Origin of the sequence: Acinetobacter sp. SK-43, from assembly GCF_015351505.1 — a bacterium.
Lineage (GTDB): Bacteria > Pseudomonadota > Gammaproteobacteria > Pseudomonadales > Moraxellaceae > Acinetobacter > Acinetobacter junii.
Window position 1 is genome coordinate 1 of record NZ_JADKPY010000057.1, and the last position, 57119, is coordinate 57119.

The 57119-nt window shown below is 37.0% G+C and carries 67 protein-coding genes; 21 read left to right on the top strand and 46 right to left on the bottom strand.

Annotated elements, in window-relative coordinates; genetic code table 11:
• Nucleotides 1-45: 45 nt before the first annotated feature.
• The 3 genes from ftsY to IRT38_RS11345 form a co-directional block, all read right to left on the bottom strand.
• Nucleotides 46-1185 carry a signal recognition particle-docking protein FtsY gene (gene ftsY / locus IRT38_RS11335; protein WP_194597745.1) on the bottom strand — a complete coding sequence of 380 codons (1140 nt, stop codon included), beginning with the start codon at nucleotides 1183-1185 and terminating at the stop codon, nucleotides 46-48.
• A gap of 118 nt (nucleotides 1186-1303) precedes the next feature.
• Nucleotides 1304-1633 carry a hypothetical protein gene (locus IRT38_RS11340; RefSeq protein WP_194597746.1) on the bottom strand — a complete coding sequence of 110 codons (330 nt, stop codon included), beginning with the start codon at nucleotides 1631-1633 and terminating at the stop codon, nucleotides 1304-1306.
• 106 nt (nucleotides 1634-1739) lie between these two features.
• Nucleotides 1740-2099: a hypothetical protein gene (locus IRT38_RS11345; RefSeq protein ID WP_194597747.1), complete on the bottom strand. Its 360-nt coding sequence runs from the start codon at nucleotides 2097-2099 to the stop codon at nucleotides 1740-1742.
• 226 nt (nucleotides 2100-2325) lie between these two features.
• On the opposite strand from IRT38_RS11345, the gene IRT38_RS11350 reads away from it, so the two are divergent.
• The 3 genes from IRT38_RS11350 to IRT38_RS11360 all read left to right on the top strand — a co-directional run bounded on the left by IRT38_RS11350 (nucleotide 2326) and on the right by IRT38_RS11360 (nucleotide 3761).
• Nucleotides 2326-2559: a hypothetical protein gene (locus IRT38_RS11350; protein ID WP_004911406.1), complete on the top strand. Its 234-nt coding sequence runs from the start codon at nucleotides 2326-2328 to the stop codon at nucleotides 2557-2559.
• A 256-nt stretch (nucleotides 2560-2815) separates the two neighbouring features.
• Entirely contained in the window at nucleotides 2816-3196 is a 381-nt protein-coding gene (locus tag IRT38_RS11355; RefSeq protein WP_004911409.1) for a DUF2750 domain-containing protein, read from the top strand.
• Nucleotides 3197-3329: 133 nt separating this feature from the next.
• Entirely contained in the window at nucleotides 3330-3761 is a 432-nt protein-coding gene (locus IRT38_RS11360; protein ID WP_004911413.1) for a CBS domain-containing protein, read from the top strand.
• Between the two features lie 53 nt (nucleotides 3762-3814).
• Here IRT38_RS11360 and IRT38_RS11365 read toward each other — a convergent pair whose 3' ends face one another.
• Nucleotides 3815-5029 (bottom strand): aspartate aminotransferase family protein, encoded by a 1215-nt coding sequence (locus IRT38_RS11365; protein ID WP_194597748.1) that lies wholly within the window; start codon nucleotides 5027-5029, stop codon nucleotides 3815-3817.
• A gap of 163 nt (nucleotides 5030-5192) precedes the next feature.
• On the opposite strand from IRT38_RS11365, the gene grxD reads away from it, so the two are divergent.
• Nucleotides 5193-5534: a Grx4 family monothiol glutaredoxin gene (gene grxD, locus IRT38_RS11370; RefSeq protein ID WP_004772459.1), complete on the top strand. Its 342-nt coding sequence runs from the start codon at nucleotides 5193-5195 to the stop codon at nucleotides 5532-5534.
• A gap of 34 nt (nucleotides 5535-5568) precedes the next feature.
• Here the strand turns inward: grxD and IRT38_RS11375 are convergent, their stop codons facing one another.
• Nucleotides 5569-5892, bottom strand: coding sequence for a hypothetical protein (locus tag IRT38_RS11375; RefSeq protein WP_004911419.1), 324 nt, complete (start codon nucleotides 5890-5892; stop codon nucleotides 5569-5571).
• 79 nt (nucleotides 5893-5971) lie between these two features.
• Here IRT38_RS11375 and IRT38_RS11380 point away from each other — a divergent pair, with 79 nt between their 5' ends.
• Both IRT38_RS11380 and IRT38_RS11385 read left to right on the top strand, forming a co-directional pair.
• Complete coding sequence (locus IRT38_RS11380; protein WP_004911422.1) at nucleotides 5972-6397, top strand: HD domain-containing protein; 426 nt, start codon at nucleotides 5972-5974, stop codon at nucleotides 6395-6397.
• A 52-nt stretch (nucleotides 6398-6449) separates the two neighbouring features.
• Entirely contained in the window at nucleotides 6450-7373 is a 924-nt protein-coding gene (locus tag IRT38_RS11385; RefSeq protein ID WP_194597749.1) for a LysR family transcriptional regulator, read from the top strand.
• Between the two features lie 25 nt (nucleotides 7374-7398).
• On the opposite strand, the gene map is transcribed toward IRT38_RS11385, so the two are convergent.
• A complete protein-coding gene (gene map / locus IRT38_RS11390; protein ID WP_194597750.1) occupies nucleotides 7399-8193 on the bottom strand; it encodes a type I methionyl aminopeptidase in 795 nt (264 codons plus the stop codon).
• Between the two features lie 344 nt (nucleotides 8194-8537).
• On the opposite strand from map, the gene brnQ reads away from it, so the two are divergent.
• Both brnQ and IRT38_RS11400 read left to right on the top strand, forming a co-directional pair.
• Entirely contained in the window at nucleotides 8538-9839 is a 1302-nt protein-coding gene (gene brnQ, locus IRT38_RS11395) for a branched-chain amino acid transport system II carrier protein (RefSeq protein ID WP_112986412.1), read from the top strand.
• Nucleotides 9840-10197: 358 nt separating this feature from the next.
• The gene (locus IRT38_RS11400) at nucleotides 10198-10437 is read left to right on the top strand and encodes a hypothetical protein (protein ID WP_194597751.1); all 240 of its coding nucleotides are present in this window, start codon (nucleotides 10198-10200) and stop codon (nucleotides 10435-10437) included.
• Between the two features lie 32 nt (nucleotides 10438-10469).
• Here the strand turns inward: IRT38_RS11400 and IRT38_RS11405 are convergent, their stop codons facing one another.
• Nucleotides 10470-10931 (bottom strand): hypothetical protein, encoded by a 462-nt coding sequence (locus IRT38_RS11405; protein WP_075696543.1) that lies wholly within the window; start codon nucleotides 10929-10931, stop codon nucleotides 10470-10472.
• Between the two features lie 119 nt (nucleotides 10932-11050).
• Between IRT38_RS11405 and IRT38_RS11410 the strand changes: the two genes are divergently transcribed.
• Both IRT38_RS11410 and IRT38_RS11415 read left to right on the top strand, forming a co-directional pair.
• The gene (locus IRT38_RS11410; protein ID WP_194597752.1) at nucleotides 11051-11908 is read left to right on the top strand and encodes an alpha/beta fold hydrolase; all 858 of its coding nucleotides are present in this window, start codon (nucleotides 11051-11053) and stop codon (nucleotides 11906-11908) included.
• A 654-nt stretch (nucleotides 11909-12562) separates the two neighbouring features.
• A complete protein-coding gene (locus tag IRT38_RS11415) occupies nucleotides 12563-13027 on the top strand; it encodes a MarR family winged helix-turn-helix transcriptional regulator (RefSeq protein WP_194597753.1) in 465 nt (154 codons plus the stop codon).
• 53 nt (nucleotides 13028-13080) lie between these two features.
• On the opposite strand, the gene IRT38_RS11420 is transcribed toward IRT38_RS11415, so the two are convergent.
• The 4 genes from IRT38_RS11420 to IRT38_RS11435 form a co-directional block, all read right to left on the bottom strand.
• Nucleotides 13081-13749 (bottom strand): SOS response-associated peptidase, encoded by a 669-nt coding sequence (locus tag IRT38_RS11420; protein ID WP_194597754.1) that lies wholly within the window; start codon nucleotides 13747-13749, stop codon nucleotides 13081-13083.
• Between the two features lie 57 nt (nucleotides 13750-13806).
• Nucleotides 13807-15969: a malate synthase G gene (locus tag IRT38_RS11425; RefSeq protein ID WP_004954110.1), complete on the bottom strand. Its 2163-nt coding sequence runs from the start codon at nucleotides 15967-15969 to the stop codon at nucleotides 13807-13809.
• Nucleotides 15970-16262: 293 nt separating this feature from the next.
• Nucleotides 16263-17408 (bottom strand): cell division protein ZapE, encoded by a 1146-nt coding sequence (gene zapE, locus IRT38_RS11430; protein ID WP_194597755.1) that lies wholly within the window; start codon nucleotides 17406-17408, stop codon nucleotides 16263-16265.
• Between the two features lie 118 nt (nucleotides 17409-17526).
• The gene (locus IRT38_RS11435; protein ID WP_194597756.1) at nucleotides 17527-18546 is read right to left on the bottom strand and encodes an AraC family transcriptional regulator; all 1020 of its coding nucleotides are present in this window, start codon (nucleotides 18544-18546) and stop codon (nucleotides 17527-17529) included.
• 155 nt (nucleotides 18547-18701) lie between these two features.
• Here IRT38_RS11435 and IRT38_RS11440 point away from each other — a divergent pair, with 155 nt between their 5' ends.
• Nucleotides 18702-20216, top strand: coding sequence for a flavin-containing monooxygenase (locus IRT38_RS11440; protein ID WP_194597757.1), 1515 nt, complete (start codon nucleotides 18702-18704; stop codon nucleotides 20214-20216).
• A gap of 47 nt (nucleotides 20217-20263) precedes the next feature.
• Nucleotides 20264-21181, top strand: a complete 918-nt coding sequence (locus IRT38_RS11445; protein ID WP_194597758.1) for a lysine exporter LysO family protein — start codon at nucleotides 20264-20266, stop codon at nucleotides 21179-21181.
• Nucleotides 21182-21190: 9 nt separating this feature from the next.
• On the opposite strand, the gene pyrF is transcribed toward IRT38_RS11445, so the two are convergent.
• On the bottom strand, nucleotides 21191-21886 hold the full coding sequence (gene pyrF, locus IRT38_RS11450) for an orotidine-5'-phosphate decarboxylase (protein WP_005402549.1): 696 nt from the start codon (nucleotides 21884-21886) through the stop codon (nucleotides 21191-21193).
• A gap of 162 nt (nucleotides 21887-22048) precedes the next feature.
• On the opposite strand from pyrF, the gene IRT38_RS11455 reads away from it, so the two are divergent.
• Nucleotides 22049-22714, top strand: coding sequence for a hypothetical protein (locus IRT38_RS11455; RefSeq protein WP_194597759.1), 666 nt, complete (start codon nucleotides 22049-22051; stop codon nucleotides 22712-22714).
• Nucleotides 22715-22803: 89 nt separating this feature from the next.
• On the opposite strand, the gene IRT38_RS11460 is transcribed toward IRT38_RS11455, so the two are convergent.
• The 27 genes from IRT38_RS11460 to IRT38_RS11590 all read right to left on the bottom strand — a co-directional run bounded on the left by IRT38_RS11460 (nucleotide 22804) and on the right by IRT38_RS11590 (nucleotide 44289).
• On the bottom strand, nucleotides 22804-23166 hold the full coding sequence (locus IRT38_RS11460; protein WP_004954101.1) for a lipopolysaccharide assembly protein LapA domain-containing protein: 363 nt from the start codon (nucleotides 23164-23166) through the stop codon (nucleotides 22804-22806).
• Nucleotides 23167-23196: 30 nt separating this feature from the next.
• On the bottom strand, nucleotides 23197-23499 hold the full coding sequence (locus IRT38_RS11465; protein WP_004911476.1) for an integration host factor subunit beta: 303 nt from the start codon (nucleotides 23497-23499) through the stop codon (nucleotides 23197-23199).
• Between the two features lie 157 nt (nucleotides 23500-23656).
• A complete protein-coding gene (rpsA, locus tag IRT38_RS11470; RefSeq protein ID WP_004954100.1) occupies nucleotides 23657-25339 on the bottom strand; it encodes a 30S ribosomal protein S1 in 1683 nt (560 codons plus the stop codon).
• Between the two features lie 114 nt (nucleotides 25340-25453).
• On the bottom strand, nucleotides 25454-26134 hold the full coding sequence (gene cmk, locus IRT38_RS11475) for a (d)CMP kinase (RefSeq protein ID WP_194597760.1): 681 nt from the start codon (nucleotides 26132-26134) through the stop codon (nucleotides 25454-25456).
• Between the two features lie 10 nt (nucleotides 26135-26144).
• Nucleotides 26145-26585, bottom strand: coding sequence for an SRPBCC family protein (locus IRT38_RS11480; RefSeq protein ID WP_075696895.1), 441 nt, complete (start codon nucleotides 26583-26585; stop codon nucleotides 26145-26147).
• Between the two features lie 66 nt (nucleotides 26586-26651).
• Complete coding sequence (gene tadA / locus IRT38_RS11485) at nucleotides 26652-27155, bottom strand: tRNA adenosine(34) deaminase TadA (RefSeq protein ID WP_125299265.1); 504 nt, start codon at nucleotides 27153-27155, stop codon at nucleotides 26652-26654.
• A gap of 6 nt (nucleotides 27156-27161) precedes the next feature.
• The gene (locus tag IRT38_RS11490) at nucleotides 27162-28286 is read right to left on the bottom strand and encodes an enoyl-CoA hydratase/isomerase family protein (RefSeq protein ID WP_194597783.1); all 1125 of its coding nucleotides are present in this window, start codon (nucleotides 28284-28286) and stop codon (nucleotides 27162-27164) included.
• Nucleotides 28283-28996, bottom strand: coding sequence for a uracil-DNA glycosylase (gene ung, locus IRT38_RS11495; RefSeq protein WP_194597761.1), 714 nt, complete (start codon nucleotides 28994-28996; stop codon nucleotides 28283-28285). Before ung ends, IRT38_RS11490 begins: the two co-directional genes overlap by 4 nt.
• 38 nt (nucleotides 28997-29034) lie before the next feature.
• On the bottom strand, nucleotides 29035-29631 hold the full coding sequence (locus IRT38_RS11500; protein WP_004954093.1) for a 6-pyruvoyl trahydropterin synthase family protein: 597 nt from the start codon (nucleotides 29629-29631) through the stop codon (nucleotides 29035-29037).
• Between the two features lie 106 nt (nucleotides 29632-29737).
• On the bottom strand, nucleotides 29738-30697 hold the full coding sequence (gspK, locus tag IRT38_RS11505; protein ID WP_194597762.1) for a type II secretion system minor pseudopilin GspK: 960 nt from the start codon (nucleotides 30695-30697) through the stop codon (nucleotides 29738-29740).
• Nucleotides 30694-31422, bottom strand: a complete 729-nt coding sequence (gspJ, locus tag IRT38_RS11510; protein ID WP_227540303.1) for a type II secretion system minor pseudopilin GspJ — start codon at nucleotides 31420-31422, stop codon at nucleotides 30694-30696. Before gspJ ends, gspK begins: the two co-directional genes overlap by 4 nt.
• Complete coding sequence (gene gspI / locus IRT38_RS11515; RefSeq protein ID WP_227592164.1) at nucleotides 31419-31892, bottom strand: type II secretion system minor pseudopilin GspI; 474 nt, start codon at nucleotides 31890-31892, stop codon at nucleotides 31419-31421. The genes gspJ and gspI overlap by 4 nt, the downstream gene beginning before the upstream one ends.
• Before the next feature lie 13 nt (nucleotides 31893-31905).
• Nucleotides 31906-32454, bottom strand: coding sequence for a prepilin-type N-terminal cleavage/methylation domain-containing protein (locus IRT38_RS11520; protein WP_194597764.1), 549 nt, complete (start codon nucleotides 32452-32454; stop codon nucleotides 31906-31908).
• A gap of 12 nt (nucleotides 32455-32466) precedes the next feature.
• Nucleotides 32467-33075, bottom strand: coding sequence for a TetR/AcrR family transcriptional regulator (locus IRT38_RS11525; RefSeq protein ID WP_020899852.1), 609 nt, complete (start codon nucleotides 33073-33075; stop codon nucleotides 32467-32469).
• A 38-nt stretch (nucleotides 33076-33113) separates the two neighbouring features.
• A complete protein-coding gene (locus IRT38_RS11530) occupies nucleotides 33114-33887 on the bottom strand; it encodes a TatD family hydrolase (protein WP_194597765.1) in 774 nt (257 codons plus the stop codon).
• A 22-nt stretch (nucleotides 33888-33909) separates the two neighbouring features.
• A complete protein-coding gene (locus IRT38_RS11535; protein ID WP_194597766.1) occupies nucleotides 33910-34254 on the bottom strand; it encodes a PilZ domain-containing protein in 345 nt (114 codons plus the stop codon).
• Between the two features lie 225 nt (nucleotides 34255-34479).
• The gene (locus IRT38_RS11540; protein WP_194597767.1) at nucleotides 34480-35469 is read right to left on the bottom strand and encodes a DNA polymerase III subunit delta'; all 990 of its coding nucleotides are present in this window, start codon (nucleotides 35467-35469) and stop codon (nucleotides 34480-34482) included.
• Nucleotide 35470: 1 nt separating this feature from the next.
• Nucleotides 35471-36232, bottom strand: a complete 762-nt coding sequence (gene kdsB, locus IRT38_RS11545) for a 3-deoxy-manno-octulosonate cytidylyltransferase (protein WP_004911526.1) — start codon at nucleotides 36230-36232, stop codon at nucleotides 35471-35473.
• A gap of 9 nt (nucleotides 36233-36241) precedes the next feature.
• Nucleotides 36242-37249, bottom strand: coding sequence for a tetraacyldisaccharide 4'-kinase (gene lpxK / locus IRT38_RS11550; RefSeq protein WP_087539680.1), 1008 nt, complete (start codon nucleotides 37247-37249; stop codon nucleotides 36242-36244).
• A gap of 2 nt (nucleotides 37250-37251) precedes the next feature.
• Complete coding sequence (msbA, locus tag IRT38_RS11555) at nucleotides 37252-38979, bottom strand: lipid A export permease/ATP-binding protein MsbA (RefSeq protein WP_194597768.1); 1728 nt, start codon at nucleotides 38977-38979, stop codon at nucleotides 37252-37254.
• Complete coding sequence (locus IRT38_RS11560) at nucleotides 38976-39404, bottom strand: ExbD/TolR family protein (protein WP_004954071.1); 429 nt, start codon at nucleotides 39402-39404, stop codon at nucleotides 38976-38978. The genes msbA and IRT38_RS11560 overlap by 4 nt, the downstream gene beginning before the upstream one ends.
• A 14-nt stretch (nucleotides 39405-39418) precedes the next feature.
• Entirely contained in the window at nucleotides 39419-40048 is a 630-nt protein-coding gene (locus IRT38_RS11565) for a MotA/TolQ/ExbB proton channel family protein (protein WP_194597769.1), read from the bottom strand.
• Nucleotides 40049-40094: 46 nt separating this feature from the next.
• Nucleotides 40095-40982, bottom strand: coding sequence for a ParB/RepB/Spo0J family partition protein (locus IRT38_RS11570; protein WP_004911551.1), 888 nt, complete (start codon nucleotides 40980-40982; stop codon nucleotides 40095-40097).
• A complete protein-coding gene (locus tag IRT38_RS11575; RefSeq protein WP_194597770.1) occupies nucleotides 40979-41761 on the bottom strand; it encodes a ParA family protein in 783 nt (260 codons plus the stop codon). Before IRT38_RS11575 ends, IRT38_RS11570 begins: the two co-directional genes overlap by 4 nt.
• A 20-nt stretch (nucleotides 41762-41781) precedes the next feature.
• Nucleotides 41782-42414 carry a 16S rRNA (guanine(527)-N(7))-methyltransferase RsmG gene (rsmG, locus tag IRT38_RS11580; RefSeq protein ID WP_004911557.1) on the bottom strand — a complete coding sequence of 211 codons (633 nt, stop codon included), beginning with the start codon at nucleotides 42412-42414 and terminating at the stop codon, nucleotides 41782-41784.
• Nucleotides 42415-42586: 172 nt separating this feature from the next.
• A complete protein-coding gene (gene murU, locus IRT38_RS11585) occupies nucleotides 42587-43276 on the bottom strand; it encodes an N-acetylmuramate alpha-1-phosphate uridylyltransferase MurU (protein ID WP_194597771.1) in 690 nt (229 codons plus the stop codon).
• Complete coding sequence (locus tag IRT38_RS11590; protein ID WP_194597772.1) at nucleotides 43276-44289, bottom strand: aminoglycoside phosphotransferase family protein; 1014 nt, start codon at nucleotides 44287-44289, stop codon at nucleotides 43276-43278. The genes murU and IRT38_RS11590 overlap by 1 nt, the downstream gene beginning before the upstream one ends.
• Nucleotides 44290-44407: 118 nt before the next feature.
• On the opposite strand from IRT38_RS11590, the gene IRT38_RS11595 reads away from it, so the two are divergent.
• Both IRT38_RS11595 and IRT38_RS11600 read left to right on the top strand, forming a co-directional pair.
• Nucleotides 44408-46870, top strand: a complete 2463-nt coding sequence (locus IRT38_RS11595) for an LPS-assembly protein LptD (RefSeq protein ID WP_194597773.1) — start codon at nucleotides 44408-44410, stop codon at nucleotides 46868-46870.
• Complete coding sequence (locus IRT38_RS11600; protein WP_004954065.1) at nucleotides 46870-48183, top strand: peptidylprolyl isomerase; 1314 nt, start codon at nucleotides 46870-46872, stop codon at nucleotides 48181-48183. The genes IRT38_RS11595 and IRT38_RS11600 overlap by 1 nt, the downstream gene beginning before the upstream one ends.
• 97 nt (nucleotides 48184-48280) lie before the next feature.
• Here the strand turns inward: IRT38_RS11600 and fba are convergent, their stop codons facing one another.
• From fba to IRT38_RS11615, 3 genes are all read right to left on the bottom strand, one after another.
• On the bottom strand, nucleotides 48281-49318 hold the full coding sequence (gene fba, locus IRT38_RS11605) for a class II fructose-bisphosphate aldolase (RefSeq protein ID WP_194597774.1): 1038 nt from the start codon (nucleotides 49316-49318) through the stop codon (nucleotides 48281-48283).
• 207 nt (nucleotides 49319-49525) lie between these two features.
• Entirely contained in the window at nucleotides 49526-50677 is a 1152-nt protein-coding gene (gene rhlB / locus IRT38_RS11610) for an ATP-dependent RNA helicase RhlB (protein ID WP_004911568.1), read from the bottom strand.
• 99 nt (nucleotides 50678-50776) lie between these two features.
• Nucleotides 50777-50989: a cold-shock protein gene (locus IRT38_RS11615; RefSeq protein ID WP_004911569.1), complete on the bottom strand. Its 213-nt coding sequence runs from the start codon at nucleotides 50987-50989 to the stop codon at nucleotides 50777-50779.
• Between the two features lie 354 nt (nucleotides 50990-51343).
• Here IRT38_RS11615 and IRT38_RS11620 point away from each other — a divergent pair, with 354 nt between their 5' ends.
• The 5 genes from IRT38_RS11620 to IRT38_RS11640 all read left to right on the top strand — a co-directional run bounded on the left by IRT38_RS11620 (nucleotide 51344) and on the right by IRT38_RS11640 (nucleotide 54073).
• On the top strand, nucleotides 51344-51583 hold the full coding sequence (locus IRT38_RS11620; RefSeq protein ID WP_004954060.1) for a sulfurtransferase TusA family protein: 240 nt from the start codon (nucleotides 51344-51346) through the stop codon (nucleotides 51581-51583).
• Between the two features lie 131 nt (nucleotides 51584-51714).
• Entirely contained in the window at nucleotides 51715-52584 is an 870-nt protein-coding gene (gene rpoH / locus IRT38_RS11625) for an RNA polymerase sigma factor RpoH (protein ID WP_004911572.1), read from the top strand.
• 107 nt (nucleotides 52585-52691) lie between these two features.
• On the top strand, nucleotides 52692-53057 hold the full coding sequence (locus IRT38_RS11630; protein WP_194597775.1) for a DUF423 domain-containing protein: 366 nt from the start codon (nucleotides 52692-52694) through the stop codon (nucleotides 53055-53057).
• Nucleotides 53058-53066: 9 nt separating this feature from the next.
• Entirely contained in the window at nucleotides 53067-53264 is a 198-nt protein-coding gene (gene thiS / locus IRT38_RS11635; RefSeq protein WP_005204241.1) for a sulfur carrier protein ThiS, read from the top strand.
• A 23-nt stretch (nucleotides 53265-53287) separates the two neighbouring features.
• Nucleotides 53288-54073, top strand: a complete 786-nt coding sequence (locus IRT38_RS11640; RefSeq protein WP_004639328.1) for a thiazole synthase — start codon at nucleotides 53288-53290, stop codon at nucleotides 54071-54073.
• 55 nt (nucleotides 54074-54128) lie between these two features.
• Here IRT38_RS11640 and IRT38_RS11645 read toward each other — a convergent pair whose 3' ends face one another.
• Genes IRT38_RS11645 through yaaA form a run of 4 tightly spaced genes read right to left on the bottom strand, consistent with a single transcriptional unit; the run spans nucleotide 54129 to nucleotide 56308 of the window.
• Nucleotides 54129-54584 carry an NUDIX hydrolase gene (locus tag IRT38_RS11645; RefSeq protein ID WP_125299279.1) on the bottom strand — a complete coding sequence of 152 codons (456 nt, stop codon included), beginning with the start codon at nucleotides 54582-54584 and terminating at the stop codon, nucleotides 54129-54131.
• A 29-nt stretch (nucleotides 54585-54613) separates the two neighbouring features.
• Nucleotides 54614-55231, bottom strand: a complete 618-nt coding sequence (locus tag IRT38_RS11650) for a metal-dependent hydrolase (protein WP_194597776.1) — start codon at nucleotides 55229-55231, stop codon at nucleotides 54614-54616.
• A 9-nt stretch (nucleotides 55232-55240) separates the two neighbouring features.
• Nucleotides 55241-55504: a hypothetical protein gene (locus tag IRT38_RS11655; protein ID WP_004962254.1), complete on the bottom strand. Its 264-nt coding sequence runs from the start codon at nucleotides 55502-55504 to the stop codon at nucleotides 55241-55243.
• 21 nt (nucleotides 55505-55525) lie between these two features.
• Nucleotides 55526-56308 (bottom strand): peroxide stress protein YaaA, encoded by a 783-nt coding sequence (gene yaaA / locus IRT38_RS11660; protein WP_039048127.1) that lies wholly within the window; start codon nucleotides 56306-56308, stop codon nucleotides 55526-55528.
• 124 nt (nucleotides 56309-56432) lie between these two features.
• Between yaaA and IRT38_RS11665 the strand changes: the two genes are divergently transcribed.
• Complete coding sequence (locus IRT38_RS11665) at nucleotides 56433-57062, top strand: alpha/beta hydrolase (RefSeq protein ID WP_194597777.1); 630 nt, start codon at nucleotides 56433-56435, stop codon at nucleotides 57060-57062.
• The last annotated feature ends 57 nt before the right edge of the window (nucleotides 57063-57119 follow it).

Consider the following 57119-nt stretch of genomic DNA (forward strand, 5'->3'; position numbering starts at 1 on the left):
GCTCTAAGAACCTCTTTTTAAAAGAATGAGCTAAATAATTAAAAATTATTTCTCAGTCTCGAACAAAGCAGCAACGAAAGATTTAGCCGAGAAAGGACGTAAGTCATCAATCTTCTCGCCTACACCAATATAACGAATTGGCACATGAGTACGGCTTGCGATATTGAATAAGACACCACCTTTAGCAGTACCATCTAACTTAGTAATTGTAATACCAGTCAAGTCAACAGCCTCATCAAAAAGCTGTACTTGATTGATCGCATTCTGCCCTGTACCAGCATCCACAATAAGCATAATTTCATGTGGTGCGGTTGCATCTATCTTTTGCATTACGCGCTTAACTTTTTTTAACTCTTCCATTAAGTTAGATTTGTTTTGCAAACGCCCTGCCGTGTCAGCAATGAGAACATCGATACCTTTTGCACGGGCACTTTCGAATGCATCAAAAATCACAGAAGCACTGTCTGCACCATGACCCTGTGCAACAACTGGGATATCGTTACGCTCGCCCCAGATCTGCAGTTGTTCAGTCGCTGCGGCACGGAATGTATCACCAGCGGCAAGCATGACCTTCTTTCCTTCACCCTGTAAACGTTTTGCAAGCTTACCAATGGTTGTTGTCTTACCAACACCATTTACACCTACCATTAAAATCACATAAGGAGATTTATTAGGATCAATATGTAATGGCTTCACACGAGGAGCCAATAATGCTACCAACTCTTCTTGCAATGCTTTATACAAAGCATGTGAATAGATCAAATCTCCACGTGCTGTACGCTCTGTCAGATTTGCGATAATTGTTTTTGTTGCCTCAACACCGATATCTGCAACCAAAAGTTGTTCTTCAACTTCTTCTAATAGCTCATCATCGATTTCTTTACCACCGATCAAAATATTGACCATACCATCAGTAAAACTACGACGAGTTTTAGTTAATCCATCCTTCATACGTCCAAAGAAACCTGTTGATTTGGTTTCTTCTTCCTCTTCTGAAGATACTGATTGATGTTGCTCAGTTATTTCGACGTTAGTAGCTGGCGCAGGTGTTGTCTCAACTGTTGTTTTTACAGCTGGCTCAATAATGGGAACATCGACAGCAGGTAAACTCGGTAATGTGACATCATCATCGCCGATATCAGCATCTATCAAGAATTTATTTTGCATATTCGATTGCTGTTGCATGTCAATTCCTTGAGAATAAAGCAGCTTTTTAAAAAGATGGTCAGTCTAGCATAAATAGATTTTATTTTCCCGACTGCTACAAATCCCTCATTTATTAATAAATTACTTTGATTAAAACTCACTCATCATCGAGCGAAAGTGCAGGATATTCTTGGATACGTGTAGATTCAAATTGAAACGCATTTAATAGTTTTAAATATTCAACCCGACGAATTTTTTGAGCTTGTAAAACATTCAAAGCCATAGCCTGCGTTTTGGGATGGCTAGCTTGTTCAGCCAATTGCATAACCTTCAGATATTGATCCTGATTCACTGGTCGTAGCAGAGCATTAAATGCAAGAATAAAAATGGCTATTAGAATAAACATCACTAAATAGACATTAAACTGATCTAATTTACGCCCTAATTTTAGCTCTAAGATTTTAAGTTTTAAATGTTTAGACAGCATGACTAACCTCAATATTAGAAGTAGTGTATGTGCCTACGTAACTCAGTACAAGACTCACGTTCAATAAGCCGCCAAAATATCGTTTATTGAACGTGATGGTTATAGGTCAACTCACTAATGTACGTACAAAGGCGAAGTAAAGGATAAATGCAATAATCACTAAACTAACAAATATAGCGAACATTCCCACTCCACTTTCTGCATCTGCTGGATGTAAATCATCATCATCTGCTATACGGCGCAGCTCTCCGTTATAAATTTCATAAAAACGATCTTTTTGCTCTGGGCTAAGCGTACTCGCAAAATCATAAACCCTTTTACGCTGAGCTAAACAATAATCACCCAAATGAATTTCTTGATGGAAAATAGCCTCATCAAGTAATTTTCGATGATGATGTGCCAATTCAATAATTTGATTTTCAGATGGTGGAACATCAAAGGTTAAACCATCGATTACGTTTGACATGTTATTCTCCTTTTCTATTATTTTCACTTTGATTTTACTTAAAATTATTTGTTAGAAATGTTTAATCGTGTAAGCTTTTATTTACAGAAAGACACTCGATATATTTGACAATTCCATTATTTTTGTCATAATAATTTAACAATTCAAAGTTAAATTAGCTTATATTCAAAGTAAAGTGTCTTTGGATAGAATTTGCGGTAATCATAATTAAAATAAGGAGTTATATATGATTCAACATTTCACACAACACGAACTAGAGCATGTGTATGCAAATGCGGTTAATACTATTCAATCGCAAAAAAACTTTCAAGATGCAGTGAAAGAACTTGAAGAAGTAGCAAAAGCAGGTCATGGTAAAGCAGCATTGTTTCTAGCAGAATTGTATTATCAAGGTTTCCGAGTAGAGCGTGATTCACTTAAAGCTCAATACTGGCAAAAGATGGCAACCTTACAAGCATAAAAAGACGTCACCTAGGTGGCGTTTTTTATGCCTGCAACAAAGATAAAAAGTTATCTTTATCTGAGTTAAAAAATGTAATTTCTTTAGCATCTAAAATTTAATTAGAGCTTATTTTTTTCAATAAATGTGATGCAGATTACGATTTATTGAAATAATTAGAATATTTGCTTACGATTTTGATGAATTGATTAAACATAAATGCAAAGTATATTTCTTATAATAAAACATGAGTTTATAACTATATAAGTTTAAGAATATGTATCGGTTTAACCATTTTCAACCTGTTTCTCGTGAGTTGATGATTAAAATTTCAATCCTAAAAACAATGATGTATTGCGGTGTACTTTGGGGTCTTTATCATCAAGGTTGGGCAATCAAATCTGATCAAGATGGTCACGTATTCCCTTTTTGGCTAAATGGCGTCCAAGCACACCGTTATGCAAAATCACATTGGAAACATTACCAACCACGTAAAATAACACCTAAAGACTTTCACGAATCGTTGCTACCTACTTTGACCCGATTACAAGTTGAACCTGCTTTATTTAATTCTTCGCACAGAAAATTCAAACTTTCTACTCAACAAATGCAGCACTTTTTCTTTATGCCAAAAGACACTGTAATGCCAGCAGTATAAAGCGTCTAATCAATGACGACTTTTTAAGCACTTACATTAAAAAGTCGTCATCGAAGATAAATTAGGGCTTTGCATTTAAAAAAAATACCGTTAAGTTAAATGAAAATGACAATACAACACAGGTGGATAAATAATGACAATCGTTGCTCAAGTCATCAAGAATAAAGCTGTACAATCTATTTTTACGATTTCACCAAATGCGACTGTACTTGAAGCAATTAAAATCATGGCAGATAAAGGTGTTGGTGCTTTAGTCGTTGCAGAAGATGAAAAAGTGGTTGGAATTTTCTCAGAGCGTGACTATACACGTAAAATCGCCTTGATGGAGCGCTCTTCAAATAATACGCTTGTTTCGGACATTATGACTTCAAAAGTGATTTCTGTAAGCTTAAACAATACAGTTGAAGAATGCTTAAACTTAATGACAGATCGTCATTTACGCCATTTACCTGTCCTAGAGAATGAAAAATTAGTTGGTTTTATTTCAATTGGTGATTTAGTCAAAGCTGCTATGGAAGATCAGCGCGTTTTAATTGAACAGTTACAACAGTATATTTCTGGCTAATTGATTAATATAAAAAAAGGGCAATTTAATTGCCCTTTTTTTATTTACAAAAATCAATCTTTCAAGAAATTCTGAATGGCTGGTACAAGACGCTTAAGAAGATCGTCTGCTTGTTCTTGTGTCATGTTTAATGGAGGAAGTAAACGAACTACTGAACCTGCGGTTACGTTAACAATTAATTTGTATTCATCGCGAGCGATTGCAACAATTTCAGCACAATCTTTAGGTAATTGAATACCAATCATCATACCAAAACCACGAACTTGAACATTCAAATCATTTAAACGCACTTTGAGCTGTTCAACTATGTATGCACCTACTTTAGCAGCATTTTCTACTGCATTTTCATTTTGAAGTGTGTCAATCACTGTGTAAATAACACGTGAACCTAAAACAGTTCCACCATAAGTAGAACCATGACTCCCAGCACCCAATAGTCCAACTGCTTTACCTTGAGTCATAACCGCACCAACAGGAAAACCATTTCCTAAACCTTTTGCAGTTGTCATCACATCAGGAACTATGCTGGTGTGTTGGTATGCAAAATATTTACCTGTACGACCATTACCAGTTTGGATTTCATCAAGCATCATCAACCAATTGTGCTGATTACATAATGCGCGAACTTCTTCTAAATAGCTGAAGCCTTGTGGAGCAGTATTGACACCACCTTCACCTTGAATTGGCTCAATCAAGATAGCAACAATGTCTGGATGATTGATCGCAGCTTCTTGGATTGCCTCAACATCACCAAATGGAACTCGAATAAACCCTTCAACTAATGGCGCAAAACCTTCCTGAACTTTTTTATTCCCTGTTGCAGACAAGGTTGCCAAAGTACGACCATGAAAAGATTGTTCAGCAACGATAATTTTAGGATTACTCACACCTTGCTGCGCACCAAATTTACGCGCAATTTTAATTGCACCTTCATTTGACTCAGCACCGCTATTTGAAAAAAAGATTTCTTCCATTCCTGAAACTTCAGCAAGTTTCTGCGCAGCAGCTGTCTGCCAAGGAATTTCAAATAAGTTACTGGTGTGTACTAATGTTGCAGCTTGCTCTGCAATTGCTTCTGCAATCACAGGATGAGCATGACCTAAACCACATACAGCAATACCTGTCAAAGCATCTAAATATTCAGTACCATCTGCTGTGTACAGATACGCCCCTCGTCCTCGAACAAAACTGATCGCTTGGCGACCATAAGTAGCCATAAGATGTGAAGGTTGATCAGGTTGCACAGGAGCAAGAGTGATATTAGTCATAACAAACTCAATCTATCGTTAGTTGTGTTGAAAAAGGTTATATAAGCAAAAACCTGTGTAGATTGAAAGCTTAAACTCACATTTATACAAGAAAAATCTTTAGCAATAGCCCGCAGCTAATTTTTCGGTATATAATTTGGGAAGATTAGTTGAGGATCTATCTATGACGGAACAAGCGCGTGATACAGTAGCGTTAATTCGTGATCAAATTGCGAAACACCCTGTTTTACTTTACATGAAAGGCACTCCACAATTCCCGCAATGTGGTTTTTCAGCTCGTGCAGTTGAAGCACTTAGTCAAATTGGTCGTCCATTTGCCTATGTAAATATCTTAGAAAACCAAGATATTCGTGCAACATTACCTCAAATTGCAAACTGGCCTACTTTCCCACAGTTATGGGTAAATGGTGAGCTTATTGGTGGTAGCGATATCATGCTTGAGATGTTCCAAAATGGTGAATTAAAACCATTAGTTGAGCAATATAGCCCAGCACCTGAAGCATAAGTTTAAAAAGCCAATCTCTTGATTGGCTTTTTTATTACTTACAACTTAAACCGATATAACGAAACATCCCTTCGACGCCCAAATCTGATTTTAAAATAATTACATCTTCATATGTTGACTTTGAAATACTAGAAAAGATATTCATATTGGCATCTTCATGAATTTCATCAACAGATTGTGACAAAGTTTCTTCAAAACGATCTGCTATATATTCAAATCCCAAGTCCATAGCGATAAATAACGTATGATCACATGGTTGGATATATTGCTCTTGTTCCCAATCTAGTACAGCTTGTTGACAATATGGGCAGACAATATTTTGAGTTGAATCGGCAATATTAATAAGTTGATAAGACATGATGATAAAGCTTAAGAAATTAAAAGCAGTTTAAAAGAATATCCTAATCAAAGCTATCCAGCTCAGGAGTATTTAGCACATGGTCTCTATAGAACAAGCTATCGCTTTTGCCGCTACAAAGCATATGGGACAAGTCGATAAGGCGAATGCCCCTTATATATTACATCCTTTACGCGTCATGATGAACGTCTCAACGATTCAGCAAAAAATTGTAGCCGTGTTACATGATGTTCTCGAAGATACTAATACTACTGTAGATGAACTATATGAATTAGGATGTGATAACGATATTGTTGAAGCAATTCTAGCATTGACTAAACTAAAGGGTGAATCTCGAACTGAGGCTGCAAAACGCACCCTTCAAAACCCTATAGCACGTGTTGTGAAAATTGCAGATATCAATGACAATATGGACTTATCGAGGATTCATTCACCTACAGATAAAGATTTTGAACGAATTAAAGAATATCAACTGGTTCGCGATATTTTGACACAAAGTATTTAATCAATCGGTTTATACTAACCTAGAACTTATAAAAGCTGGAGTTTATGGCAGAATGCTAACGGATTTAGATGATTTTTACTGCTTTGCACTGGTTGTAGAACATGGTGGTTTTAGCGCAGCCGAACGTGCAACTGACATCCCAAAATCTAAGCTTAGCCGTAGGGTCTATAATTTAGAAGAACAATTAGGCGTTCGCCTCATTCAACGTAGTTCACGACATTTTGCTGTCACTGATATCGGTATGGATGTCTATAGATACACACAAGTCATGATGAATGCCGCGCAAGCAGCACATGATGTGGTTAATCACTTAAGTAGCGAACCTCGTGGCGTGATCAAAGTGAGCGTTCCTGTCGACATCGCCCAAAACCAAATGGCCAAAATACTACCCGCTTTTTTGAAGAAATATCCCGAAGTACGCGTACAAATGATGGTCAGTAACCGTCGTGTTGATGTTATTAATGAAGGTATTGATCTAGCTTTAAGGGTTCGTTCTAAATTAGATGATGACCCCAATCTCGTATTAAGAGAGTTTGAAGCAATAGAACAACGTCTTTTTGCCAGTCAAGCATATCTTAATGAATTTGGACACCTAAATACACCTGAAGAACTGAGCAAACACCGTATTATTAGTATGTCAGAAGATCATCTCGATCAACAATTCTTATTAAGTGGCCCAAATAATCAACAACAAAAAATTAAAGTTAACCCAGTGATTATGGCTTCCAATCTTTTAATGTTGGCACAACTTGCAAGCCAAAATTGCGGTATCGCTTTATTACCAGATAGTATTGCTCAAGATTTTGTAAAATCAGGACAATTAGTAAAAGTATTACCAGAGTGGACTGCACCTCATGGTATTTTTCACGCTGTATATCCATCGAGAAGAGGTTTGCTACCTGCCGTACGTGTATTTATTGATTATCTGGTTGAACAACTAACGATGTGCTCTACAAGAAAAAGGCCTGATTTTTAATCAAGCCTTGATGATTCGAAACCCTTTAAATTGAAGGATAATGTCCAGTTCCATTTGGCCATGGCGTCAATAACTCAAAACCATCATCAGTCACAGCAACCATGTGTTCCCATTGCGCTGACCAAGATTTATCCTGAGTAACAACCGTCCAACCATCACTCAACTCTTTAACAAATGGTTTCCCAGCATTAACCATGGGTTCAATCGTAAATACCATGCCTTTCTTCAGCACCATACCCTGACCTTTTTGCCCGTAGTGCAAAATGTTTGGCTGTTCATGATATACGCGCCCAATTCCATGACCGCAATACTCTCGGACAATACTATAGCCTTCACGCTGTGCTACAGATTGAATTGCATGACCAATATCACCTAAAGTCGCACCGGGTCTTACAGTATAAATACCAGCAAGCATCGCTTCGTAGGTTGTTTCTACTAATTTTTTTGCTTCAGGAGTAGGTTCACCCACAAAGTACATTCTACTGGTATCACCAAAGTAACCATCTTTGATGACAGCTACATCAATATTTAAAATATCACCTTCTTTTAAAATCTTCTTTGCAGAAGGAATTGCATGACAAACCTCTTCATTGACGGAGATACACGTAGTCTTCGTAAAACCATGGTAGCCAACATTGGCAGGTATCACTTGCAGCGTATTTACAATGTAATCATTACAGATATCATCTAGGTATTCTGTACTTACGCCAGGCTTAATAAACTCGCCTATCATTTCTAAAACTTGTGCCGCTAAACGTCCTGAGATTCTTAACTTCTCAATATCTTGTTCCGTTTTGATGGTCACAGTAGAAGCTCTCATTCGAGATATTCCTTATTAAAAAATAATAAAATTAAAAAATAATGCATAGGCGTTGCATTGATCATTTCTATAGTTTTACGCCTTAGCTTTCAAATGTTCAATCCTTTTATGGACAAACAACAATTAATTGTACATTTAATTTAGATTTTTATCATAATATCCTCATGTTTAACCCATTTTTTCACTTTTAAAATCATTTCAAACAATTATGTTTGCCAATCCTAATTATATGATTTACAAGCTTTCTTTTTAGTCAAAAATCAATCAATTTTCACATAAAATTAGTTTCAAAAGAGAACATTTTTGGTCTAGAATTCGCACTTTTATTTTAAACCTCCCATTTTATGAATCATCTTCGTACAGGAGATATTATTGCCTTAGGTTTTATGACCTTCGCACTGTTTATTGGTGCAGGTAATATTATTTTCCCACCTATTGTCGCACAACAAGCAGGTGAACATGTTTGGCTTGCTGCTTTTGGTTTTTTAATCACTGCAGTTGGTTTACCAGTGCTTACCATTATGGCTTTATCGCGAATGCAAGGCTCAATCGAGATTATTAGTTCTCCTTTAGGTCGATTTGCTAGCCTTTTATTAACAATTGTTTGTTATCTCTCTGTTGGTCCATTATTCGCTACTCCACGGACTGCGACAGTTTCATATGAAATTGGTTTTGCTCCTTATTTTGGAACTTCGAGTAGTAGTTTATTTATATATAGTGTGATTTATTTTGCTTTAGTGACTGCAGTATCACTCTACCCAAATAAGCTGCTAGACACTGTAGGGCATGTTCTTGCGCCTTTAAAAATTATTGCACTGGCAATTTTAGGTATTGCAGCAATTGTTATTCCGACTGGTTATATCTCACCGCCGATCAACAACTATGTGAGTAGTCCAGTATCTGAAGGCTTTGTTAATGGTTATCTCACCATGGACACGCTTGGTGCATTGGTCTTTGGTATCGTAATTATTCAAGCAATACAATCACGTGGTGTGACAGACTCAAAACTGATAACTAAATATGCAATTATTGCAAGTTTAATTGCAGGTGTTGGACTTACACTCGTATATATCAGCCTATTCAAACTTGGTTTGGGTAGTCATGAAGTTGCTGCAAATGCTGACAATGGTGCTATTATTTTGCATGCATATGTTCAACACGCATTTGGCGACTTAGGTTCTATCTTCCTGACTGGATTAATTTTTTTAGCATGTATGGTGACTGCTATTGGGCTAACCTGTGCTTGTGCTGAATACTTTACTGAATTGACTGGTCTACCATATAAATTTCTTGTTTTTATCTTGATCGGTTTTTCATTGGTCATTTCGAATCTAGGCTTGACTAAACTTATTGCATTTTCAGTACCAGTGCTTAGTGCTATCTACCCACCAGCTATCGTGGTCATTATGTTGAGTTTTTTCTGGAAATTCTGGAATAAACCATCATTGGTTGTTGGATCAGTTACTACGGTTGCTTTCATTTTCGGAATTATCGAAGCGGTAAAAGCTGCGGGATTCAACGAATATTTACCAGTTTTCATTCAACATCTACCTTTGAATGAACAAAATTTAGCATGGCTACTTCCATCTCTTATCGTACTGGTGGTAACTACTGCTATTGATCGAATGCGTAAAGAAAAAATTTAAAATGATTTGTCGTTAAAATGATGTTTTACCCAGACATGATTTTAGCTATACAGAAAATGTTCTTTTATCCAACGTTCATTTTTTGTTTACGACAAATCTTTTTAACTGTTAAATTAATGATTTATGGTTTTATTATTTTCTATTTCTAAATGTAAAAAACCAACAATATCATAATTAAAAATACTAAAAATCACCAAATAAAATAATATTTTCATATATAAATCAATACATTCTAAAATTTATTTTTAAAATAGTCTTTTTACCTATTGAAATCCCTAAAAATAAGCAGTACAACTTTAAGTTTAATTCTGACAAAAACGATTAGGTTTCTGTCATCACGACTCAAGGAGGGATGGAGATGTTATCATTACATTTCAACAAGCAAGTCTTCATTAACACTCTGAAGGCAAACGATTCGATCGTATATGCAATCACAACACTCGCACTTATGGCTACGTTGTTATTACAAGGCACAATTAAAGGTAATTTGAAACCTGAATATTTCGCCTATGCACTGATCGTTTCACTAGCCTTTTGTACGTGGTGTATTGTGGACCGAAAGTTTCGACAGATGAGCGCTGAGCGTCAAAAAAACTAATTTACAAAAATGGATGAGTAATCATCCATTTTTTATTGGAAATAAATAATTGTTCCGTAAAGCAATATAGCTGTTGCACCCAGCTCAACCACTATCAAACTAAACATTATAAAACTCATACACCAAGTTGGTAGTGTCCAACGTCCCAATTGATGAGGTTGTTTAAATTGGTTGGTTGTGTCTTTTAAAAAGCCATGGATTATGTAAGTTAGGATCGACATCGAGAAAAAGAACAGATTCGCAACAACGCAAAATAATTTTGTAGTTTCACTTAACATACTGAAATAACTTAAACATGCCAAAATTAAACTGGCACTCGCATATAACAAACTACTACGATGCGCAATATCTACATAATAATGAGCTCTTGATTGTTGAGATCTTCGAATTTGGTAATATTTCCAAACGCCTGTTAACATTCCTACCCAAAGAAAAATTCCACTAAAAATTATTGCTAATTCCATTGCTTGGTTAAATTCCACAACTATATCCATTTGATTTGTTTAATTAATAATCTTGATTTTACCTATATTTGACTTTTTAGTCATTTTTTATGTAAGTTTCTTTTTAGAACTTGTGTAAAGTAATTAGAAATAGTATTGATTTCTCCGTTATGAATACCTATGAATCTTTTTGGATCAGCTGTAAAGATGGTTATCAACTTTCAGCTCGATACTACGCTTCTGAAAATAATACGAAACAGTTTCCAATTCTGGTTTGTCCAGCAACTGGCATTACTCAGAACTTTTACAATTCATTTGCACAATGGCTGAATCAACAAGGTTATCAAGTTCTCACCTTTGATTTCAGAGGAATTGGTGAGTCATTACATGGCAAATTAAAAGATTCTACAGCAAGTATTGATGATTGGGGTTTATTGGATATACCAGCTGCAATTGACTCACTAATCAACAAAACCCACGCACAACAGGTGATTATTATTGGTCATAGTGCTGGCGGGCAGTTGCTTGGTATCAACCCTTCTTATGAAAAAGTTGCCAAGGTATTAGCTATTGCGGGTTCTACAGGTCACATCAAAGGTCTAAAGGGAAAAACTAAGTTATTAGCTCCTGTTATGTTCAACATTATTTTCCCTATTTCAAGTTTATTTAAAGGATACGGTGCGACACAATTCATCGGCATGGGTGAAAACCTACCGAAAAATGTTGCAAGACAATGGGCTGAGTTTTGTAGTAAACCTGGTTATGTAATGAATACGATTGGTAAAACTATTTTTAATGACTATCATCAGCAGATTAAGTGCCCTATCGTTTCGTTTTGGGCTACAGACGATGAAATCGCCACAGAAGCTAATGTCAAAGATTTATTACGACTGTATCCAAACGCTGAAACCAAACTAGTTCAACTTGATCCACAGAAACATGGTTTTAATGAGATCGGGCATATGTCGATGTTTAAAAAGAGCCATAAGCAACTATGGTCAATCATTGAAAAAGAAATCAACGTCTAATAAATAAGTACCCTCTTCACTTTACGCATCTAAATATGTAATCCTGTTTAGATGCGTCTTTTTAATAACATCAAATTCCACCTTTCATCATTCCAAAATTAATTAATCAAACTAAATTGACCGCCAAATTTATTAAATTTTCTACATCTGTATATTTTATTGATCAAAAAACAGCATAAAAATGTGATAAAGAATGTATTAATTCATCTTTTTAGATTATTTATTCTAGTTATTTTTTAACCATATGTTTAACCCAATTATTTGTATTTGATAGTATTTATTATATAAATATATTGATTTCTATATTTTATGACATTTGAGACAGAAGTTTTTGCCTTTAAAGTCACGTCAAATATTGTATTTATTTTCTACAATAGCAATGTTCTTGAGATAGACTGATTTATAGAAAAACTGTCTATCTGAAAGAGTGTGTAGAATAGATAAAACCATCATAAATAACATTTTTATATGTTTTTTCGATGATTTTTTATTCAAAATAAAGATAGCTGTAGAGCTTCTTTAAGGAAGATTTGTTATAAATGAAATGGTGGAAAATTCAATCAATCTTGGATTTTTCAGCAAGTCGTGAAGACACTTCATGGAATTCAAGAGTTGGTTAACCAATTCACAGTAACAAGCATAGGAAATAAGTAAATGCCTAAAAAATATGCGCGTTTTTTACCTACAGCCGAATCATTTAACTTAGAAGACTTTCCATATTACTGGATTTCTCAAGTAAATGCTCAGTACGTTCAAAACATCGACAACGTACTTAAAAAGTATGGTTTAGACAATTCTCGCCGTCGTATTTTACTTGCATTGAATGTAAAACCTCATGCCAGCGTATCAGAACTATCAGATATGATCATTTCAAAGATGTCTACGACCACTAAAATCGTTTATCGCCTGAAAGATGAAGGCTATATCGAAACTTACTCTTGCAAAGAAGATGGTCGTATTACGCGAGTTTTTCTGACAGACAAAGGTAAAGAAATGATTGTTAAAATTAATGACCTGACTTCAGTCATTTTAGAACAATCTTTCGATGGTTTAACTCCATTGCAAATAGAAAAAACAATGGAAATCTTAAAACATATGTTTAAGAATTTATCACGTTGATTTAATCAAATTTAAAAAAGCTTCCTATAAAGGAAGCTTTTTTATTTTCGAATCTAAAATAAATCAAACATATTGAGCTGGGGTGTGATTTTCTCAATTTTGGGTTTTGGTACATGTAAACATTCAAACTCCTCTACAGGAAAACCATTCATAAAATTAATTAATTGATACGGCTGTTTTAATGTTAACCACTCTTCTAATTGTTCATGAGGAATAATAACAACTGATCTTTTGACATCACCAGGTTCATGGAAATCCTTCATCATCGGATGATGTATAGCATCCATGGTTAACATTGTCGCTGAACGAATTATTTTTTCATTTAATTTTCTAATCTCATAAAGTGCAGCAATATAAAATGCCCGCCCATCTTTACGCTTTACAGCCCAGCGTTGTGGCTTGTTATCTATATATTTGCTTTCATAAAACTCAGTTACAGGGATTACGCCGAACTTACATTTGTTGGCAGATTCTTGAAAACTTGGTTTCTGAAAAATAGTTTCGTGACGTGCATTATAAGTATGTTTTGAAATATTAAGATCTTCTGCCCATTTAGGTACTAAACCAAACAGAACTTCCCTCCACTCCAAACCTTGTTCAGATTTAAACAATAATGGAGTTTTATAACTTGGATAAACCTCTTCTTCATAGGCAAAAGATACAAGCGGCAATTCAAGTTGCTTTACTTGCTCCAGTGTGATGGGTTTAAAGTTAGCACACATAAAAAATGATCTTCAAAATAATAAAAGCCTCCGAAGAGGCTTTTATTTTAGATGAAATTAATCACCTGTATAGCCTTTAAGTTTTAAACGTGCAGCATGCAACAATGGCTCTGTATAACCAGATGGTTGCTCAGCACCTTTGAAAATCAAATCAGAAGCAGCTTGGAAAGCGATGCCATCAAAGTTTGGTGCCATTGGCGTATAAAGTGGATCATTCGCATTCTGTTGATCTACAATTACAGCCATCCGTTTTAATACTTCTTCAACTTGTTCACGCGTTACGATACCGTGACGTAACCAGTTTGCAACATGCTGAGAAGAAATACGTAATGTTGCACGATCTTCCATCAAACCAACGTTGTTGATATCTGGAACTTTAGAACATCCAACACCTAAATCAACCCAACGAACAACATAACCTAAGATACCTTGACAGTTATTTTCAAGTTCGTTGTTTAGTTCTTCTGCTGTCCAGTTAGTTTCCGGAGCAAAAGGAGGTGTTAACAAATCATCCAAAGTCAACATGTCTTGAGATGCTAATTCATCTTGACGAGCTTTTACATTGATTTGGTGATAATGCATTGCGTGAAGTACCGCACCTGTTGGTGATGGAACCCATGCACATGATGCACCCGCATTTGGATGTGCTGTCTTAGTCGCCAACATGTCTTTCATGCTGTCAGGTTTTGGCCACATACCTTTACCGATCTGTGCCTTACCTTGTAAACCACACTCTAAACCAATTGCAACGTTACGATTTTCGTAAGCAGCAATCCATTTTTGAGTTTTAACAGCTTCTTTACGAACAACTGGTGCAGCTTCCATAGAAGTATGGATTTCATCACCCGTACGATCCATGAAACCCGTGTTAATGAAAATTGTACGGTCTTTTGCAGCTGCGATACAGTTTTTCAAGTTTACAGATGTACGACGCTCTTCATCCATAATACCAATTTTAAGTGTTTTAGCTGGCAAACCAAGAGCTTGTTCAGCGCGTTCAAACAACTCAACCGCAAATGCAACTTCTTCTGGACCATGCATTTTTGGTTTAACGATATACATCGAACCTTTACGAGAGTTATGGTTTTCGTTTTCACCACGGATATCTACAATGCTTAGTAACGGAGTTACTAAAGCATCCATAATACCTTCAAAAACTTCTTCACCTTCAACAAGGATGGCTGGGTTTGTCATCAAGTGACCAACGTTACGAAGAAGCATCAATGAACGACCATGTAAAGTTGTCGTTCCACCGATCAAGTTTTTAACAGTACGATCTTTATTAAGAGCACGAGTAACTGTTTTACCGTTCTTCTCGATTGATTCTTGTAAATCACCCTTCATTAAGCCTAACCAGTTACGGTAGCCTTCTACTTTTTCTTCAGCATCAACAGCTGCTACAGAATCTTCCAAATCTTGAATAGTTGTAATTGCTGCTTCAAGTGTTAAATCTTTAACGCCTGCTGCATCAGTTTTACCAATCGGGCTATTCGCATCGATATCGATAATTACGTGCAAGCCATTGTTTAATAAAACAACCTCTGTAGGGTTTTCTGCTTCACCATTAAAGCCAACGAATTGTGACTCATGAGCTAAAGAAGTAGTAGAACCATCTTTCAAAGTAACAACTAAACGGTTATGTTCAATTGCGTATTTAGTCGCATCAGCATGTGAACCTTGTGCCAATGGGAAAGCTTGATTTAAGAAATCTTTAGCAAAAGCAATAACTTTGTCGCCACGAACAGGGTTATAACCCTTGCCTTTTTCAGCGCCATTTTCTTCAGAAATTACATCAGTACCATAAAGTGCATCGTATAATGAACCCCAACGTGCATTTGCAGCATTTAAGCAATAACGTGCATTACGTACAGGTACAACAAGCTGTGGACCAGCTAATAATGCGATTTCTTCATCAACATTTTCAGTTGTCACTTTGAAGTCTTCAACTTCAGGAACAAGATAACCAATTTCAGTTAAGAATGCCTTATAAGCATTTAACTCAAATTTATTATTGCGGTGCCATTCATCAATTTTAGCTTGTAGCTCTTCACGCTTCGCTAATAATGCTTTGTTCTTAGGGCTAAGATCGACAACGACTTGCTCGAAATTTTTCCAGTAAGTTTCACTATCTAAACCAGAACCTGGTAAAGCTTCATTTTCGATGAAATCGTAAAGTTCTTTAGCAATCGCTAGCTTGCCTTTTTGAATACGTACAGTCATTGTCTTTCCTGATGGTGCTAACTTTTTATAACAAGAACCCTAGTATACTGATTTATACTAGCCTGAATAGTAATATCACATTCCTAAATAGTAAGCATTTTCTCAATTAGAAGTATTGACAACTACGAGATTTAGTAAATCAAAACTTTAAATTAAAATTTTACTTATTCTATGAGGATGTAATGATCTCACAGTCTTAAAAACACATTTAGTTATAACAAAAATCAACCAAGAATAAAGCTTTCTCAGTATCAAAATATAAAAAAAAGCATTCCGAAGAATGCCTTTATAAATTATGAAGTTTTAGCCATATCAATTTGGCGATGTTCAGAGTGCAGATATGCATCTGATTGCATTTCTAACAATCTTGAACGTGTACGTTCAATTTCAAATGCTAATTTAGATCCTTCATATAACTCAATAATCGAATCTTCTGAAGTAATCAATAATTTAACGCCTCTGTCATAGAATTCATCGACCAAATAAATAAAGCGACGAGTTCCTTCCGAAAGGAAATCTGTTAAATGTGGAACATTACTAACTAACACAGTGTTGTAGATATTTGCGATTTCAATAAAATCAGCAGGGCTTCTCGGTTTAAAGCATAATTCTGAGAATTCACACCATAAAACATCTTCTGTATGCCCGAGTGTTTCAACTACACGATTATTAATCATAATCGGTGAGTTTGACTTCACTTGAGTCTGAGTTAATGCATTGAAACGTTCTAACATCCAGACTTGGGCATCAGCACTCAATGGATATTTAAACAATTGAGCTTGCTTTAATACACGTAGTCTGTAATCAACTCCTGCATCAACATTTAATACTGTGCAATTTTTTTGTACACATTCAATTGTTGGCATGAAACGGTCACGATGGATACCATTTTTATATAAGCCTTCAGGTGCAATGTTTGAAGTTGCAACCAGTGTGATACCACGTTCAAATAGCTTTTGAAACAAATCACTCAGGATCATGGCATCCGTAACATTCGATACAAAAAACTCATCAAAACAAATTACAACAGCATCTTTATAAATCTGATCTGCAACCATATCCAAAGGATTGCGCTGACCAGAGAGTTTATTTAACTCTTTATGCACGTGCTGCATAAAGTGATGAAAATGCAGACGTATCTTACGGCGGAAAGGCACAGATTCATAGAATTGATCCATCAACCATGTCTTACCACGACCAACACCTCCCCACATATAAACACCTTTTGGGTATGTTTGTCTGCGGAAACGTCGAAATGCTTTTTTTGAAGCTTTATAGCGAGTGAGTAACTCTTTCCATACTCGATCTAACTCTTGCACTGCCTGCGCTTGAGCTTCATCAGGCATAAATTGCCCTGACTCAAGAGCTTGAGCATAGCGCTCAGCAGGCGATGTTGGTGTATATGCAGTGCTATGTGAGTCTGGTTTAGAATTTAACATAAGGCGTTATTGCAATTTTAATTGGTGAAAATTATATCGAACATTGAGTTCAAAGACATTAGATTTTAGGCTTAATTATCATAGAGTTTAAACATCATAATGTACCATTTTTAAGCATTTAGTTTTTTCGATGATATTGTCGAGGACTTCGTCCAAACCAACGTTTAAATGCATGGTTAAAGGCTGCTGGCTCTGAGTATCCCAACATTTCTGCAACCTGCTCGATCGAGTAGGCACTATTTTCGATAAATTTAATGGCTTTTTGTTTAATTAATCGCTCTCTAATTTCTTTATAACTGGTTTGTAGCTGTTGCAGTTGATGCCTTAATGTTCGTTCAGGAATATTGAGTGCGCATGCTGTTTCTGACATCGTGGGAATTACCCCATTTTGCATTTCAAGATACCCTTCTACGTACTCTACAATTGTTAAAATACCATCGGAGCTTTTTTCGAATTTTTCGATATCTTGTAGGCACTTTTCTTCATAAATTCGATAAGTTAATACATCTGCTGAAGGTACTTTTATGTCTAGAATTTCTACGCCATGCATAATAAATGCCGCTTGATGACATCCAAACTTAACATCATGTCCATAATAAGCTTGGTAAGCCTCAGTCCATCGCATATCTTTAGGATGTTCAAAAGGTAATTCGATCTGGATTTTAGGGATGTCTAATCCCATCATTTTAAAAATATCTTGCAGGAATTTATATGTACCAGAAATCTCACATTGCGCACGTAACTGCCCCAAATGTGTATTCAAATCTATTGGTGTATAAAACAAATAAATTTTATTATCGGTAATATTTAGCTGTAGCGAACCAAACAAATGTGTAAGTTTCTGAAAGCGTATACCGTTCAAAAGTGCTTTATGTAAGCTTTCACTGGTGACTAGTAACATCAAAAAAGGACCGTAACCAGCTAATGCATAATGCTGACCTATTTCGAGACCTTGTTCTGGAGATATATCCTCGCTAATATGTTTTAAGATATCCCATTCGATTTCGTCTGGAATTACTGTACTTGGATCTAAAGCGTCAGCATGTATTCCCATATTTGCCAAACGTGCGTCTACATCTATCCCAACATGTCGCATGCCTTGAATTAAATACATCAATCCGAGGATAGATCGCTTCATAATCCCAATTACTATTCACAAAACTTTAATGTTTTACTCGAAATATACAAATAAGTGTATTGCCGAAATGATCAAGTTTTGCGTCTGTACAATCATATTTAATCTCACCAAAACATTTAAACTTGCACAAAATTTAGATGTGTAGGGCGTGGACTATGCGTGATCAAACCAAAGATGCCATTCAAAAAACAAAAGTTGCAATTATCGGTGCAGGTTTTGGTGGTTTAGCAATGAGTATTCGACTATTACAAAGCCAAATCAATGATTTTGTAATATTAGAAAAAACCAACGATGTTGGTGGTACATGGAGAGAGAACCAATATCCAGGGGCAGCTTGTGATGTTCAATCACACATGTATTCTCTATCGTTTGCGCCTAAAACAGATTGGTCAAAGCGTTATGCTGAGGCTGATGAGATTTTTGATTATATTCAAGAAATCACAACTCAATACAAGCTAAGAGACTATTGTAAGTTCAATCATGAAGTTACCAATGCTACATTTGATGAAAATCGTAATGTTTGGACTTTAAAATTTAAAGACCAACCTACACTTGAAGCTCAATTTGTAATTTTCGCATCTGGCCCATTACATGTTCCACAAATTCCACATTTAAAAGGAATTGAAAACTTCAAAGGTAAAGTTTTCCACTCTTCTCAGTGGGATCACAATTATGATTTGAATGGTAAATCTGTAGCTTCAATTGGTACTGGTGGAAGTGCGATTCAGTATATTCCTGAAATTGCAAAAGATGTTAAACAACTTTATGTGTTCCAACGTACAGCAGCTTGGGTGATTCCACGTGATGAACGTAAATACTCTCAACTAAGCAAATCTTTATTCAAAGCATCAAATATCTATCGTCAAATTCATCGTAGTCGTTTGTATTGGACAAATGAGTCACGAGTTGTGCCAATTGTACAACCACAAATCATGAAATATGGTCAAAAGCTTGCTGAAGCCTTTATCCGCTTCCAAGTAAAAGACAAAGAACTCGCTAAAAAACTTACTCCAGATTTCGTAATGGGCTGTAAGCGAATTCTAATCTCAAATAAATATTTCCCTACATTCAATCGTAAAAATGTTGAACTAGTCACTGATGGCGTTCAAGAAATTACAGCGAATGGAATCGTGACTAAAGATGGCAAAAAACGTCAAATCGACTGTCTGATTTATGGTACTGGATTTATTACTGATCCACGTATCTATCTCAAACACTTTGATTGCTTTGGTCGTAACGGTATTGAGCTGAAACAAGCTTGGAAAGATGGCGCAGAAAGCTATTATGGTATTGCAACCAAGAATTTCCCTAATTTATTCCAATTATTAGGTCCGAATACAATCCTTGGTCACAACTCTGTAATTTTCATGATTGAGTCACAAGTAAATTATATTCTACAGTTAATTCAAACTGTTGATAGCACTAAAACTCAAGCTGTTGAAGTTAAGCATGCTGTTCAAGATCAATTTAACGATCGCGTACAAGAGCAGTTAAAAGGCACTGTTTGGCAAGCCGGCGGATGCAGTAGTTGGTATCAAGCTGCTGATGGAAAGAATTTCTCATTATGGCCGACGTATACTTGGAAATATTGGTTAGAGACTCGCAAAGTAAATGTTGCTGACTATAATTTCCTTAATAACTCAGCGATTACGAAAACAAATGCAGCGTAGTCAATAATTCTTCATAATAAGCAGGTTATTCGTAACCTGCTTTTTTTATGCAATCTGTCATTTTAATTTTTCAAATTTTTATTGCAATTAGCTTAGGCTATTTTATTGCACCAAGACTTTCTAAAAATTTGAACAATCTCATTTTTAAAATTCTTCCATATTTTTCATATGTGTTATTGGTCAGTGTTGCTTTTGAATTGACACAAGCACTCAACCATATTGACAACCCGACAACAATCCTCCCTCCTGCACTTTTAATGGCTTTTACCACCTCTATTTTCGCATTTGGTATTTGTTTAATTACATATAAGCTTATTGATCGGCAAAGCGTACAAGGCAAAATTTTATTTAATCTTTTTTTTAACGCCTTAAAAAATATAGCGAAAGCTTTTTTAGCATTAGGAATTGGTATTCTATTAGGACTAATAATTAACCATAGCAATATTCAGTTTACATTTAATAGCTGGTATCTACTTTTAGTTTTTATCTTTTTAATCGGTATCGAACTCGCACATACACAGTTTGTTCGTAGTTGGTTAAGTTGGAAAATTCTCTTAGTACCATTTGCTGCATTTGTCGGTTCATGCTTGGCGTCTATATTAAATTATTATCTTTTACCTAAAGCCTTTAAGTTAAATGAAGTTTTAGCTTTATCACAGGGTTATGGCTGGTATTCAATGTCTGGCATTCTATTTACTGAATTGCATTCTGCAAAGTACGGAGGGATTGCCTTACTCACTGATTTATTCCGTGAAATTTTTGCAATTTTATTAATGTATTGCTTAGGTTGGCGTTTTCCTCGTTCCGCGATATCGAGTGCAGGTGCAACATCTATGGATGTCACTTTGGCTATGGTCAAGCAATCATGCGGAACTCATTACGTACCGCATGCAATGATGAGCGGGCTAATATTATCTTTATTAGCTCCACTCTTGATCAGCTTATTTCTGAATCTAAAAATCTAATTTATTGAATTAGATGGAAGCTAAAATAGATTTTAACATTTCAGTTGGTTGAGCCGCCTTGGTAATTGGGCGGCCAATTACTAAATGAGTAGATCCATCAAGCATCGCTTGCTTAGGTGTTACGATTCGTTTTTGATCATCTGCATTTGTACCTTCAGGTCGAATACCAGGTGTAACTAAAGCAAACTCTTGACCCAGCATTTCACGAAGAATTTTAGCTTCTTGAGCTGAACAAACCACGCCATCTAAACCACTATCTTTAGTAAGCTTTGCTAGACGTTTCACATGATCAACAGGTTCGACATCTAAACCGATATCAAACAAATCTTCTCTACCCATAGATGTAAGAACAGTCACAGCGATTAGTTGAGTTTTGTACTTACCTGCTTTAAGACGTTCTACACAAGTTTCCATCATCTTACGACCACCTGAAGCATGAACATTTACCATCCATACTCCTAGATCAGCAGCAGCACAAACAGCTTGCGCTGTCGTATTTGGAATATCGTGAAACTTAAGATCGAGAAAAACTTCAAAACCTGTATCTTGTAATTTTTTTACAATCGATGGACCCTCATGCGTGAAAAGCTCTTTGCCCACTTTTACTCGACAAAGTGTTGGATCAAGTTGTTCAACAATAGTCATAGCTTCGTATTGGCTTTTTGCATCTAATGCAACAATGATACTCAAGAGCTTTTCTTCCAAGTTAGTTAAAGGCGCTATTATAAATATGTTTTTGCAGAAGTGTAAAATATGATTAACAGGTCTTTGGTTGATGTATATGCATAACCGCTACTACTTAAAAATAAAACAAACGGTAAAATAAGTTATATTTTAATCCTAAAATAACGACAATAAGGAATAATAATGCAAGCTATCAAATCGACAATACAGCAAAAAAAAATACAGTTTAGCAATCATCAATTCTTTTATATTCTTAAAAATGAAAATCTGACAATTGATCAAAGGTTAAAATTTTTACCAGATTTAGCTCACTTTGTTATGAGTTTTTCAGATCTTAATAATTATGTCTTACCTTATGCAAACCCACAGAATAAATACGAAGAGGCAATAAACTTGCATTGCAAAGAAGATGCAAACCATTGGCCTTGGTATCTATATGATCTTAAAAAACTAAATTTAGATCAGTCTCAATTATTGAGCGATACATTGAAATATTTATGGGGAGATAAAATGTCCCCTAGTAGAAAATTATCGTATGAGTTAGTTTCACTAACCTCAAATCAATGTCCTTTTATTCGATATGTTGCTATCGAAGTGATGGAGGCTACAGGAAATGTTGTATTCAATGTTCTTAATGAGATAACTAAAGAGACTCGTCTAAATCTAAAATTTTGTAGTGAAATACATTTATCACATGAGACTGGGCATACTATTGGTGTTGGAGCAGATGTTTTCGATGATTATCCAACGTCTACAGATACAAAATTAAAATCGATTATCGTGATTGAAAAAAGCTTTAATGCTTTTGCCAAATTTATGGATCAGCTAGAAAATAAATTAAAAGAATAGGTCTTTGGTTGAAGATTTAAAATTAAAAGCGTCTAAAAATACAAAAAGGCTAGTTCACTTATGAAATAGCCTTTCGAATATTAAAAATATTAAAACGTTGTCGTTTTATCATTGGCGTGAACATCTAAAACAGTTTTCTCATGCCGAACACTCGCAGCGGCTTCAGCTGCAGCTTGCTGAGCAAGTTGAATCTGTTCTTTTCTCAAATGATCAATATCTTTACGCAAGCGCTTAATTTCCCAACTATTTTGAAAAACTCGGAAAACTTGTACACCCAGTAATAATCCAACCACGACACCTAAAGCAAGTGTTAACAAAAGCAATAAACCTAATCGCATCGCTGGAACTTGAGTAAATAATAAATCTACTTGCAATTCAGCTGGATTCTGTAAAACTAATGCTAATGCGTAACCAAATATAGCAACAAGTAATGCAATTAATACATAGCGCATAATTCGCACCCCACTTATTTAATTTATTTTTTATTTAATTGACTCGTTTACTGCATCACGAAGAGCTTTACCTGGTTTGAAGTGTGGTACTGCTTTTGCTGCAACATCAACTGCCTTACCAGTTTTAGGATTACGGCCTAGACGTGGTTCACGATGATGTAATGCAAAGCTACCAAAACCACGAATCTCAATACGATCACCACTCGAGAGCGCTTCAATCATTTGATCAATCATGATCTTAACTGCATCCTCAACCAAAGGCTCAGCTAAATGTGGGTTTTTAAGTGCAATCCGTTCAATTAAATCAGATTTATTAAGTGCTTCAGTCGTCATTGATGACCTCTTTAATTATCGCTACTTTTCAATGTTTTTAATAATAACCTGTTTAAATACAAAACGGTAGCGCAGTACATGAATACTACGCTACCGTTTACAGTATTTTTGTATAAAAAAGTACATCTCTGTTACAAGAAATGTACTTTTTAACAAATTACTTCATTTGAGCTTTAATTAAGTCACCAATAGTCTTAGGACCATTGCTTTCTGCAGCTTGAGTTGCAGCAGCTTGGCGAGCGTTGTTTACAGCTTCTTTCTCTTCAGCTTCGTCTTTCGCTTTGATAGACAAGTTGATAGAACGAGACTTACGATCAACGTTGATGATCTTCGCTTCAACTTCTTGACCAACTTCTAAGAACTTAGTTGCATCTTCAACGCGGTCACGATTGATTTCAGAAGCTTTAAGAGTTGCTTCGATGTCATCAGCTAATTTAACTGTAGCACCTTTAGCATCAACAGCTGTAACAGTACCTTTAACTAAAGCACCACGTTCATTCGCAGCTAAGAAGTCATTGAATGGATCGCTGTTTAATTGCTTGATACCAAGGCTGATACGGTTACCTTCAGCATCTACAGATAAGATAACTGCTTCAACTGTGTCACCTTTCTTGTAACGACGGATAGCTTCTTCGCCTTGTTCGTTCCAAGAAATATCAGACAAGTGTACTAAACCATCGATACCACCAGATAAACCGATGAAGATACCGAAGTCAGTAATAGACTTGATCGTACCAGAAACTTTTTCGCCTTTCTCATGAGATTTAGCAAACTCTTCCCATGGGTTAGCACGAGTTTGTTTGATACCTAAAGAAATACGACGACGTTCTTCGTCAACTTCAAGAACCATAACATCAACTTCATCACCAATCTGAACTACTTTAGATGGGTGGATGTTTTTGTTTGTGTGGTCCATTTCTGAAACGTGTACTAAACCTTCAACGCCTTCAGCGATTTCAGCAAAGCAACCGTAGTCAGTTAAGTTAGTAACGCGCGCTTTAACGATAGAACCTTTAGGGTAACGGCTCATGATCGCTAACCATGGATCTTCGCCTAATTGCTTAAGACCTAAAGATACACGATTACGCTCGCGGTCAAATTTAAGTACTTTAACTGTAACTTCTTGACCAACTTCAACAACTTCTGAAGGGTGTTTGATGCGTTTCCAAGCCATATCTGTGATATGAAGAAGACCATCAATACCACCAAGATCAACGAATGCACCGTAGTCAGTAAGGTTCTTAATAGTACCAGTAACTGTTTGACCTTCTTCAAGTTGAGCGAGTAATGCTTCACGGTCAGCAGAAGATTCAGCTTCCATAACAGCACGACGAGATACAACAACGTTGTTACGTTTAGCATCAAGCTTGATTACTTTGAACTCTAACTCTTTACCTTCAAGGTGAGTTGTATCACGAATAGGACGAGTGTCAACTAAAGAACCTGGTAAGAATGCACGTACAGGACCGATGTCAACAGTGAAACCGCCTTTAACCTTACCAGAGATAACACCAGTAACGATTTCGCCGTCTTCAAAGATTTTCTCAAGTTTAGTCCAAGTTTCAGCACGTTTCGCTTTTTCACGTGACAAAACAGTTTGACCCATACCGTTGTCAAGCGCTTCAACAACTACGTCAACAGTATCGCCAACTTGAACTTCAAGTTCACGTTGTTCATTTAAAAATTCAGCACGATCAACAACGCCTTCAGATTTAAGGCCAGTGTCGACAGTAACCCAGTCAGAATCGATACTAACAACAGTACCTTGGATGACTGCACCCTTTTCAACGTTGAGGTTTAATTCACTTTCTTCAAAGAGGGCTGCAAAAGATTCGGTCATGATATACCTGATAAAGTCAGCGGTCTTGGATCAGACAAGGCCGGTTAAGTTAAGTTGTTACATTGTCCAAAAGATCTGATCAAGCAATGCTTCAACTGAAAGTTAATTCAATATCTATTTTATACGACTGTCGATATAGTCAACCATGAGCTTAAATACTTCATCGATACCTATCTCAGAGCTATCAACGATATAAGCATCTTTGGCCGGCTTGAGTGGAGCAACTGTACGCTCCATATCTCGCTTATCTCTAGCCTGTATGTTAGATAAAATGTCGCTTATTTTAGCATCAAGACCCATACCCTGCAACTGTTTTACACGTCGCTTCGCTCGTGATTGTGCAGATGCGGTGAGATAAATCTTTGCCTGAGCTTCAGGAAAAATAGAAGTTGCCATATCACGACCATCAGCAACCAATCCTGGAGACTGGATAAAAGCTCTTTGACGATCAAATAACGCTTTACGTAATGCTGGAATTGCTGCAACTTTAGAAGCATATTCCCCCACTTCCTCCGTGCGTATCACATTCGTCACATCAGCACCATCGAGTAGAATAATCGTGGTAGATTCTGTTGATTTAAATTCGATATTTAAATGAGTTGCAATTTCGACACATTCATCCAACTTAGTTTCAAGTTGCTCTAATAAGTTTTTTTGAGCCAAAGACAGTCCAAGTAAACGATATAACGCACCAGAATCTAATAAATTATATTGGTAATGTGCAGCAATCTTAGCAGCTAACGTACCCTTTCCAGATCCGCTTGGACCATCAATCGTAATAATATGAACTGTCATTCTCTTCTCTTTATGGAGCAACTGATTTCGCTAGTTTTGAGAAACCTAGTGTAATTGCTGCTTTAAGTTGCGCAAGAATTAATTTACTCACAAAAGGTGCTTTTGCTGTAAATTCAATCTTGTAAGTTACCAATGTTACGTAGGGTGTAATTTCTTTGAAATCAATTTGACCCAAATGATGCTTTACAAGTGGATTGTTAATCAACTTATACTCAATACGTTTATTTTCTTCCAATAATGTAATTTCTTCTTGCAATGGTTTTACAGGACCAAATCCCATTCGACGAACCGACCCAATGCCATCTGGACGTTTTGGATCAGCCGAATCTTTAACTCGTACCACTTGTAATGGAGCAAAAGCTTTATTATAAGTTGCATGTTTTGACAATAAATCAAACACTTCTGAAAGAGGTGCATGAAACTCTTTTTTTACAGTGATTGCATTACGCATAGCTTTGCCTTTTTTAATTTGACCAAAATCATCGCGGCTTAGTTTGCCACAACTCAAAAGACATGTTTAATCATTTAAGGACGTTTTAGATAAATGGGCTTGCTTCTTTTCTTTTCTTCTTTGCTTAAAAAAATCACTTAGTTGAGCTGAACATTGTTGTTGTAAACAACCTTGTTCAAATACAAATTTATGGTTGTAGTAGCCATTATCTAACAATTGACGAGCGCTAACAACAGAACCAGCTTTTGGCTCAGTCGTTGCAAAAATCACTTTTTGAACTCTTGCATGAATCAATGCACCAACACACATGGTACAAGGTTCAAGCGTCACATATAAAACAGCATCATCTGGTAATCGATAATTTTCAATCGCTCGGCAAGCTGAGCGCAGCGCTTGAATCTCTGCATGTGCCGTAGGATCAGACAATTGGATAGGTGCATTGTAACCCGAGCCAATGATTTTATCTTGACTCACGATTACAGCGCCAACAGGTATTTCACCTTGTGATGCTGCGATTGCAGCCTGCTCGTAGGCAAACTGCATCCAATATTCATCTTTATTAACAGTCATATCTACTTAAGAAATTACACCATATTGTCTTAATAACGCATTCCAACTATCAATTGTTGTAATTGGTGGACAATCAGACAATATATCTTTCAAAGTGATTTTTTCAGCAGACGTCCATTCAGGTGAAAGATCCTTATCAACCAAACGTGCTCGCACACCCTCAACGAAATCAGGATGACGAATCTTCCAATCAGAAATTTGTGACTCTAAAGCAAAAACCTCATCCCATGCATGACCTTGTTTACCCCATTGCCAAAGCAACCAAGTAATCGCAGCAGTGCTCGGAGAACCCTTCTGTAAATTCTCACTAGCTTGACGTAACCAGTCACTACTTGCATCACTCAAACCTATAATAGCTTGGTAATCATACTCAAAGCTTTGTCCACGACAAACACTATGGATAACATCAATTGAATTTTGCAATGGTCCAGAAGCAACTGGACGATGCAGGCTATTCAGGGTGTCATCGATTGCTCTAAATGCGCCAGCTGGATAATGATTCCAATCAACATTCAGTACTTTTTGAAGCACATTATCACGCTGAGCTTCACAAATATGTGTCGCCCAACCAATACTGAATGCTCCAGCAGCTGTCATGATTGAACCCGTTAAACCAGTAAATAAACCAATTTGACCACGATCAGCAAGGAAGCGACTACCACCAACATCAGGATACAGCCCAATATTAATCTCAGGCATAGCCAAACGAGAATATGGTGTGACCAAACGAAATGGTGCAGCCATAAATAAGCCTAGTCCGCCACCCATGACATAACCTTCACCCCAAACCACAATAGGCTTAGCATAGTTATGCAGCAGTAAATCTAGTGCATATTCTTGCTCAAAGAATTTATTAGCCGTATCAACTTCATTGTTAATAACCAATTGGCGCAATTTACGAACATCACCACCCGCACAAAATGCTTTTGGTGTAGTCGAATCAAACCAAATCGCTTTTACACTTTCATCATCATGGAAATGTTCGAACACTTTGAGTAAAGCACTTACGATCGATTCATCCAATGCGTGTAATGATTTAGGTCGGTTCAAACGAACAATACGCCAACCATTTTTAGCGTGCTCGACAATCAAATCAGGATGATAGCTATTTAAATCGGGAGAATTCATTATGCGTCCAATTGCCAGTCTATAGGCTCAATGCCATGTTGTTTCAAATATTGATTTGTTTTAGAAAACACTTTACAGCCAAAAAAACCACCTCGGTTTGCTGATAAAGGTGACGGGTGGGCTGCACTTAAAACTAAATGTTTGTTACGGTCTATGCGCTGTCCTTTACGTTGAGCATAAGCTCCCCATAATATAAATACGATACATTCACGATGTTCATTCAACACATCAATCACATTATCAGTAAAATCTTCCCAACCTTGTTTCTGATGTGAGGTGGGTTGACCAGCTTCAACCGTCAGCACACTGTTCAGCAATAAAACACCTTGCTCAGCCCATTTACTCAAATCACCATGTCGAGAAACAGGTATGCCTAAATCAGTGTTCAATTCATGAAAAATATTACGTAAAGATGGAGGTAATGCAACCCCTCTTTGTACCGAAAAACTTAAACCATTCGCCTGATTCGGTCCATGATAAGGATCCTGACCAAGTATGACGACTTTCACATGGTTAAGTGGAGTGGTGTTAAATGCATTAAAAATTTGTTTGCTTGGCGGATAAATCGTTTTTTGGGCAAGTTTCTCTTGTTGCAAAAACTCGCGTAAATTATCCATTTTTTGCCCAAGTAAAAATTCAGAAAGTGAATATTTCCAAGATTCATCAATCTGAATTTTATTTAATTTATTGAGCTGTTGTTCCGTAAATTGCATCAATTTTCCTTAATTTGAGTTCACTTAATCAAGTAAACTCAAAGTGTTACTTGTAATTCTACTTCTGGATTTTCGAACTTAATTCCTTTTTTCAAGTTCTCATATATCTGTGGATCACTCCACTCTGATACGACTTGCTCTGAAAAAACTATTTGATCCAAGCTCAATATACCCATTTGCTCATTTTCAATGTCTTCCTGAAAACTTTGAGCGTACCCCGTATCAGTTTCATGAACAATCACAGAATATACTTGAACATCACCCTCACCATTTTGTGTTGTAGTTGAGCGAAGGACTTGTTGAGCTAAATAGAAAAAAATACGTGAAAATTGTTCGGCAGAAGGCGAAACAGGCAATGAAATCCATCGTGCACTAAATGTCTTACATGCATCAATATAAGCAGCATCATCTTTTTGCCAAAAACAAATGGCATGATCAAAACTGTCAAAAAGTTCTTTTATAACACCTTTGAGCAAACCAAAATCGTAAACCATCTGACCATGATCTAGCTTTGACGCTTTGAGTAATAATTCAACTTTATAACTATGCCCATGAATCGAACGCTTACAGCGATCCGATGTACAATTGCGTACAATATGAGCATTTTCAAACTTAAATAATTTACGAATTAACATGCACCAAGCTAATCTTTATCTGCGAACGAGTTTTATTATAAAGCAAAAAAACAAGCATTGGGATTGATTTTAAACCTTGTCGATATTTGATAATTCAATTATCAAATCAATTGAAAGGTGCAAGACTTCTTGAGTAAACAATTACATGATTATCTTTTCTAGCCATAGAACTTGTGAATTGACGCTTACGCTCACTTAAAAGCACATCAATCTGTGCAGTAAAATAATTCGATTGCACATCCATTAGGCTACCTGCATCAGTTTTACTCTGCTCATCAATGCCAGAAAATGCATTCAATTTCCATAAATCATCTAGATTATTAAAATAAGTCAAGTTTGCCTGGTTTGCTTTGATCTCCTGCTCTACCGCTTTCATATCCACCTTAGGGTCTATACTTGCTAGCAATAAAGCAGGTGCAGTATTTATATTTATTTTTGTTGGTTCAGGTAAGGCCGAAACATAGGGACGAATCAAATCAATTTTTTTACCTTCGAAACCTCTAACCAACTTTAATTCTTCAACATTATGGAACTTTGTATTTGATGCCAAATATGCAGGTTCCTTTCCTTGATAAATACTACTTTCAGCTCCCATTGCACCCGAAGTTTCATCATCCTCATCTTGCCAATCAATGACAGCTTGACTCAACTCCGCTGGCAATCCAACTCTAACTAATAGTTTTTCAAACCACCGACGAGCCGAATCATCCACTTTTCCGTCTGGCTTAACTAAATTATTTAAATTAAATTTTCCCGAATCATCAACTAAACGTCCAGAAACTGCACCATCTTCAACTGGAAACGGAGGCATTGGTTTCGCCCAACTTTCCTGTAAATGATCAAGATTACCTGCATTTTCACTATCTTGAATCAATAATTCAGAAAAAAATGCCTCTGCACTTTTTGCATAAAGTAAAGACTGATTTTGGCGCATCAAATAGCCCGTATTTTCAGCAGTATTGCTTTGACGTTTTGCAATTGTTGCAGCCAAAATAGTAGCCAATGCGACCATGATCAATATTGTGAGAAGTGCTATACCTTGTTCAGAAGATTTAATCTTGATCATGGTGGAGTTTCCTGATTGACCAATAACTGATTGGCATTTAATAAACTATAAATCCACTCATAATCTGAACCAGCAATCGTCAATTGAACTTTAAAACCTAATGGTAACTTCTTTAATTCATTTACATTATTTGGATCATTAATATTTTCAGGCCATTGGCTAATTTCTTGTGGATTTAAAATCAAAATTCTAAATTGATCTACATTTTCAAGTAAAGTGCTTGATACTGGTTGCACACGATTTGGAATATTTAAATTTGTATATTTCAAACGGTAAACTTTTTTTTGTTGTGCATCATATCTGTATTCTATTCGCTCATATGGTGAAAGACCTTGCTTCAATGGATCAGATACCCCAGCCTTACTAAAACTAAAACTTCGATCATTCAAAACCATAGCTGCTTGTAATTGTCGCCCATCATTTGCAGTCAATGGAATTATCTGCATACTATCTTTTAGAAATTGCTGATAAGCATCCTGTAATTCAAATAAATGTGTTTCATGTTCTGCATTTCTATCTTTCACTTTGATGAGATAATCAAAAACTTTCCACCCCAACATTGAAAGCACTGCAAAAATCGCAATCGCAACAAGCAACTCAACTAAAGTAAAACCTAAATTACTCTTAATTTTATTTGGTAAATAAGACTTAGTTGAACTTTGCTGACACTCTGAGACAACATTAAATCTGCAACCCAACCTCATTACAACATTCTTGATTTTCATGATGTTTTGACTTTAGCAGGATAATTAAAGAATACAAGATTGGTAATTCCTGCCTCAACTTTGCCTTGTTCAGTGTTATATAAACTTACTTGTAACTCGATACGTTGGATTTTGGGGCTTAATGTTGATTGTGCTTTTTTTATCATTTGCCAAGTTTCTCCTTGCGCAGTCACCTGTTTAGATTGTGTTCCTTCAAGCCACTCTTGATTTATTTCCATGGTTGCAATTTCATTCATTGCCACAAATTGGGCTTTAGTACGCAAAATTGCATTTGAAGTTGATTGGGTATACTGCATAGCTATTTTAGTTAACGCGATTGCAGCGACCGCGAAAATAGCTAAAGCAACCATCACCTCTAACAGCGTAAAACCTTTCTGTATTTTGAGAGAATCTAGTTTAACCTCAGCAATTGTTTGAAAATTAAGACTATCTGATTTTTTATCAAGCAAACTGAATTGTCGATTAGTCATCTTATTTGAGGTGTTAATTTTCATGTATTTTCCCCAAGTAATCTAATTCCAATTCATTACCAATCGGTTGCTGCTGATAATAAAATTGAATTCTCACAGGTTTAACTTCACCATTGCCAAACCAAACTAGTTGAGGAGATTTACCCCCCAGTAAATCCTCGTTATTTGCTTTAGAGTACCGCTCAGCATCAACAACTTGTAAGCTGAAGGACACGTTATCAGGTAATTGGCGAGGCTTAAATTCCTTATATGCCTGCCATGTTTTATCAGCTTGCTGAACGAGCTGTAGACTCTGGTCGTGATATTCATATAAATTATAGGTAAATGGAGAAACATCTGTTGCGTTTTGAAAATTTAATGCAAATACTTTTGATTGATCAGCAGATTCTTTATTTATTCTTTTCAGATCAAGTATAAATAGCTCTCTGGCTTGCATTGCTTCACGCTGATCTATACCACCAATATTCAGAACAACAAGTGATGCCATAACCGTCATGATTACAATCACCACCATGATCTCAATTAGGGTAAAACCTTGCTGTAATCGAAGTGATGATTTCATGATCATAATCAACTATGTTAATGCATGTTCAAGCTGTTTTGGCATCGCCAAAGCCTGTTCTATATAAGCTACACGTAGTGTGTCTCTTGAGCCCAAGTAACGCTGATAGAAACTTGAATTTAGTATAACCGCAGCGCCATAGGTTAAAGACCATATCGAGGCTAAATAATCTCGTGTCGTCATCTTACTATTGATATCAATCAGGTAACTCTCAGTCATACGAATAATAATGCGTAATCTTTGACGTCGAATTTTATATAATTCACTGAATAGTAGCTGTATACCTTGTCCAGTTGTTGAAAGACGTTCTTCTATTTGATGAAATAATGCGGTACGTTCAGGATGATGTAAATGATGTAGCATAAAAAAAGCTAAATGCTCCGGAAATGATTTTTCAGTATCCTGAATCATTTCCAACAGCATTTTTTCATTGCGAATGATCAGCAACATATATAGCTCATCTTTGCTTTGAAAATGCTTATATAAAGTGCCCTTAGCTAAATCCAATTCTGCTGCAAGGGCATCAAGCGTCATGCCCGCTTCACCATTTTCTAATAAGAGTTGTTCAGCGATTTGAAAAATTAATGCTTCTCGTGCTCTAAACTGAGCTTGACGATCCATCTTCACGTGATAACTCTCTTTTCAAGTACTACAAACCGTTATTTAAAATTTAAGAGATTTTCAAAATTTTGCATGGTAATCATGCCAATCTCTTCAAGCGATTTATCATATACTTCACTTAGAGCTTTTGCTACATAGGGCACATATTTTGGTTCATTTGTTTTACCACGATATGGCACAGGTGCTAGATACGGACTATCTGTTTCAATTAATACACGATCAAGTGGAACTTGCTTAGCAACATCTCTAAGGGATTGAGCATTTTTGAAAGAAATGATTCCTGAAAAAGAAATATAGTAACCACAATCTAAGACCGCTTTCGCTGTTTCCCAATCTTCTGTGAAACAATGTAATATGCCGTGTGTTGATTGTTCAGCTCGAATAATATCTACAGTGTCATGTTTTGCCGAGCGCGTATGTACAACCACAGGTTTTTTTACAATTTTTGATGCTTGTATATGCCTAGCAAAGCATTGCTTCTGATCTTCAACAAAATCAGTACTGTGATAATAATCCAAACCCGTTTCACCTAAAGCCCACACTTTGTCTGATTGAGCTAACTCGACCAAATAATCAGTTGTAGCTCGGGCCATGACATGTTGATCTTCACATGGATGAACCCCTACTGTGTAACCAACATCATCGTGTCGTGATGCAATTTCTGCCAATTTTATATGATCTTCTAAATCCACAGATATCCCCATGAATTTAGTTACGCCTGCCTGACGTGCAGCATCGAGCGCTTGATCTAGATCTCCACCGTATGGCGTAAGATCTAACATGGTTAAATGGCAATGGGTATCAACAAACACGCTTTGTTCCTAAAAAATTTAATTACATAGTATAACTTGCACGATCAAGGCTTTTTGAACCCGCTAAAATTCTTTCTGCCTCTGTTCGGTAATAAACACCTTTATCACCGGCAAGCTGAATCGCAAAACCTTGTGGTTTAAAATGGGTTTGCTTATGCGAAATCCAAATCACCTTACCTGTTAAAGGAATTTTCTGTGATTGATCAGGCAGAGTCGCAAGGATAAAAACTTCTTGTCCCATTTTTACCGCTTGCTTAGTCGGAACAAATAAACCACCACCTTGTACAAAAGGCATATAACTCGCTTGCAAGGTAGCCTTGTCAGGAATATTGACTTGTATAATCCCGCCCATCATTTGTGGTTGCATTACATTCCCCTGTTATTAATTTACTTAAAGTTTCTTATATGATGCTGATTAACCGTAATAAAGCATGAACGCTCATGGTTTCAAATACAAGTGCGATAAACCACCGTCAACCTACTTAGTTGAACCCAATCAAGTTTCATTTTTTTGAATTATAAGAAACATTAATAGAAACAACAAATAATGTTTCAAATAACTTACCTATTTATAAGTATTTAAGAAATAGCGTCACTGATTGACATTCATTAGCTGAATAAATAGCTCATCCATAACTAACTGCGACTGAACATTTTGCTCCAACATTAGTTTTTTCTGCTGGAAATCCGAATAAATTGAGAACAGAGTTTCTAAGTTATATATTTGAGCTAAATCATCAAAAACTAAATCTTGATTTTTTAATTGCTGATTTAGCTTTAGACGAATAACATCCGCAAACAAGTATTCAAACATAACCATAAAATCTGCAAAACTTAGCTCTTTCGACCATTTATTAGCATAATGCAAAGGCATACTCTTTTCAGAACAAAGCTTAGACCAATCTTTTAAAAATGATGCTCGTTTATCTAACCACTCACTGTTTTGTATTTCGATTGCAGTTAATGGTATTCCATTAGCAAGATTGAGTAGCAAAGACAGTTGTAGTGGTTTCAGGTCAGAAATTCTTTCTTTCAAAAAATTCTGAGCATCCTCATCTTTTAAGCGATCCAATGCAAAGTGTTGCAATCGACTCCGAATAGTTGCAGGTAATTTCAAATAATGATCTGCAACCAAGATCAAAACAACTTTCTCACCAGGTTCTTCTAAAGTTTTTAACAAAGCATTTGATGAAGCTATATTTAAAGCTTCAGCAGGTTCAATGACTACAACACGCCAGCCTTCACCAGTTTGCTGAACAAAAGGTAAAAGATCTCGAATTTTTTCAATCTTAATTTTTGCATTTTGCTTTTTATTATCTTCATCTGTTGTGATGTGAACATAGTTAGGATGTGTATCCGACTTTAACCATTGACAGCTACTACATTCGCCACAGGCATTTTCAGATTGTTTATTTAAACATAACACCCATGCTACAAATCTATCGGTAAACTCTTGTTTAGCGCATCCTTTCTTTCCATAAAATAATAAACCATGCCCAACATCAGGAAAACGCGAGGTTAAAAGATCCCACGTTTGCTGATGCCAAGGATAATGTTCATAGATTTGAACTTCTTTTGTCATATTATTCAAAGAAACTGATAGACATTGAGTTTAATCGATCTAAATCTTCCTGAGTATCAACTCCGGGCGGAAGGTTTGCTTCAGCAATAGCTATGGCAATGCGATGACCGTTTTCAAGCACCCTGAGTTGCTCAAGACTTTCTAATTTTTCAAGCACACCTTGATCCCAAGTTACATATTCTTGTAATAGTTTAACTCGATAGGCATACAAACCTAGATGGCGGTAAGCACTGCTATGCATTGATTGCTGTTTTTGTTTCGCCCCATCACGATCATAAGGGATAGTTGCGCGGCTAAAATACAATGCTTCATTATGTTTTGACATGACAACTTTGACGATACTATCTCGCTGAAATTCATCCAAAACGCTGATTGGCTCGCACAACGTAGACATTGAGCAGTTTGGATTATCAACGAGAAGCTGTGAAACCTGTTTAACTAATTTTGCAGGTAATAAAGGTTCATCACCCTGAACATTCACAATAATGTCATCTTCAGCCCATCCTTTTAAACGAGCTACTTCACTTAAACGATCCGTACCAGATGGATGATCAGGGCTTGTCAATACCACATCAACGCCTTCTGCACGGCAGATCTCGGCAATTCGCTCATCATCTGTCGCAACACATAAATCATCAAAGCCCTCAACTTTTTTTGCCTGATCAACCACCCGTAAAATCATTGGACGACCATGTATCAGCAATAATGGTTTAGCTGGTAATCTCGAACTTGCAAAACGTGCAGGAATGACAATGTGTTTCATGGTATATCTCTAAGACAAATGAATACCAACTTGTTGTAATTGTTGCTCCAACAAGTCATAACAATCGGATGATAAAACGGCTTCTACGGGTACAACCCAAATAGGGATATTGAATTCCGGATGTTGAATTAAAATTTCTTTTAATTTAACAGCATCTTTTTCTGTTGTGATAATCGCATTCTGATTCTGAAAACTTAGATCACTCAGTTTATATTCATGATGATCCGGAAACTCATGTGCTTGAAATTGCTCAATTCCTAAATTTTGCAAAGTCTGATAAAAACGCTGTGGAAAACCGATACCAACCACAGCATGATAGCTTTGCTTTGAATCGAATTGATTAGATAAATTATCAGATCTGAGCAAATAAGGCTTACCCACTTGTAAATGCATATTGAGCAATGATTGAGGCTGTTTGCTATGTACAATCACACTACTATTTTGTAGACGTGATTTTGGCTCTCGCAAATAACCTTCAGGCAAAAGCTTTTCATTACCTAAACCACGATTTTGATCTAAAACAATCCATTCAATTTGACGATCTAAAGCCCAGTGCTGAAGACCATCATCACTAATAATCAAATCCAATGAATAGTTCTGCAATAATAACTCTATAGAAGATTGTCTATTTGGACCAACTGCCATTGCAACACCAGTCGATTGAACAATTAAAGCGGGTTCATCACCAATAATCTCAGGCGATGACTCTTTATGTACCAGCGCTGGAAATGGACCAACCCCTCCATAACCACGACTAATTACACCTACCGACAACCCTTTGCTTTGCAAATATTTTACTAGTTGAATTAGCAAAGGAGTTTTTCCACTTCCGCCAACTGTAATATTTCCAATCACCATAACTGGGATTGGTGCCGTATAGATTTTCTTCAGCTTGTGTGTGTACATCGCTTTATTCATCAAAAATGCAAAGCGATAAAGCCATGACAATGGTCTTAAAACGATCAGCCATTTCTCTTGGTTATTCCAAGCAGTCTGAATCGTCTGTGCCAGTGACATGATTAATTTTCCTCAAAATTTCGCTGATGTAACTGATAATACATTCCTTGTTTAGCGATCAATTCCAAGTGAGTTCCTTGCTCGATAATTTGTCCTTTATCCATCACAACAATCAAATCGGCATTTTCAACTGTAGATAATCGATGAGCAATTACAATCGTGGTACGACCTTGCATCGCTTCATCAAAGGCTTGTTGTATAAAGTATTCTGATTCGTTATCAAGCGCGCTTGTTGCCTCATCTAAAATTAGAATTGGCGAATCTTTCAGAATTGCTCTCGCAATCGCAATACGTTGACGTTGTCCACCAGATAAATTCAGACCTTGGGCACCAAGTATAGTGTCATAACCTTGAGGCAAACTCATGATGAAATCATGTGCATAGGCAGCTTTAGCTGCAGCAATCACTTGCTCATCACTAGCATTTTGTAATTGTCCGTAGGCGATATTGTCACGCACTGAACGATTAAACAGAACGACTTGTTGGTTCACCATTGCAATTTGCGATCTTAAACACAGTAACTCTATTTCTTGAACAGGAATATCATCAAAATATATACCGCCACTACTTAACTCTTGGAAACGCGGCAACATGTTTACCAATGAGGTTTTACCAGCCCCTGACCGCCCAACGAGTGCAATAGTTTGACCAGCTTGAATATTTAAAGAGAAATCTTTAATGGCTTTGGTACCATCAGAATATTCCAAGCAAGCTTGATCAAAGCGAATATTACCTTTCAACAGAGGCTTCAATTGCCCTTTATTTTCTTCTTCAGGTAAATCTAATAATTCAAAAACCGAATGTGCTGCAGCTAAACCGCGTTGAAGTTTTTCATTGATATCAGTTAAGTTTTTTACAGGCTTAGATATCAATCCAGCAGCAGTGATATAAGAGACAAACTCTCCAGCAGATGTGTCACCCAAAACTTGGGGTCTTAAAGCCAACCATAAAATGATTGCCATCGCTATTGATAATAATAATTGAATAATGGGGCTGTTAATGTTTTGAACGACCACCATTTTTAAACCACGATGCAAGTTCTCTTCTGAAGAATGATAGAACCGTTGCTGTTCAAAAGCCTCTCCTGTAAAACTTTTTACTACTGAATTACCAGTAATTGTTTCTTGAACCACATGGTTTACATCGCCCATAGTATTTTGTACTTGTATTGATAACTTACGCATCTTTTTAGAAGCGATACGAACAAGTAGACCAATAACAGGCATAAACACGATAATACATAATGTTAAGCGCCAATTTGTGTATAGCAAATAGCTCAGCAACCCTATAACAATTAACCCATCTTTAATTAAAGTCTGCAATGATTCAGAAGATGCAGCCGTTAACTGTTCTACGTTGTACATTAACTTCGCACTGATATGACCTGCAGAGTTATCCAAATAATATTGTGCAGGCAATTTTAAAAGTTTCGCATAGACTTCTTGTCGTATACTAAAAACCAAACTACGAGAGATAACAGCAGAATAATATCCGCCTAAAAACAACCCAACACCCCTGAAGAACATTAACAAAACAATTAATGCAGGAAACCAATTAAGATTTTCTCTGCTTCCATTTTGAATTGCATCAATAATAAACTTCAGCAATTTGGCTACCGAGACTTCCGTAGCCGCATTGATACCAAAACCAAGTAATACAAATAAGGCAATACCCCAATAAGATTTTAGATAAGCTAAAAGGCGTAAATAAACCTTAAAATCTTGATTCACTCGGTGAAACCTCTAGTTGGAACTTTAGTGCTAATGTTAACGTTAACAAATCCAAGCTGACCTGCAACATCCATCACACGTATTACATCCTGATGGGCGGCTTTAGCATCAGCAGCGATAATAAACATAAAGTCGCGACGTTCTTGTGCAACTTGCTTAATGGCTGTACTGAGATCAGCTGTATCTTTTGTCGATAATGCTTGACCATTCACGGAATAATGGCCAGTGGAGTCTACCATGATTTCAATTTTTTGATCGAATTGTTTAGGCGGTACACCTTGAGCATCGGGCAAAGTTAGATTTATACGACTTTGCTGACTAAATGTCGTCGAAAGTAATAAAAACACCAAAATAAATAACATACAGTCAATCATTGGTGTCAAATTGATATGAATATCTTCAACTTGAGAGCGTTTGAATTTCATTTGATCACCTATGCTTAGCTTGCAAGGCGATGTTCTTGTACATGTGGTACTTTTTTGTAGAAAAGTGCAGCATGGAACAAGGTAGATTGTTGTTCTAACTCAGCGATATATTCGTGTACAACACGTTGAAAGTATCGATAAGCAATCATCGCTGGAATAGCAATTAACATACCAACAGCCGTTGTGATCAAGGCTTTAGAAATACCCGGCATCATCATACTTGCATTTCCTGCCGATCCCACATCAATCACCAAGAAAGATTCAATAATACCTAAAACCGTACCAAGCAAACCCAATAAAGGGGCTATTGCGCTCAATGTGCCCAAGAAATTGATGTTCTTCTCTAAGAAAGAAATTTCTTGTGAAGCTGCCGCCTCCATTTGCGCACGCGCAAATTGTTCACCCTGTTCTTTGTGTTCGTACCCAGCAAGTAGAATACGTCCTAAAGGTGATTTCTTTGCTTGCTCTTGCTGTAAATTTGAAATTACAGGCTCAGCATTAGAACCATTTACAAATAAATCTCTAGGTAATACTTGAGAACGCTTCAAACGAATGTAGCGTTCAATTGTGATTGCAACCGTAAAAATTGATGAGAGAATAAGCGGCAGCATTAACCAACCGCCCGCTTTTACCAGTTCCCACATATTATTCCCCAATAATATTTAAAATAATTAGGACGAATCCTAAATATTAGTTAGGCAAACAAATATTTAGAATCCCATCCAACTCATCCAATGAGTGATAGTGAATGACCATTTTCCCTTTTCCTTGTTGGTTATGGTCAATTTTGACATTCGCACCAAAGCGTTCAGATAGCTTTTGAGTTAATTGTTCAATATCTGGAGAAATTTTTACTTTCTCCTTTTCTGGTTTTGGTTCACTCCACTCACGAACCAATTGCTCAGTTTGACGCACTGACAAACCTTTTTCAATCACGATTTTTGCAACTTCAATTTGTTCTTTAGTCTTTAAAGTCAAAATTGCACGGGCATGCCCCATATCAATCTGACCTTGTTGCATATAATCTTTAATTGGGTCTGCTAAACTTAATAAGCGCAACAAATTACTAACTGTAGTACGTGCTTTACCAACAGTATCTGCAATTTCTTGGTGACTTAAACCAAATTCATCATGAAAACGTTGCAATGCAAGTGCTTGATCAATAGGATTTAAATCCTGACGTTGAATATTTTCAATTAAGGCTAATGCTATCGCGACCTGATCATTCAACTCTCTTACAATTGCAGGAATTTCAGTTAATCCCGCCATAATTGCAGCACGCCAACGTCGCTCACCCGCAATAATTTCATATGGATGTTGTTCATCATCCACAGGACGAATCACGATAGGCTGCATTACACCATGTTTTTCAATCGATGATGCAAGCTCTTGTAAATCCTGTTCTTGAATAAAACGACGTGGTTGATATTCTCCACGTTTTAACGAGTTAACATCAATTTGCTTGAGTTGACCATGATCCAAGGCTTGTGCTTCTAGTTGCAGTTTTTCTTTTTGAATCGAACCTAGCAATGCATCTAAACCACGACCTTTAGCCAATCCGCGTTTTTTGATGCTCATACAGCACTTCCTTTTTTCACTTTACTTTTTTTAAGCATTTCCGCAGCCAAATTTAAATACGCAACGGCACCTTTAGAACTCTTTTCAAAATAGATCACAGGTAAACCATGTGCTGGCGCTTCAGCCAAACGAATATTACGAGGGATAACCGTATCATAGAGTTTTTTACCAAAATATTGCCCAAGCTCAGAAGATACATCACGTGTTAAAGCATTTCTTGCATCATACATGGTACGTAACACACCAATGATTTCCAAGTTTGGATTGAGTGCTTTTTGTATACGGTCGATGGTTTGTGTTAGATCTGCAAGGCCTTCTAAAGCATAGTACTCACATTGCATCGGAATGATCACACCATTCACTGCTGCAAGGGCATTTACAGTAATCAAGCTTAAACTTGGAGCACAATCCACAATAATGTAATCAAAATCTGAATCCACCTCTTCTAATGCTTTTTTGAGGATAAATTCACGACCTTCTTGCTCAGCGATTGCTAGCTCTACTCCTGCAAGCTCACGGTTTGCACCCAAAACTTTATATCCTACTTCTGCTTTTTGAATTGCAGTTTCGATCGGCACTTCACCTAATAAGACATCAGTAACAGAATACAAAAGATCATTCTTTTGTACGCCAGACCCCATTGTTGCATTACCTTGTGAGTCCATATCAACTAACAAGACACGCTTCTTTAAAATCGCCAAAGAAGCAGCAAGATTAACTGCGGTTGTTGTTTTCCCTACGCCACCTTTTTGGTTAGCAATTGCAATAATATGTGCCATGATTACCCTTAATATTTTTATTAAATTCGTTGAAGCAAAAGCAAATGACGTTGTTCATCTAATCTTGGTACTTTCAATTCGACAATCTGAGACTGATATTGACCTTTTAATTGATCAAGTTCATCAGTTGGAATCAAACCTTTCATTGCCGCGATAATACTTTTTTCATGCATATATGGCTGTGCAGCATCCACAAAGTCAGTTAGTGAAGCGAATGCTCGACTTGTAATTACATCGAACTGACCAAGTTCATTGATACTGTCTTCATTTTCAACACGTGTTTGCACTGCAATCACATTTTTCAGTTTTAAATCAGCAATAAACTGTTTCAGAAAACGAATTTTCTTGCCATTTGAATCAAGCAAAACACAATCACGTTCTGGTTGACATAAAGCAATAATCATTCCAGGCATTCCACCACCTGTACCTACATCCAATAAACGCCCTTTTGGTAGATCATTCAAGATACTTAAACTATCTAATAAATGTTTAACCAGCATTTCTTTAGGGTCGCGTATTGCTGTTAGGTTATATGCCTTATTCCACAATACTAGCGCATCTTGATATTTTAATAAGAGTGTTAAAGCCTCTTCGCTGAGGTTTAATCCTAAAGCTTGACTACCTTGCTTTAATTCTTGAAAAAAATGATGCATGACAGTGTAACATCTCGATAAATTTGCTGTGCAGTATACCGATTTCTGATACAAGACACAGTAGGACTTGTTGAACGAATATGCAGTTAATCATCTATGTTCATGATAAACTGCACAATCCATCAAATTTTCTGCCTTGGTTCAACAACATCAAAGCACGACAAATATCTTCTTAGGCAAATTCACCTTGTTTAATTTTATTATCAAGCTCTTCTAACCGCTCAGGCGTACCAACATCAACCCAAATACCCTGCATTTTCTCAGCTGAAACTAATTCTTGTGACATTGCCTGTTTAAGTAAAGGTGCTAATGGTCTCTTACCATTCTCCAGACCTTTAAACATATTCGGTGATAATACCGCAATACCACTATAGGTTAATGCTTCACCCAATTGCTCCTGCTCAAATGTATAAGCCAAATCATTGGATAAAATGAAATCACCTTTCAAATGCTGAGGAGGATTGTCAACCAATACTAAATGCGCTTGCTTGTCACCTAAATGAACATTCAGCAATGAAGAGAAATCCATAGTTGTCCAGACATCACCATTGACTAGAATGAAAGGCTTATGGCCCAATAAAGGCAATGCATTGATAATACCACCTGCCGTCTCAAGCCCCTCACCCTCATGCGACCATAAAATAGTTACACCAAATTGAGAACCATCTCCAAGAGCAGCCGCAAGTTTGTCTCCCAACCAAGCAGTATTGATCACAATTTCAGAGACACCTATCTTTTGCAATTTTTCGATATGCCAAACAATTAAAGGCTTTCCACCAACTTCAAGCAAAGGTTTTGGTGTATGTAACGTGAGCGGTCGCATACGATTTCCAAGACCTGCGGCAAGAATCATAGCTCTCATTATGCAGCAACCTCATAATCACCATATTTTGCAATGAACTTTGGCATAACGATTTCACGCATAAATTGCATAAAGTCATTCAATTCATCATAACCTTGACTTTCTTCAAGCAGATACCACATCACTCTTGGCAGATCTTTTAGATAACCTGATTTTCCATCACGCTCGAATAAACGAACAAAAATACCTAAAATTTTAAGATGGCGCTGAATTGCCATAAGATCAGCATCACGCTTAAACTGCTCAAAACTCCGATTTTCTTTCGCTTTTGCTGGCAACAAGTTATAAAAGACTTCAAACCATTCATAAACGCGCTCAGCATTCCACTGTACATAGGCATCTCGTGTAATCGAGATTAAATCATAAGTATCAGCACCAATTACCGCATCTTGGAAATCAATAACACCGAGTTCTTGCTCATTTTCAATTTTCATCAGATTGCGACTGTGAAAATCACGATGAACGATTACTTGAGGTTGATTAGTGGCTTCAATCGCAAGAAAATCGAAAGCTTGCTCAATTGTTTCTAATTGCTGTTCTGTTGGTTGAATATTTAATGAAGGTAGCATCCATTCTGTTAACAGACGCATCTCTGTCATTAATTTCTCATATGAATATGCCGGCAAATGAGATGTCCCGTCAATTTGCTGCAATTCAATAAGTTGTTTAAAGCTCTGGGCATAATATTGATCAACTGTTTTATCATTTAACAATGTTGACAACACTACATCACCAAAATCTTCCAACAATAATAATCCTTGCTCCAAATCTTTAGCAACGATATGAGGAACTCTCACCCCATTCGCATCAAAGAATTCATCAATCGTCACAAACGGAACGCAATCTTCTTTTTCAGGAGGCGCATCCATGAGCATATATGTTTTGTTTTGTAAACCAACTCGTGCATAGCGGCGGAAACTCGCATCTCCAGCAAGAAAGTTGATTTCAAACTGATCAGATTTGAGAACGGCTTCAAGCCAAGTTTGTATCAATTGTTCACGTTGTGTATTCATTTGCAATAAAATCTAAAACTAGCTGAGATTTTGAAAGCTTAAGTGTAGCCACTTATCAACTTTTTCTCTATGATGCGACAATAATTAATTGTGAATTAGCATACTGGTTAATGAGACAATGAAACATCAGTTTAAATTTAATCCTTTAGCAACTGCTATTTTGACACTCTTGTGTGGCGGCTCGATTCAATCAGGTTTCGCAGCAACCAACACGTCTCATGTCTCTACACTAGACAATGCTCAACTCAAAGCCAAAATTCAGAAAGACCAAGAAACCTACCCTGGCGAAAGTTTTTTTCAGCAATACTATGTAGACAAATCGGCACCAGAAGCTCAATTGCGTGACAATAGCTATTTAAGCTCATCTTTTTGCCAAGGTACATGGATTACGCCTATCAACCCTGAAAGCAGACCCAAAGATGCGAATAGCACCACCTCTGTTATTACGGCAGACTATGGTCACTACAATCCAAATGGTGATTCTGTTTTACGAGGTGACGTAATTATCGACCAAGAAGGTCGCAATATTCGCGCAGATGAGGTTACTTTAGATTCATCTCAAACATATGCAAATGCGAAAGGTCGAGTTCAACTCGCTCAATCAGGTTTACTCACCCAAAGCGATCAAATCAATTACAACTTAAAAACCCAAACTGGCGACTTAAATAACAGTTTTTATATTTCTGAACAACAACATGCTCATGGCCATGCAAGCCAAATCAAACGCCAAAATGAAAATTTGGTTATTCTTAAAGATGCTAGCTATACAGCTTGCCCACCTGAACAAAAACCTGCATGGAAAATTCAGGCGAAACAAATTGAGCTGAATCAAGAAACTGGTCGTGGTGTGACTAGAGGAACTAAACTATATGTAAAAGATGTTCCTGTCTTAGCTGTTCCTTATTTTAATTTCCCAATTGATGATAGGCGCACCACTGGTCTTTTAAGTCCAAATTTTGGTTATAGCAATGATGGTGGTGCTCAACTTACTGTTCCTGTTTATCTTAATCTTGCACCTAATTATGATCTAACACTCACACCAAGCTTTATGAGCAAACGTGGAGCAAAGTTGGATGCAGAATTTAGATATATGACTGAGAATTTTGGTTCAGGACGTATTTGGGGTGGCTACCTACCAAATGACAACGAATACGACAACAAAGATCGTGATGACTTACATTTTGAACACAATTGGAACATCACAGATCAATGGTCTACGAACCTAGAATTTAACCATGCATCAGATAAAGATTATTTCTCTGATTTTAATTCAAGCCCAAATTCAAAAACTGATTTAAACCTACGCCGTGCATGGGAATTGAATTATAAAAATGGCATTCCTGGCTTAAAAGCTCAGTTAAAAGTCGAGGATTTCCAAACCCTAGATGAAACGATTGAGGATAAAGACAAACCCTATGCTCGCTTACCTCAGTTCCTTCTCAATTATGTAACAGGTAATCCACAAGGTTTACAATACGAGTTTAATAATGATACAGCTTATTTTAAAAAGTCTATAAATGATGGCTCAGCTTTAGAATCAAGTGGTACTCGTATCTATAACCAATTTGCTGTTCGTTATAACTACATAACACCATCATGGTTCTACGCTATTCCTGAATTATCCGTACGTACGATTAATACATTCTACGATCAAGATACTAAAGAAGGTTTAGGCTTATCGGCTTCCGATGATTTAGAGAAGTCTGTCGTTGTGCCGCAATTTACGTTCGCAACTGGTGTGACTTTTGAGAAAGATGGCAAATATCTTCAAAGCATCTCACCAAGAGCGTTCTATGCTTACTCACCTTATAAAAAGCAAGATGACCATCCAAACTTTGACTCTACAACTGCATCTATTAGTTATGATCAATTGTTTAACCCTTACCGCTTTTATGGGCACGACCGCTTAGAGGATAATAATTTCTTATCTTTGGGTGTTACATATAGCCTACTGGATACAGAAGGCTTAGAGCGTATTAGAGCGAGTCTGGGTCAAAGTTATTATTTTAATGATAGACGTGTAACCCTAAACGAAGAACCTGATGAGTTCGACACGCAAAAAAGAACAGGTCCGATTATTAGCCTAGCGAGTCAATTGAATCAAAACTTCACCTTAGCTGCCAATTCTGCATGGATGTCTAATGGTGAAAATGCACAACGTGATTTTCAAGCATATTACGTCGGCGATAAAGGTAATCTCTACAATGTAGGCTATTTTTATCGTAAAGACATTCCAGACCGTCAAGATTCTTATGATCAAGCTGTTGCATCCTTTATACAACCTGTAAAAGATAATTGGCGTATTATGGGGCATGCTCAATATGACTTAGACAATAATTTGATGCGCGAGTATTTACTTGGCGTCAATTATGAGTCTTGTTGTTGGGCTGTCTCTGTATATGGACGCTCGTACTACAACGATTTAGATGATCCTAATTCTCCTGATGTACGTAGAAAGCGTGCTGTAATGGCTGAGTTTACACTTAAAGGTTTAGGCGCCTTAAATAATAAGCTTGCCTCACTTTTAGAAAGCAGAGTTTTAGGTTTCAACAAAATTAATCAATCTTGGACACAACGTTAATGAAGATAAATTCTATTCAACATATCTTTAGAGCTACTGTTCTAGCCGCCCTAATTTCTTCATCAATGCATAGCTTTGCTCAACCTACGGATGAGGTTGTCGCAATTGTGGATAGTAGTGTCATTCTTAAAAGTGATTTAGAACAAGGAATTGCTGAAACTGAGCATCAACTTAAAGCACAAAATAAAACTGTGCCACCACAACAATACTTACAGATGCAAGTTTTAGATCAATTGATCATCCGACAAGCTCAATTAGAACAAGTTAAACGTTACGGTATTAAAGCCGACGAAAAAAGTTTAAATGCTGCTGTTATGAAAGTGGCAAATCAATCTGGCGCTACTACCTTAGAAGCGTTCCAACAAAAACTAGATGCAATTGCGCCAGGTACATATGAAAACTTAAGAAACCGTATTGCTGAAGATTTAGCAATCGGACGCTTACGTCAACAACAAGTAATGTCGCGAATTAAAATCAGCGACTTAGATGTTGAAAATTTCCTAAATTCACCTGAAGGTCAAGCCGCATTAGGCACTCAAGCCCATGTGATTCATATGCGTATCTCAGGAGATAATGCAGCAGAAGCACAAAAAGTTGCCTTAGAAGTAAAAAATGCGCTTACGAATAGTGATGATCCAAAAGCAATCAGCTCTAAATTATCAACTTCTTCTGTGAAAGTTGATGGCGCAGACATGGGATTTAGATCACTTTCTGAAATTCCAACTGAACTCGCAGCGCGAATCACCCCATTGAAAATAGGTCAAACAACTGAACTTATTAATGTTCGTGATGGTATCCACGTTCTTAAATTACTTGAACGTAAACAAAATGATCAAAAAGCTTTAGTGGATCAATACCAAACACGTCATATTTTAATCCAACCTTCTGAAGTTGTATCTTTAGACCGTGCTAAACAAATGATTGATAGTCTATACAATCGTGCTAAAGCTGGCGAAGATTTTGCAACACTTGCTGCAACATATTCAAATGATACAGGTTCAGCTCGTGATGGAGGTAGCTTGGGTTGGGTTAGCCCGGGCGTTATGGTTGCTGAATTTGAACAGACAATGAAGAATACTCCTGTAGGTCAAATTAGCAAACCATTCCAAACACAATTTGGATGGCACATCCTGCAAGTGATGGATACTCGCCAACAAGACATGACCAAAGAAGTACAAGAACGTATGGCACGTCAGATTCTCGGTGAACGTCAATTTGATACTGAAGTAGATACTTGGATGCGTGAGCTTCGCGCCAATGCATATGTTGAAATTAAAGATGTCAGTTTAGACTCAAAAGCGCAGCAAAAATAAATTCTGCCTCAAAAAAATGCCAGCTATATGCTGGCATTTTTTCATACAAATAAAAAAATAGCGGCAAAGGCCGCTATTTTTTTAAGTTACAAGTTAATCACTTATAACGATCAACCATCTTCTCTAAAGAAATTGGGCGAATCTTATCTGCATTACCAGCCGTACCAAATGCTTCATAACGTGCAATACAAATGTCTTTCATTGCTTCAACTGTTTCACCAAAGAATTTACGTGGATCAAATTCACTTGGTTTCTCAGCCATCATACGACGCATTGCACCCGTAGAAGCTAAACGCAAATCAGTATCAATATTAATTTTACGAACACCATGTTTAATCGCTTCTACAAGCTGATCTACTGGCACACCGTAAGTTTCTTTAATATCACCACCATATTGGTTAATAATCGCCAACCACTCTTGTGGTACAGAGCTTGAACCATGCATTACAAGATGCGTGTTTGGTAGCGCAGCATGAATTTCTTTGATTCGATCAATTGCCAAGATATCGCCTGTAGGTGGACGAGTAAACTTGTATGCACCATGAGAAGTACCAACAGCAATCGCTAAAGCGTCAACATCAGTATCAGCAACGAATTGTTTTGCTTCTTCTACAGAAGTTAGCAATTGAGAATGGTCTAGTACGCCCTCAGCGCCAACACCATCTTCTTCACCAGCCATACCAGTTTCAAGGCTACCTAAGCAACCAATCTCACCTTCAACAGAAACGCCACATGCGTGAGCCATAGCTACAACACGACGAGTAACATCAACATTGTAATCATATGAAGTTGGTGTCTTACCATCAGCTCCCAAAGAACCATCCATCATCACTGAGCTAAAGCCCAACTGGATAGAGCGTTGGCAGACATCAGGGCTTGTACCGTGATCTTGATGCATTACCACTGGAATATGTGGCCATTCTTCAATCGCAGCTAAAATAAGATGACGTAAGAAAGGTGCACCTGCATATTTACGCGCACCAGCAGAAGCTTGTACGATTACAGGTGAATTCGTTGCATCAGCTGCGAGCATAATTGCACGCATTTGTTCTAAGTTGTTTACGTTAAACGCTGGTACGCCGTAGTTATGTTCTGCAGCGTGATCCAAGAGCTGGCGCATTGAGATTAGAGCCATAATATCCTCCCAGGTAATGCGCCATATTCTACATGTTGATTTGTTTCAATTCAGCAACTAATCACAGGATTTCAAAAAAATTCTTAATCTTTTGTATCATTTGGGTAGCAAAACATACTAAAAAATAAAAAAAGCTAAATCGTCGCATGATTTAGCTTTTTAAATGATTCAACAAACAAATTCTAATTTGAAATTGCTTCAATCAAATCAACAATATCCTTCGATTCGCGTAAGGGGTAATTTCTTCCCAATAGCCTTTTCAATCTCAGGCAAATAGAACGCATCATCTTCTGATAAGAAGCTAATACTTACACCTTGAGCACCTGCACGTCCAGTACGACCAATACGATGAACATAATCATCTGATTGCTCAGGCAAGGTAAAGTTAATGACGTGCGATACACCATCAACATGAATACCACGACCAGCAACATCAGTCGCAATCATAATATTGTTTTTGCCTTGTTTAAACTGATCGAGCATCTTCAATCGTTTGTCTTGCGCAATTTCACCAGACAACATTCCTACTTTATAACCATCACGCTTTAAGTGATCATATAAACGACGAACTTGATCTCTACGGTTTGCAAAGATCATGACTTTATCAATAGGTTCTTCACGAAGAATTTCTTGAAGCAATTTATATTTATCTTTGTTTTCTACAACGTAAACTCGTTGCTCGACATCATTATTGGTTTTCTGTTCAGGTTCAATTTCTACCGTAACAGGTTCAAATAACCATTGTCTTGCCAAATTCAATACATCATAGCTAAATGTTGCTGAAAACATCAAAGTTTGGCGTTGCTCTTTGAATGGAGAAAAACGAACAATACGTTTTACTGATGGGATAAATCCCATATCAAGCAGGCGATCAGCTTCATCAATCACTAAAAATTCAATTTTATCTAACCAAACTTCTTTTTGTTCAACAAAATCAATTAAACGCCCTGGCGTTGCAACAATAATATCAACAAAGTTGCGATCCAACATTTTCTTTTGTTTTTCAAAGTCTACACCACCTAACAGAGTGACAAGATGTAGATCAGTGAACTTTGTCAAATGCTGTGCATCACTTTCAATCTGTAATGCAAGCTCACGAGTCGGAGCTAAGATTAATGCTCGTGGTTCACCACGAAAACGTTGCTCTTGTACTGGATTGGTTAATAAATCATTAATCACACTGATTAGAAAGGCAGCTGTTTTACCCGTCCCTGTCTGTGCTCGACCAATGGCATCATGCCCTGCTAATGTATATTTTAAAACCTTTTGTTGAATAGGAGTCATTTGTGTGAACCCCAAAGCATCAATGGCTTTTTTCAACTGCGGATGTAAATTTAAGGTTTCAAAACCAGACGTCATATATGCTCTCGAACCATCAATGACTAAAGAAAGTGGCTATTATAAACAAAAACGCCCCAAATAACATTGGAGCGCCTTTTATTGCGTTAAAGCAACAAATTAGTCTAAAGGCTGAACGTTTTCAGCTTGGAAACCTTTTTGTCCTTGAACTACGCTGAATTCTACGCGTTGGCCGTCACGTAATGAACGGTGACCTTCGCCTACAATTGCGCGGAAATGAACAAATACGTCATCACCACCATTACGCTGAATAAAACCAAAGCCTTTAGTGTCGTTAAACCACTTTACTACGCCTTGTTCACGAGCTGTCATAAGTCAATCCTCAGATATTGAAAGATAAGGACCTTCCGGTGTTGCAAACAGCAGAGCCAACAAGGTTTTAAAATATTTATAATTTTAAAGCTTGTAATCATTCTGTAAAACTATCAACAATTTCCGGTTACATCCATTTGTTATAGGGTTTAATACAAGAAATTTATATTAAACACTTTCTAAAACGCATCGAGCTTAACACGGGTTTATTCCAATTAATAGATTTATTTTTAGTAATTTCCTAGCACTCTATCTGTTTTATTCAACCATTTAGCGCTTTTTTTGCTAAAAATTTTCCGTGTAAAATAGTGAAAGTTTGTTAAGATAATTTTCAATTAAGCTTTGTTTATTACTATGTCTCAAATTGAAGGCTCGCCCGAAATAATTGATGCGCTAGGACAACCTTGCCCTATGCCACTTTTGATGTTGAAACGCGCTATTAAGAAATCGTCAGGATCAAAGCAATATCTTTTAAAATCATCAGACCCCCATAGTGAAATTGATGTAACACGATATTGCCAAATTCAACAACTTCAATGTCAAACACAGAAAATTTCAGACCGAGAATTTCACTATTTAATTGAATCTATTTGATTCTTTGCTAAACTCTCGGTAAAGATAAAATTGAAATATTTACATTTCTATACTCAAATTTCCTTAGTGATGAAGAACATTCGCATTAAGATGAAATTATTGACTTTAATACCATCCTATAAGGAGACTCCATGACTACTGACAGCAGCAATCAATTGATGCCCCTGTCATTGTCTGCGCCAGGCGTTAACCTTGGTGCATATATCAGTACTGTCAATCAAATTCCTATTTTAACGGCAGAGCAAGAGAAAGAACTTGCTGAACGTTATTATTATGATCAAGATCTGGATGCTGCCAAACTTTTGGTAATGTCACACTTACGATTTGTCGTACATATTGCACGCAGCTATGCAGGTTACGGATTACCACAAGGTGATCTCATCCAAGAAGGTAACCTAGGACTGATGAAAGCTGTTAAGCGCTTCGATCCTAATATGGGTGTGCGCTTAGTTTCTTTTGCTGTGCATTGGATTAAAGCAGAAATTCATGAATATGTTATTCGTAACTGGCGAATTGTTAAAATTGCCACTACGAAAGCTCAACGTAAATTATTTTTCAATTTGCGTAGTCTTAAAAAATCAAGTAAACGTTTGACTTTAGAAGAAGCTCAATCAATTGCAAATGATTTGAATGTGACTCCTGAGCAAGTGCTCGAAATGGAAGGTCGTTTAACCGCTTACGATGCTGCTTTTGAAGCGCAAGGTGATGATGACGATGATACACCACACACCGCGCCTGCACTTTATCTAGAAGATAATCGTTACGACCCTGCACGCCTAATTGAAGAAGAAGATTACGAAGAACAAAGTACTTCTGCATTACATGAGGCCATGGATCAACTTGATGATCGTTCTCGTAATATTTTACAGCGTCGTTGGTTAGACGATGACAAATCAACTTTGCATGAATTGGCTGCTGAATATAATGTTTCTGCTGAACGTATTCGCCAGCTTGAAAAGAATGCAATGGAAAAAATTAAAATTGCGATGTCAGCAAGTTAAATTCAGAACAAACACAAGGGCGACAATGCCCTTTTGTTTTATCCAGCTTTGTTAAAAGCTTCGAATATGTTAACTTTGTTCATCAATTTTCCAGTTCCATTTTCATTATGTGGATAGCAATTTCTGCGCTTAATCTTGCACTTGCAGTTATGTTAGGTGCTTTTGGTGCTCATGGGCTTAAATCTATTGCTACAGTAGAGCAACTCGCTTGGTGGAGCACTGCAACGCAATATTTTTTCTACCATGCTCTAGGTTTACTCATTTTAGCTGTACTCAAAAAAACCACACCAACATTCCCAATAAAAATTCCTTTTATTTTGATTCAAATTGGCATCATATTTTTCTGCGGTTCGTTATACATTATGTCGCTTGGTTTACCTCGAATATTAGGTGCAATCACTCCGATTGGTGGTGCATTTATGATTGCAGGTTGGCTGTTACTCGCATGGCATGCGATCAAACATGCGAAATAAGGATTTATCATGCATATCTATTTAAACGGCGAGTCAACAGACACGTCATGTGAAAATCTACAGCAATTGATTCAAAACTTGGCACTTGAAGGCAAACGCTTTGCTGTAGAGAAGAACCAACAGATTATTCCGAAAAGTAGACTTGAGCAAACAACAATTGCTCCAGAAGATCGTATTGAAATTATTCAAGCTGTTGGTGGCGGCTAATCGGCTAAAAATGGAGTAAGCCCATGCAAGATTCCCCTTTAATTATTGGTTCACGTACTTTCCAATCTCGTCTACTGGTCGGAACTGGTAAATATAAAGATCTCAATGAAACCGATTTAGCAATTCAAGCGAGTGGCGCTGAAATTGTGACCGTTGCAATTCGTCGCGTAAACATTGGTCAGCATGCCGATCAACCAAATTTACTCTCAGTCATTCCACCGGAGAAATATACAATTTTGCCGAATACTGCTGGCTGTTTTGATGCAGATAGCGCAATTCGTACCTGTATGCTGGCTCGTGAACTGCTTGATGGCCACAATCTGGTAAAGCTAGAAGTACTAGGTGATGAAAAAACCTTATACCCAAATGTAACTGCAACATTGAAAGCAGCGCAAACCCTGATTGATGATGGTTTTGAGATCATGGTCTATACCTCGGATGATCCGATTGTTGCGCAAGAACTTGAAAGTATGGGCTGTGTTGCAATCATGCCTTTAGGTAGTTTAATTGGTTCTGGTCTCGGTATTCTGAATCCACACACCATTTCTATCATCAAAGAAAACGCTAAAGTCCCTGTTTTAGTGGATGCAGGTGTTGGTACTGCGAGTGATGCTGCGATTGCAATGGAATTGGGTTGCGATGGCGTATTGATGAATACAGCGATTGCGGCTGCGCAAAATCCAATTTTAATGGCTTCTGCGATGAAAAAAGCAGTTGAAGCGGGTCGTGAAGCATTCTTAGCGGGTCGTATGCCACGTAAGCGTATGGCCAATGCCAGCTCGCCTGAAACGGGGTATTTCTTTAAATAAGAAAAGAATGATAAAAGGGAGCTTTTTTTGCTCCCTTTTTTAATGCAATTATGATTTATCTTGATTCCAGATTAACAAGATGTATAACTTGCTCAGTTGATCGCAAAGCAAGATCATGTAAAACATCTGGCTTTAGCAATTTGATCTCACACTTTGGCATCCATGAAATCACTTGAGCTTCAGTCGCATCATCAAGATAAGAAGCTTTTATTTGAATATCGCCTTTATAAATATAAAGAAATTCATGAAAATTTCGCCCTACAACGGGATCATAGAAAAAATTTTCAACAATCGCAAAAAGCACAGGCGAATTAAAATACTCTCCTGTTTCTTCAAGCACTTCTCGTTGAATTCCCTCTAGGGTTGTTTCTGAAAATTTTAATCGACCACCCACTAAAGAAATACTTCCATCAGGAAATGTAGAAACCAAAATCTGATCTTCATGCTCTATCCAAGCAGCCACACGAATATTAAGTTTTCCCTCTGCAATATCTAATGTTAAATCTTTCACTTATAACTCAATGGCTTCATTTTAATCATTTATTCTATTATATTCTTTAAATTCATTTTCGCCCTTTGTTCAAAACTGTGTTGAAAATATTCAGTTTGATATAGCGGTTCAGTCTGATAAAAATGCGTTAGAACTTCTTTTCTTTTAATCGAATAAACATCAGGATCTACCCAAGCATATTCCTGTTGAATCTGCTGCTCATATTCCGCAAAACGCACTGGCGAAGCCGCTAGAATCGCTAAGTCAATATCCAGTAAAAACTGTAAATCTCGCTCATCCGTTGCTTCATGCATTTGGGTTGCAAGAATCCATCGCTTTATCTTTTGACCGATATCGATTGATAAATCTTGAGCCAAATACTGCTCAAACAGCTCGGCACTTTTTAGCTCATTGTCTTTTGCCTGTGGATCATAAACCGCATCATGAAACCAGAGCGCCAATGCAACTGCATTTGCATCATTTAAATCAGGTCGAATCGATTCAAGTAAAACCAAACATTCATACAAATGTTGTAGCGTATGATAAGCACGTTGCTTTTCACTATAGGCAGCAATCAACTTGTTAAAAATTTTCTGCGGTTCAGAAAAATGATAATGCCGATGCAGCTCAAACCATGATTTTTCTAATACAGTTAAATATTGCTGCATTACTCATCCTTATTGGATTTCCTTATTAAGCCATTTTGCTAATGACTCTGCATCCTTACGCTCAAGAAAGAGCTGATACAAAGTGCAAGAACCAAACTCATGTTTTAGTTCCTGCTGACGTACAGGGTGATTACCAAATCGAAAGCGCCGAGTACCATCACGATCTAAAGGCAGTGCATACACCCCATAACTCCGAGGTTCTGTCAGATGCCCTTTGATTCGGACTTGATCAAGCGATATAGCATTTTTCAACAAATGTTCTTTGGTTAACATCCCATCCCGCCCAAGGCAAATCTAAGCTGCGTGCTGTTCATCTCGCTTAAAGACCAACTCTTTATCCGATGAACTTTCAGCATCAAAGTAATACCCTTCACTATCAAATGCTTTTAATTGTTCTACTTGGCTTAATTTATTTTCAATCAAGTATCTTGCCATTAGACCACGCGCTTTTTTCGCATAGAAACTAATGACTTTATATTTCCCGTTCTTCTGATCCAAGAATACAGGCTTGATAATTTCTGCCTGAATTTTCTTTTCATTCACAGATTTATAATATTCGTCAGAGGCTAAATTTACCAATAATTTTGCATCAATTTCAGCTAAATCTTGGTTAATTTGATCAGTGATAATGCTGCCCCAAAACTCATATAAATTATTTCCACGGCTATTCTTTAATTTAGTACCCATTTCTAAACGATACGGCATCATCAAATCCAATGGGCGTAACAAACCATAAAGACCAGACAACATGCGCAAATGCTGTTGGGCAAAATCGATATCATGATCTTTTAAGTGATAAGCATCTAGACCTGTATACACGTCACCTTTAAATGCAAATAAAGCTTGGCGTGCATTAGAAAAATCAAATTCCGCATTCCAATCACGAAAACGCTCTACATTTAAATTGGCGATTTTTTCACTCACGGTCATTAACGATGCGATTTCTGTTGCCGAAAGTTTGCGACAAACATCTATCAATTGTTGTGATTGCTCTAATAAACGAGGCTGAGTATATATATCAGTCGGTAAAGCAGTTTCATAATCTAGTGTTTTCGCTGGAGAAATTAAAGCAAGCATAATCAATCAAAATAAATTTATCTTGGTGAAACTATATCAGTTGATATTTTTTAATGCCAATTCGTGTTCTCGTTCAGTTTTATCGGTAAAATAGTGGATTCTTCCATTATCCATTGCGTATCTTATGTCTGAGCAAGTATTCATCCAAGGTCCTGTTGGTCAAATTGAAATGTTTGTAGATCAACCCCAAGGTGAAATCACAGGTTTTGCCGTCGTCTGCCATCCACATCCTTTGCAAGGTGGCACACCACATCACAAAGTCCCTGTTTTACTGGCTCAGATTTTTAATGAAATGGGTTGTGTCGTTTATCGCCCTAGCTTCCGTGGTTTGGCTGGCAGTGAAGGTACTCATGATCAAGGTCATGGCGAAACTGATGATATTATGGCTGTGATTGAATATGCCCGTGCAAAACATGCTGGTTTAACTTTTTATGCAGGCGGTTTTAGCTTCGGTTCTCATGTATTAGCTAAATGCCAAGCACAACTCAGTGAAGAGTTACGTCCCAAACAATTAGTGCTCTGCGGTCTACCAACAGGCTCAGTGGTGGATTTACGTCATTATAAAACCCCTGCAATTGACGGCGATATTTTATTCGTACACGGCGAGCAAGATGACATCACCCTGCTCTCTGATATGATCGCGTGGGCAAAACCACAAAAACATCCAATCACGATTCTGCCAGGTGCCAATCATTTTTTTACAGGTTATCTAAAACAGTTGCGTCAAATTATTACTCGTTTTTTAAAACTTTAGACTTAACAACAAATTACTAAGAAAAATATACGCCTTTTGAATCCAATGTCTATTATA

Coding starts and splice junctions, on each gene's coding strand:
- ftsY (WP_194597745.1), bottom strand. CDS start 1,185: ATGCAACAGCAATCGAATATGCAAAATAAATTCTTGATAGATGCTGAT.
- IRT38_RS11340 (WP_194597746.1), bottom strand. CDS start 1,633: ATGCTGTCTAAACATTTAAAACTTAAAATCTTAGAGCTAAAATTAGGG.
- IRT38_RS11345 (WP_194597747.1), bottom strand. CDS start 2,099: ATGTCAAACGTAATCGATGGTTTAACCTTTGATGTTCCACCATCTGAA.
- IRT38_RS11350 (WP_004911406.1), top strand. CDS start 2,326: ATGATTCAACATTTCACACAACACGAACTAGAGCATGTGTATGCAAAT.
- IRT38_RS11355 (WP_004911409.1), top strand. CDS start 2,816: ATGTATCGGTTTAACCATTTTCAACCTGTTTCTCGTGAGTTGATGATT.
- IRT38_RS11360 (WP_004911413.1), top strand. CDS start 3,330: ATGACAATCGTTGCTCAAGTCATCAAGAATAAAGCTGTACAATCTATT.
- IRT38_RS11365 (WP_194597748.1), bottom strand. CDS start 5,029: ATGACTAATATCACTCTTGCTCCTGTGCAACCTGATCAACCTTCACAT.
- grxD (WP_004772459.1), top strand. CDS start 5,193: ATGACGGAACAAGCGCGTGATACAGTAGCGTTAATTCGTGATCAAATT.
- IRT38_RS11375 (WP_004911419.1), bottom strand. CDS start 5,892: ATGTCTTATCAACTTATTAATATTGCCGATTCAACTCAAAATATTGTC.
- IRT38_RS11380 (WP_004911422.1), top strand. CDS start 5,972: ATGGTCTCTATAGAACAAGCTATCGCTTTTGCCGCTACAAAGCATATG.
- IRT38_RS11385 (WP_194597749.1), top strand. CDS start 6,450: ATGCTAACGGATTTAGATGATTTTTACTGCTTTGCACTGGTTGTAGAA.
- map (WP_194597750.1), bottom strand. CDS start 8,193: ATGAGAGCTTCTACTGTGACCATCAAAACGGAACAAGATATTGAGAAG.
- brnQ (WP_112986412.1), top strand. CDS start 8,538: ATGAATCATCTTCGTACAGGAGATATTATTGCCTTAGGTTTTATGACC.
- IRT38_RS11400 (WP_194597751.1), top strand. CDS start 10,198: ATGTTATCATTACATTTCAACAAGCAAGTCTTCATTAACACTCTGAAG.
- IRT38_RS11405 (WP_075696543.1), bottom strand. CDS start 10,931: ATGGATATAGTTGTGGAATTTAACCAAGCAATGGAATTAGCAATAATT.
- IRT38_RS11410 (WP_194597752.1), top strand. CDS start 11,051: ATGAATACCTATGAATCTTTTTGGATCAGCTGTAAAGATGGTTATCAA.
- IRT38_RS11415 (WP_194597753.1), top strand. CDS start 12,563: ATGCCTAAAAAATATGCGCGTTTTTTACCTACAGCCGAATCATTTAAC.
- IRT38_RS11420 (WP_194597754.1), bottom strand. CDS start 13,749: ATGTGTGCTAACTTTAAACCCATCACACTGGAGCAAGTAAAGCAACTT.
- IRT38_RS11425 (WP_004954110.1), bottom strand. CDS start 15,969: ATGACTGTACGTATTCAAAAAGGCAAGCTAGCGATTGCTAAAGAACTT.
- zapE (WP_194597755.1), bottom strand. CDS start 17,408: ATGTTAAATTCTAAACCAGACTCACATAGCACTGCATATACACCAACA.
- IRT38_RS11435 (WP_194597756.1), bottom strand. CDS start 18,546: ATGAAGCGATCTATCCTCGGATTGATGTATTTAATTCAAGGCATGCGA.
- IRT38_RS11440 (WP_194597757.1), top strand. CDS start 18,702: ATGCGTGATCAAACCAAAGATGCCATTCAAAAAACAAAAGTTGCAATT.
- IRT38_RS11445 (WP_194597758.1), top strand. CDS start 20,264: ATGCAATCTGTCATTTTAATTTTTCAAATTTTTATTGCAATTAGCTTA.
- IRT38_RS11455 (WP_194597759.1), top strand. CDS start 22,049: ATGCAAGCTATCAAATCGACAATACAGCAAAAAAAAATACAGTTTAGC.
- IRT38_RS11460 (WP_004954101.1), bottom strand. CDS start 23,166: ATGCGCTATGTATTAATTGCATTACTTGTTGCTATATTTGGTTACGCA.
- IRT38_RS11465 (WP_004911476.1), bottom strand. CDS start 23,499: ATGACGACTGAAGCACTTAATAAATCTGATTTAATTGAACGGATTGCA.
- rpsA (WP_004954100.1), bottom strand. CDS start 25,339: ATGACCGAATCTTTTGCAGCCCTCTTTGAAGAAAGTGAATTAAACCTC.
- cmk (WP_194597760.1), bottom strand. CDS start 26,134: ATGACAGTTCATATTATTACGATTGATGGTCCAAGCGGATCTGGAAAG.
- IRT38_RS11480 (WP_075696895.1), bottom strand. CDS start 26,585: ATGCGTAATGCAATCACTGTAAAAAAAGAGTTTCATGCACCTCTTTCA.
- tadA (WP_125299265.1), bottom strand. CDS start 27,155: ATGACTGTTAATAAAGATGAATATTGGATGCAGTTTGCCTACGAGCAG.
- ung (WP_194597761.1), bottom strand. CDS start 28,996: ATGCAATTTACGGAACAACAGCTCAATAAATTAAATAAAATTCAGATT.
- IRT38_RS11500 (WP_004954093.1), bottom strand. CDS start 29,631: ATGTTAATTCGTAAATTATTTAAGTTTGAAAATGCTCATATTGTACGC.
- gspK (WP_194597762.1), bottom strand. CDS start 30,697: ATGATCAAGATTAAATCTTCTGAACAAGGTATAGCACTTCTCACAATA.
- gspJ (WP_227540303.1), bottom strand. CDS start 31,422: ATGAAAATCAAGAATGTTGTAATGAGGTTGGGTTGCAGATTTAATGTT.
- gspI (WP_227592164.1), bottom strand. CDS start 31,892: ATGACTAATCGACAATTCAGTTTGCTTGATAAAAAATCAGATAGTCTT.
- IRT38_RS11520 (WP_194597764.1), bottom strand. CDS start 32,454: ATGAAATCATCACTTCGATTACAGCAAGGTTTTACCCTAATTGAGATC.
- IRT38_RS11525 (WP_020899852.1), bottom strand. CDS start 33,075: ATGGATCGTCAAGCTCAGTTTAGAGCACGAGAAGCATTAATTTTTCAA.
- IRT38_RS11535 (WP_194597766.1), bottom strand. CDS start 34,254: ATGCAACCACAAATGATGGGCGGGATTATACAAGTCAATATTCCTGAC.
- IRT38_RS11540 (WP_194597767.1), bottom strand. CDS start 35,469: ATGACAAAAGAAGTTCAAATCTATGAACATTATCCTTGGCATCAGCAA.
- kdsB (WP_004911526.1), bottom strand. CDS start 36,232: ATGAAACACATTGTCATTCCTGCACGTTTTGCAAGTTCGAGATTACCA.
- lpxK (WP_087539680.1), bottom strand. CDS start 37,249: ATGTCACTGGCACAGACGATTCAGACTGCTTGGAATAACCAAGAGAAA.
- IRT38_RS11560 (WP_004954071.1), bottom strand. CDS start 39,404: ATGAAATTCAAACGCTCTCAAGTTGAAGATATTCATATCAATTTGACA.
- IRT38_RS11565 (WP_194597769.1), bottom strand. CDS start 40,048: ATGTGGGAACTGGTAAAAGCGGGCGGTTGGTTAATGCTGCCGCTTATT.
- IRT38_RS11570 (WP_004911551.1), bottom strand. CDS start 40,982: ATGAGCATCAAAAAACGCGGATTGGCTAAAGGTCGTGGTTTAGATGCA.
- IRT38_RS11575 (WP_194597770.1), bottom strand. CDS start 41,761: ATGGCACATATTATTGCAATTGCTAACCAAAAAGGTGGCGTAGGGAAA.
- rsmG (WP_004911557.1), bottom strand. CDS start 42,414: ATGCATCATTTTTTTCAAGAATTAAAGCAAGGTAGTCAAGCTTTAGGA.
- murU (WP_194597771.1), bottom strand. CDS start 43,276: ATGAGAGCTATGATTCTTGCCGCAGGTCTTGGAAATCGTATGCGACCG.
- IRT38_RS11590 (WP_194597772.1), bottom strand. CDS start 44,289: ATGAATACACAACGTGAACAATTGATACAAACTTGGCTTGAAGCCGTT.
- IRT38_RS11595 (WP_194597773.1), top strand. CDS start 44,408: ATGAAACATCAGTTTAAATTTAATCCTTTAGCAACTGCTATTTTGACA.
- IRT38_RS11600 (WP_004954065.1), top strand. CDS start 46,870: ATGAAGATAAATTCTATTCAACATATCTTTAGAGCTACTGTTCTAGCC.
- fba (WP_194597774.1), bottom strand. CDS start 49,318: ATGGCTCTAATCTCAATGCGCCAGCTCTTGGATCACGCTGCAGAACAT.
- rhlB (WP_004911568.1), bottom strand. CDS start 50,677: ATGACGTCTGGTTTTGAAACCTTAAATTTACATCCGCAGTTGAAAAAA.
- IRT38_RS11615 (WP_004911569.1), bottom strand. CDS start 50,989: ATGACAGCTCGTGAACAAGGCGTAGTAAAGTGGTTTAACGACACTAAA.
- IRT38_RS11620 (WP_004954060.1), top strand. CDS start 51,344: ATGTCTCAAATTGAAGGCTCGCCCGAAATAATTGATGCGCTAGGACAA.
- rpoH (WP_004911572.1), top strand. CDS start 51,715: ATGACTACTGACAGCAGCAATCAATTGATGCCCCTGTCATTGTCTGCG.
- IRT38_RS11630 (WP_194597775.1), top strand. CDS start 52,692: ATGTGGATAGCAATTTCTGCGCTTAATCTTGCACTTGCAGTTATGTTA.
- thiS (WP_005204241.1), top strand. CDS start 53,067: ATGCATATCTATTTAAACGGCGAGTCAACAGACACGTCATGTGAAAAT.
- IRT38_RS11640 (WP_004639328.1), top strand. CDS start 53,288: ATGCAAGATTCCCCTTTAATTATTGGTTCACGTACTTTCCAATCTCGT.
- IRT38_RS11650 (WP_194597776.1), bottom strand. CDS start 55,231: ATGCAGCAATATTTAACTGTATTAGAAAAATCATGGTTTGAGCTGCAT.
- IRT38_RS11655 (WP_004962254.1), bottom strand. CDS start 55,504: ATGTTAACCAAAGAACATTTGTTGAAAAATGCTATATCGCTTGATCAA.
- yaaA (WP_039048127.1), bottom strand. CDS start 56,308: ATGCTTGCTTTAATTTCTCCAGCGAAAACACTAGATTATGAAACTGCT.
- IRT38_RS11665 (WP_194597777.1), top strand. CDS start 56,433: ATGTCTGAGCAAGTATTCATCCAAGGTCCTGTTGGTCAAATTGAAATG.